The sequence below is a fragment of the Pelomicrobium sp. P1 genome, from assembly GCF_052805615.1.
This window is the reverse complement of the sequence record NZ_JBRBEM010000003.1, coordinates 1-57,671: the sequence shown is the minus strand read 5'-3', so window position 1 is coordinate 57,671 and position 57,671 is coordinate 1. Positions and strand designations below refer to the sequence as shown.

General features: G+C 68.0%; 49 protein-coding genes (1 of these 49 running past the window's edge). 25 read left to right on the top strand and 24 right to left on the bottom strand.

All coding sequences use genetic code 11. From position 1 onward, the window contains the following. On the top strand, positions 1-20 hold the final stretch of the coding sequence (locus ACUVYZ_RS03940; RefSeq protein WP_439935287.1) for an ABC transporter ATP-binding protein. 691 nt of this gene lie to the left of the window's left edge; 20 of the gene's 711 nt are visible here — the last part of the coding sequence; its start codon lies beyond the left edge, outside the window; it ends in the stop codon at positions 18-20. Positions 21-35: 15 nt separating this feature from the next. Here ACUVYZ_RS03940 and ACUVYZ_RS03935 read toward each other — a convergent pair whose 3' ends face one another. The 12 genes from ACUVYZ_RS03935 to ACUVYZ_RS03880 all read right to left on the bottom strand — a co-directional run bounded on the left by ACUVYZ_RS03935 (position 36) and on the right by ACUVYZ_RS03880 (position 12,105). Then, positions 36-1,400, bottom strand: coding sequence for a sodium-dependent transporter (locus ACUVYZ_RS03935; RefSeq protein ID WP_439935332.1), 1,365 nt, complete (start codon positions 1,398-1,400; stop codon positions 36-38). Between the two features lie 48 nt (positions 1,401-1,448). After that, entirely contained in the window at positions 1,449-2,813 is a 1,365-nt protein-coding gene (locus ACUVYZ_RS03930) for a PFL family protein (RefSeq protein WP_439935288.1), read from the bottom strand. A 24-nt stretch (positions 2,814-2,837) separates the two neighbouring features. Then, on the bottom strand, positions 2,838-3,119 hold the full coding sequence (locus ACUVYZ_RS03925; protein ID WP_439935289.1) for an ACT domain-containing protein: 282 nt from the start codon (positions 3,117-3,119) through the stop codon (positions 2,838-2,840). Between the two features lie 5 nt (positions 3,120-3,124). Further along, entirely contained in the window at positions 3,125-4,036 is a 912-nt protein-coding gene (gene hemF, locus ACUVYZ_RS03920; protein ID WP_439935290.1) for an oxygen-dependent coproporphyrinogen oxidase, read from the bottom strand. 55 nt (positions 4,037-4,091) lie between these two features. After that, the gene (gene purD, locus ACUVYZ_RS03915) at positions 4,092-5,384 is read right to left on the bottom strand and encodes a phosphoribosylamine--glycine ligase (RefSeq protein WP_439935291.1); all 1,293 of its coding nucleotides are present in this window, start codon (positions 5,382-5,384) and stop codon (positions 4,092-4,094) included. Positions 5,385-5,400: 16 nt separating this feature from the next. Beyond that, positions 5,401-6,957 carry a bifunctional phosphoribosylaminoimidazolecarboxamide formyltransferase/IMP cyclohydrolase gene (purH, locus tag ACUVYZ_RS03910; protein ID WP_439935333.1) on the bottom strand — a complete coding sequence of 519 codons (1,557 nt, stop codon included), beginning with the start codon at positions 6,955-6,957 and terminating at the stop codon, positions 5,401-5,403. Positions 6,958-7,027: 70 nt separating this feature from the next. Continuing rightward, complete coding sequence (locus ACUVYZ_RS03905; protein ID WP_439935292.1) at positions 7,028-7,264, bottom strand: helix-turn-helix domain-containing protein; 237 nt, start codon at positions 7,262-7,264, stop codon at positions 7,028-7,030. 164 nt (positions 7,265-7,428) lie between these two features. Next, positions 7,429-8,619 carry an FAD-dependent monooxygenase gene (locus tag ACUVYZ_RS03900; protein WP_439935293.1) on the bottom strand — a complete coding sequence of 397 codons (1,191 nt, stop codon included), beginning with the start codon at positions 8,617-8,619 and terminating at the stop codon, positions 7,429-7,431. 22 nt (positions 8,620-8,641) lie between these two features. Beyond that, positions 8,642-9,955: an aminopeptidase P N-terminal domain-containing protein gene (locus ACUVYZ_RS03895; protein WP_439935294.1), complete on the bottom strand. Its 1,314-nt coding sequence runs from the start codon at positions 9,953-9,955 to the stop codon at positions 8,642-8,644. Between the two features lie 40 nt (positions 9,956-9,995). Then, positions 9,996-10,430 carry a hypothetical protein gene (locus tag ACUVYZ_RS03890; RefSeq protein ID WP_439935295.1) on the bottom strand — a complete coding sequence of 145 codons (435 nt, stop codon included), beginning with the start codon at positions 10,428-10,430 and terminating at the stop codon, positions 9,996-9,998. Then, a complete protein-coding gene (gene murU / locus ACUVYZ_RS03885) occupies positions 10,430-11,116 on the bottom strand; it encodes an N-acetylmuramate alpha-1-phosphate uridylyltransferase MurU (RefSeq protein ID WP_439935296.1) in 687 nt (228 codons plus the stop codon). The genes ACUVYZ_RS03890 and murU overlap by 1 nt, the downstream gene beginning before the upstream one ends. After that, positions 11,113-12,105 carry an aminoglycoside phosphotransferase family protein gene (locus ACUVYZ_RS03880; RefSeq protein ID WP_439935297.1) on the bottom strand — a complete coding sequence of 331 codons (993 nt, stop codon included), beginning with the start codon at positions 12,103-12,105 and terminating at the stop codon, positions 11,113-11,115. The genes murU and ACUVYZ_RS03880 overlap by 4 nt, the downstream gene beginning before the upstream one ends. Before the next feature lie 329 nt (positions 12,106-12,434). On the opposite strand from ACUVYZ_RS03880, the gene ACUVYZ_RS03875 reads away from it, so the two are divergent. Genes ACUVYZ_RS03875 through rsmA form a run of 4 tightly spaced genes read left to right on the top strand, consistent with a single transcriptional unit; the run spans position 12,435 to position 17,672 of the window. Continuing rightward, positions 12,435-14,501, top strand: coding sequence for an LPS-assembly protein LptD (locus tag ACUVYZ_RS03875; RefSeq protein WP_439935298.1), 2,067 nt, complete (start codon positions 12,435-12,437; stop codon positions 14,499-14,501). A gap of 38 nt (positions 14,502-14,539) precedes the next feature. Further along, a complete protein-coding gene (locus ACUVYZ_RS03870; protein WP_439935299.1) occupies positions 14,540-15,841 on the top strand; it encodes a peptidylprolyl isomerase in 1,302 nt (433 codons plus the stop codon). A 13-nt stretch (positions 15,842-15,854) separates the two neighbouring features. Beyond that, positions 15,855-16,856, top strand: a complete 1,002-nt coding sequence (gene pdxA / locus ACUVYZ_RS03865) for a 4-hydroxythreonine-4-phosphate dehydrogenase PdxA (RefSeq protein WP_439935334.1) — start codon at positions 15,855-15,857, stop codon at positions 16,854-16,856. A 15-nt stretch (positions 16,857-16,871) separates the two neighbouring features. Then, on the top strand, positions 16,872-17,672 hold the full coding sequence (gene rsmA, locus ACUVYZ_RS03860; RefSeq protein WP_439935300.1) for a 16S rRNA (adenine(1518)-N(6)/adenine(1519)-N(6))-dimethyltransferase RsmA: 801 nt from the start codon (positions 16,872-16,874) through the stop codon (positions 17,670-17,672). Positions 17,673-17,767: 95 nt separating this feature from the next. Here rsmA and ACUVYZ_RS03855 read toward each other — a convergent pair whose 3' ends face one another. Then, positions 17,768-17,959 (bottom strand): rubredoxin, encoded by a 192-nt coding sequence (locus ACUVYZ_RS03855; protein ID WP_333841272.1) that lies wholly within the window; start codon positions 17,957-17,959, stop codon positions 17,768-17,770. Between the two features lie 43 nt (positions 17,960-18,002). On the opposite strand from ACUVYZ_RS03855, the gene thiD reads away from it, so the two are divergent. The 3 genes from thiD to hemL are packed head-to-tail and all read left to right on the top strand — an operon-like array spanning position 18,003 to position 20,795. Continuing rightward, positions 18,003-18,827: a bifunctional hydroxymethylpyrimidine kinase/phosphomethylpyrimidine kinase gene (thiD, locus tag ACUVYZ_RS03850; RefSeq protein WP_439935301.1), complete on the top strand. Its 825-nt coding sequence runs from the start codon at positions 18,003-18,005 to the stop codon at positions 18,825-18,827. Beyond that, entirely contained in the window at positions 18,811-19,476 is a 666-nt protein-coding gene (thiE, locus tag ACUVYZ_RS03845; protein WP_439935302.1) for a thiamine phosphate synthase, read from the top strand. Before thiD ends, thiE begins: the two co-directional genes overlap by 17 nt. After that, positions 19,473-20,795 carry a glutamate-1-semialdehyde 2,1-aminomutase gene (gene hemL / locus ACUVYZ_RS03840; protein ID WP_439935303.1) on the top strand — a complete coding sequence of 441 codons (1,323 nt, stop codon included), beginning with the start codon at positions 19,473-19,475 and terminating at the stop codon, positions 20,793-20,795. Before thiE ends, hemL begins: the two co-directional genes overlap by 4 nt. Before the next feature lie 52 nt (positions 20,796-20,847). Here the strand turns inward: hemL and ACUVYZ_RS03835 are convergent, their stop codons facing one another. Next, positions 20,848-21,462: a c-type cytochrome gene (locus ACUVYZ_RS03835; protein WP_439935304.1), complete on the bottom strand. Its 615-nt coding sequence runs from the start codon at positions 21,460-21,462 to the stop codon at positions 20,848-20,850. A 76-nt stretch (positions 21,463-21,538) separates the two neighbouring features. Between ACUVYZ_RS03835 and yihA the strand changes: the two genes are divergently transcribed. Further along, positions 21,539-22,177, top strand: coding sequence for a ribosome biogenesis GTP-binding protein YihA/YsxC (yihA, locus tag ACUVYZ_RS03830; protein ID WP_439935305.1), 639 nt, complete (start codon positions 21,539-21,541; stop codon positions 22,175-22,177). Positions 22,178-22,345: 168 nt separating this feature from the next. Beyond that, complete coding sequence (hemB, locus tag ACUVYZ_RS03825) at positions 22,346-23,356, top strand: porphobilinogen synthase (RefSeq protein ID WP_439935306.1); 1,011 nt, start codon at positions 22,346-22,348, stop codon at positions 23,354-23,356. Between the two features lie 11 nt (positions 23,357-23,367). Here hemB and ACUVYZ_RS03820 read toward each other — a convergent pair whose 3' ends face one another. Both ACUVYZ_RS03820 and ACUVYZ_RS03815 read right to left on the bottom strand, forming a co-directional pair. Then, the gene (locus tag ACUVYZ_RS03820) at positions 23,368-23,985 is read right to left on the bottom strand and encodes a hypothetical protein (RefSeq protein WP_439935307.1); all 618 of its coding nucleotides are present in this window, start codon (positions 23,983-23,985) and stop codon (positions 23,368-23,370) included. A gap of 25 nt (positions 23,986-24,010) precedes the next feature. Further along, a complete protein-coding gene (locus ACUVYZ_RS03815; RefSeq protein ID WP_439935308.1) occupies positions 24,011-26,335 on the bottom strand; it encodes a penicillin-binding protein 1A in 2,325 nt (774 codons plus the stop codon). Positions 26,336-26,481: 146 nt separating this feature from the next. Here ACUVYZ_RS03815 and ACUVYZ_RS03810 point away from each other — a divergent pair, with 146 nt between their 5' ends. From ACUVYZ_RS03810 to ACUVYZ_RS03740, 15 genes are all read left to right on the top strand, one after another. Beyond that, positions 26,482-27,579, top strand: coding sequence for a pilus assembly protein PilM (locus tag ACUVYZ_RS03810; protein WP_439935309.1), 1,098 nt, complete (start codon positions 26,482-26,484; stop codon positions 27,577-27,579). After that, positions 27,576-28,172 (top strand): PilN domain-containing protein, encoded by a 597-nt coding sequence (locus ACUVYZ_RS03805; RefSeq protein ID WP_439935310.1) that lies wholly within the window; start codon positions 27,576-27,578, stop codon positions 28,170-28,172. Before ACUVYZ_RS03810 ends, ACUVYZ_RS03805 begins: the two co-directional genes overlap by 4 nt. Positions 28,173-28,177: 5 nt before the next feature. Continuing rightward, entirely contained in the window at positions 28,178-28,807 is a 630-nt protein-coding gene (locus tag ACUVYZ_RS03800; RefSeq protein ID WP_439935311.1) for a type 4a pilus biogenesis protein PilO, read from the top strand. Continuing rightward, positions 28,804-29,307 carry a pilus assembly protein PilP gene (locus ACUVYZ_RS03795; RefSeq protein WP_439935312.1) on the top strand — a complete coding sequence of 168 codons (504 nt, stop codon included), beginning with the start codon at positions 28,804-28,806 and terminating at the stop codon, positions 29,305-29,307. The genes ACUVYZ_RS03800 and ACUVYZ_RS03795 overlap by 4 nt, the downstream gene beginning before the upstream one ends. A 19-nt stretch (positions 29,308-29,326) precedes the next feature. Beyond that, on the top strand, positions 29,327-31,459 hold the full coding sequence (gene pilQ / locus ACUVYZ_RS03790; RefSeq protein ID WP_439935313.1) for a type IV pilus secretin PilQ: 2,133 nt from the start codon (positions 29,327-29,329) through the stop codon (positions 31,457-31,459). A gap of 103 nt (positions 31,460-31,562) precedes the next feature. Next, entirely contained in the window at positions 31,563-32,126 is a 564-nt protein-coding gene (gene aroK, locus ACUVYZ_RS03785) for a shikimate kinase AroK (RefSeq protein WP_439935314.1), read from the top strand. Further along, positions 32,113-33,201, top strand: coding sequence for a 3-dehydroquinate synthase (gene aroB, locus ACUVYZ_RS03780; protein ID WP_439935335.1), 1,089 nt, complete (start codon positions 32,113-32,115; stop codon positions 33,199-33,201). Before aroK ends, aroB begins: the two co-directional genes overlap by 14 nt. Continuing rightward, the gene (locus ACUVYZ_RS03775; RefSeq protein ID WP_439935315.1) at positions 33,194-34,321 is read left to right on the top strand and encodes a deoxyguanosinetriphosphate triphosphohydrolase; all 1,128 of its coding nucleotides are present in this window, start codon (positions 33,194-33,196) and stop codon (positions 34,319-34,321) included. The genes aroB and ACUVYZ_RS03775 overlap by 8 nt, the downstream gene beginning before the upstream one ends. A gap of 208 nt (positions 34,322-34,529) precedes the next feature. Beyond that, positions 34,530-39,170: a glutamate synthase-related protein gene (locus tag ACUVYZ_RS03770; RefSeq protein ID WP_446033036.1), complete on the top strand. Its 4,641-nt coding sequence runs from the start codon at positions 34,530-34,532 to the stop codon at positions 39,168-39,170. A gap of 29 nt (positions 39,171-39,199) precedes the next feature. Then, positions 39,200-40,675, top strand: a complete 1,476-nt coding sequence (locus ACUVYZ_RS03765; protein WP_439935317.1) for a glutamate synthase subunit beta — start codon at positions 39,200-39,202, stop codon at positions 40,673-40,675. A gap of 11 nt (positions 40,676-40,686) precedes the next feature. Then, the gene (hemE, locus tag ACUVYZ_RS03760) at positions 40,687-41,748 is read left to right on the top strand and encodes a uroporphyrinogen decarboxylase (protein ID WP_439935318.1); all 1,062 of its coding nucleotides are present in this window, start codon (positions 40,687-40,689) and stop codon (positions 41,746-41,748) included. 279 nt (positions 41,749-42,027) lie between these two features. Beyond that, complete coding sequence (locus ACUVYZ_RS03755; RefSeq protein ID WP_439935319.1) at positions 42,028-44,244, top strand: primosomal protein N'; 2,217 nt, start codon at positions 42,028-42,030, stop codon at positions 44,242-44,244. 73 nt (positions 44,245-44,317) lie between these two features. Then, a complete protein-coding gene (argS, locus tag ACUVYZ_RS03750) occupies positions 44,318-46,063 on the top strand; it encodes an arginine--tRNA ligase (RefSeq protein WP_439935320.1) in 1,746 nt (581 codons plus the stop codon). Between the two features lie 7 nt (positions 46,064-46,070). After that, a complete protein-coding gene (locus tag ACUVYZ_RS03745) occupies positions 46,071-46,661 on the top strand; it encodes an SPOR domain-containing protein (protein WP_439935321.1) in 591 nt (196 codons plus the stop codon). 19 nt (positions 46,662-46,680) lie between these two features. Then, the gene (locus ACUVYZ_RS03740) at positions 46,681-47,322 is read left to right on the top strand and encodes a thiol:disulfide interchange protein DsbA/DsbL (protein ID WP_439935322.1); all 642 of its coding nucleotides are present in this window, start codon (positions 46,681-46,683) and stop codon (positions 47,320-47,322) included. A 230-nt stretch (positions 47,323-47,552) separates the two neighbouring features. Here the strand turns inward: ACUVYZ_RS03740 and ACUVYZ_RS03735 are convergent, their stop codons facing one another. The 8 genes from ACUVYZ_RS03735 to prsK form a co-directional block, all read right to left on the bottom strand. Continuing rightward, positions 47,553-48,182, bottom strand: coding sequence for a bactofilin family protein (locus ACUVYZ_RS03735; protein ID WP_439935323.1), 630 nt, complete (start codon positions 48,180-48,182; stop codon positions 47,553-47,555). 252 nt (positions 48,183-48,434) lie between these two features. Beyond that, positions 48,435-49,187, bottom strand: a complete 753-nt coding sequence (locus ACUVYZ_RS03730) for a PEP-CTERM/exosortase system-associated acyltransferase (RefSeq protein WP_439935324.1) — start codon at positions 49,185-49,187, stop codon at positions 48,435-48,437. A gap of 230 nt (positions 49,188-49,417) precedes the next feature. Next, positions 49,418-50,164, bottom strand: a complete 747-nt coding sequence (locus ACUVYZ_RS03725) for a S1C family serine protease (protein WP_439935325.1) — start codon at positions 50,162-50,164, stop codon at positions 49,418-49,420. Between the two features lie 154 nt (positions 50,165-50,318). Further along, positions 50,319-51,392 carry an SDR family oxidoreductase gene (locus tag ACUVYZ_RS03720; protein WP_439935326.1) on the bottom strand — a complete coding sequence of 358 codons (1,074 nt, stop codon included), beginning with the start codon at positions 51,390-51,392 and terminating at the stop codon, positions 50,319-50,321. A gap of 9 nt (positions 51,393-51,401) precedes the next feature. Further along, positions 51,402-52,682, bottom strand: a complete 1,281-nt coding sequence (locus ACUVYZ_RS03715) for a nucleotide sugar dehydrogenase (RefSeq protein WP_439935327.1) — start codon at positions 52,680-52,682, stop codon at positions 51,402-51,404. Between the two features lie 52 nt (positions 52,683-52,734). Then, positions 52,735-55,491 carry an XrtA/PEP-CTERM system TPR-repeat protein PrsT gene (prsT, locus tag ACUVYZ_RS03710; protein WP_439935328.1) on the bottom strand — a complete coding sequence of 919 codons (2,757 nt, stop codon included), beginning with the start codon at positions 55,489-55,491 and terminating at the stop codon, positions 52,735-52,737. Positions 55,492-55,581: 90 nt separating this feature from the next. Then, a complete protein-coding gene (gene prsR, locus ACUVYZ_RS03705; protein WP_439935329.1) occupies positions 55,582-56,934 on the bottom strand; it encodes a PEP-CTERM-box response regulator transcription factor in 1,353 nt (450 codons plus the stop codon). Beyond that, positions 56,931-57,671, bottom strand: a 741-nt coding sequence (prsK, locus tag ACUVYZ_RS03700) for an XrtA/PEP-CTERM system histidine kinase PrsK (RefSeq protein ID WP_446033030.1), incomplete at its 5' end; no start/stop codon positions are given. The genes prsK and prsR, both read right to left, overlap by 4 nt.

Sequence of the window (57,671 nt, the reverse complement as noted above, 5' to 3'; positions counted from 1 at the left end):
ACGCTTACCTGGGTGAATGAAGTTTTACCCGTCCCTCAAGATCCAGGCAGCAGGCCTGTCAGATTGAGAAATACCAGCCCGATCGCCACCGGCGCCAGATACCTGGCTGCGAGGCGCCAGGCCTTGAACCAGCCCTCGTTGAGGTCCAGCTCCTCGCGGGCATGGGTGTGTCGCATCACCCAGGCGCCGAAGACCACGATGGCGAGCCCGCCCAGAGGCAGGAGAATGTTGGAGGCCAGGTAGTCGAGGGCGTCGAAGATCGAGAGCCCGAAGATCCTGAGCCCTTCCCATACGTTGAAGGAAAGAAGCGCCGCCACGCCCGCGAGCCACACCACGACGCCGAAGACTGTGCACGCCCGCCCGCGCGCGAGGCGCAGGTTCTCCACCATCCAGGCGACTCCCGGCTCGGCGATGGAGATGGCCGAGGTCCAGGCGGCGAAGACCACCAGTAGGAAGAACAGGGTGCCCAGCACCGAGCCGCCGGGCATGGCGCCGAAGGTGATGGGCAGCGTCTGCATGACGAGACCCGGTCCCGCCGCGGGCGCCATCCCGTGGGCGAAGACGATGGAGAAGACCGCCAGCCCTGCGAGCAAGGCGAAGGCGGTATCGGCGGTGGCGACGTACACCGATACCCGGACAATGGAGATGTGACGCTGCAGGTACGACCCGTAGACCATAACCGCCCCCATGCCCAGGCTCAGGCTGAAGAACGCCTGGCCCATGGCCGCCAGCACCACCTGGGGGGAGATGCGGGAGAAATCCGGATCGAACAGGAAGGCGGCGGCGCCCGCCATGTCGCCCCGCGCGAGCCCGTAGCCCACCAGCACCAGGAGGATCGCGGCGAGGGCCGGCATCATGATCTTGGTCGCCCGCTCCAAGCCCCGGGTGACCCCATAGGCCACCACCCCCATGGTGAGAAACATGAAGACGATATGCCACAGGGCGAGCTCGTAGGGGCTCGCCAGCAAGGCCCCGAACCCCGCTTTGGCCTCCTCCGGGCCCATGCCGTGGAAGCGTCCCGCCCCTGCGCGGATCAAGTAGTCCAACATCCAGCCGGCCACTACGCTGTAAAAGGACAGGATCACCGCCCCGGTGAAGACGCCCAGGATACCCACCAGCTTCCAGGCCCGGGGAGCGCCCGCCTCCCGCGCCAGCCGCTCCATGGCGGCCACCGGGTTGCGCTGGGCCCGCCGTCCCAGCATGATTTCGGTCATCATCACCGGGAGCCCCACCAGGACGATGCAGGCCAGGTAGACGAGGACGAAGGCGCCTCCCCCGTTTTCCCCCGTCATGTAGGGAAACTTCCAGATGTTGCCGAGACCGATCGCCGAGCCGGCGGTGGCCAGCACGAAGGCCCAGCGGTTGGACCAGTGGGCCCGGTGGGCCGCCTGCGCAGCCATGGCCATCCCCTTGCCTCCTATGACTGAAACGGCCGCATCGAGACGGGTTCAGTTGTTCAACGCTTGCAACGGCGCAGGAATGCGCCCGCCGCGCCGCACGAAGGCCCGGCTCGAGAGGGTATGGACCGCCATCACCGGGGCGCGTCCCAGCAAGCCCCCGAACTCCACCCGATCGCCCACGCCCTTGCCCGGCACGGGGATCAGGCGCACCGCGGTGGTCTTGCGGTTGATCATGCCGATGGCCGCCTCGTCGGCGATGATGGCGGCCAGAGTCTCGGGAGGCGTATCGCCGGGGACGGCGATCATGTCCAGCCCCACGGAGCACACGCTGGTCATGGCTTCCAGCTTGTCGAAGGTGACGCTCCCCAGGGCCGCCGCCTCCATCATGCCTGCGTCCTCCGACACGGGAATGAAGGCCCCCGAGAGCCCGCCCACGTAGCCCGAGGCCATGGCGCCGCCCTTCTTCACCGCGTCGTTGAGCAGGGCCAGCGCCGCGGTGGAGCCGTGGGCGCCCACCCGCTCTAATCCCATCGCCTCCAGAATGCGCGCCACACTGTCGCCGGCGGCGGGCGTAGGGGCGAGGGATAGGTCCACCACACCGAAGGGCAGTCCCAGCCGCTCGGAGGCGGCCCGCCCCACCAGCTCTCCCATGCGCGTCACCTTGAACGCGGTGCGCTTGATGATGCCGGCCAGCTCGCCGAAATCGGCGCCGGGCTCCTTCTGCACCGCGGAGAGCACCACGCCGGGGCCGGAAACGCCCACGTTGACGACCCCGTCCGGCTCGCCGATGCCGTGGAAGGCGCCGGCCATGAAGGGATTGTCGTCCACGGCGTTGCAGAAGGTGACCAGCTTGGCGCAGCCGATCCCGTCGCGGTCGCGCGTCGCGCGGGCCGTCTCGGCGATGACTTCGCCCATCCAGGCCACGGCGTCCATGTTGATGCCGGCGCGAGTGGAGGCCACGTTCACCGAGGCGCAGACGCGCTCCGTGGTGGCCAGGGCCTCGGGGATGGAGCGGATGAGGGCCATATCCCCCGGGGTCGCGCCCTTCTGCACCAGGGCCGAATAGCCGCCCAGGAAATTGACCCCCACCTCCGCCGCGGCCCGGTCCAGGTAGCGGGCGATGCGAGGGTAGTCCCCGGTGCCGCTCGCCTCCGCGACCAGCGCCACGGGGGTGACCGCCACCCGCTTGTGGACGATGGGAATGCCGTACTCCTGCTCGATGGCCTGGGCCACCGCCGTGAGCCGGCCGGCCACCCGACAGATCTTGTCGTAGGCCCGGCGGCCCAGGGTGTCCAGATCCGGATGGGCGCAGTCGCGCAGCGAAATGCCCAGGGTGATGGTGCGAATGTCGAGATTTTCCATCTGCACCATGCGGATGGTCTCGATGATCTCCTGAGCGGAAAAGCGCGTCATGGCCGCAATGTCTCCGGGAGCGCCTCAAATGCGGTGCATGTACTTGAACACGTCCTCGTGCTGGGCGTCGATGCGCAGACCCATCTCCTCCCCTTTGGCCGTCAGGCGCCGCTTGATCTCCTCCAGGGGCACGTTCGCCTGGGAAAGGTCCACCATCATGATCATGGCGAAGAACTCCTGGAGGGTGGTTTGGGAGATGTCCAGGATGTTGGCGTTCGCCTCGGCCAGGATGGTGGCGACGGCGGCGATGATCCCGACCCGGTCCTCACCGGTCACGGTGACGATGATGCGGTTGCTCTTCGGCATGGAGGCTAGATCCATTCCCTGGGCTTGAGGAATTCCTCGTAGAGCCGGGCCTCCGGCGTGCCCGGCGAAGGCTGCCAGGCGTAGCGCCAACGCACTACGGGCGGCAGGGACATGAGGATGGACTCGGTGCGGCCGCCGGACTGGAGCCCGAACAAGGTGCCCCGGTCGTAGACCAGGTTGAACTCCACGTAGCGCCCGCGCCGGTACGCCTGGAAGTCCCGCTCCCGCTCCCCGTAGGGAAGCCCCCGGCGGCGCTCCACGATGGGCAGATAGGCTTCGAGAAAATGGCCGCCCACGCTTTTCACGAGGGCGAAGCAGCGCTCGAAGCCTCCCTCGTTCAAGTCGTCGAAAAAAATCCCGCCGACGCCCCGCGGCTCGCCCCGGTGCCGGAGGTAAAAATACTCATCGCACCAGCGCTTGAACCGGGGGTAGTACTCGGAACCGAAAGGGGCGAGGGCCTTGCGGCAGGTGGCGTGGAAATGCCGGGCGTCCTCCTCGAAACCGTAGTAGGGCGTCAAATCCATGCCGCCGCCGAACCACCAGACAGGCTCGGCACTCGCATCCGGCCCGATGGGACCCTGGGCGCAGAAAAAGCGCGTGTTCATGTGCACGGTAGGCACGTACGGGTTGCGCGGGTGCAGCACCAGGGAGAGGCCCATGGCCTGGAAGGTGCGGCCCGTCAGCTCCGGCCGGCGCTCGCTCGCGGAGGGCGGCAGCCCCGAACCATGGACGTGGGAGAAGGCCACCCCGCCCCGTTCGAATACCCGCCCCTCCTCCATCACCCGGGTATCGCCCCCGCCGCCATCGGGGCGCTCCCACAGGTCGCGCCGGAACCGCTCCCCGTCCACCGCCTCCAGGGCGGAGACGATCTCCTCCTGGAGGGAAGTCAAAAACCCTTTGACCGCTTCGAGCTCCATGGAACCTGATCCGGCGGCTTCATCCGCTTGGGTCGTGCGAAAGGCGGCGCACGGCTCAGCCGCGCCTCGCCCCCGCGGTGCGGGGACGGATCGCCCGGTGGCCGATGTCCCGGCGCATTTGCACGCCGGGAAAGCGGATTTGCTCCGCGACCTGATACGCCCGGCGCTGGGCGAGCTCGATGTTGTCCCCCAGGGCGGTCACGGTGAGCACCCGCCCGCCGGCGGTCACCAGGGCGCCGTCCTTCATCGCCGTGCCGGCATGGAACACGTGGAAATCGGGCTCCGGCGCAAGAATCCCGGTGATGGGGTCTCCCTTGCGGGGATTGTCGGGATAGCCTGGAGCGGCCAGGACCACGCCCAGGGCGGCGCGGCGATCCCACTCGGCCTCCGCCTGGTCCAGGGTGCCCTGGACCCCGTGCTCCAGCAGGGTCACCAGGTCGGTCTTGAGCCGGAACAGGACCGACTGCGCTTCCGGGTCGCCCAGCCGGCAATTGAACTCCAGCACCTTGACCTGACCGCTCGGGCCGATCATGAGGCCGGCGTAGAGAAAGCCCACGTAGGGCTCGCCCTCCGCCGCCATGCCCTGGACCGCCGGCTGGATCACCTCCCGCATGATGCGGGCATGGACCTGGGGGGTCACCACCGGTGCGGGGGAGTAGGCGCCCATGCCTCCGGTGTTCGGCCCCCGATCACCGTCCAGGAGACGCTTGTGGTCCTGGCTAGCGGCCAGGGGCAGCACGTTCTTGCCGTCCGCCATGACGATGAAGCTCGCCTCCTCGCCCTCCAGGAAGTCTTCGATGATCACCCGGTGGCCGGCCTCTCCCAGCCGATGGTCCCGCAGCCAGGCGTCCACCGCGGCATGGGCCTCCTGGGCGCTCAGGGCCACCACCACGCCCTTGCCCGCCGCCAGCCCGTCCGCCTTCACCACCAGGGGCGCGCCGTGGCGCTCGATGTAGGCGTGGGCGGTATCCGCGTCCGTGAACGCCTGGTAGCCGGCGGTGGGAATGCCATGGCGGGCCATGAAGCTCTTGGCGAATTCCTTGGAGCTTTCGAGCTGGGCGGCGCGGCGGGTGGGACCGAAGATCTTGAGCCCCTCGGCCCGGAAGGCGTCCACGATGCCTTCGGCGAGGGGCGCCTCGGGTCCCACCACCGTGAGGGCGACCTCTTCCCGCCGGGCGAAGTCCGCCAGCTCGGGAATGCGGGTCAAGGCTACGTTCTCGACCCCTTCCTCCAAGGCCGTGCCCGCGTTGCCCGGCGCCACGAACACCTTGGGATTACGGGGAGAGCGGGCGAGCTTCCACGCCAGGGCATGCTCCCGCGCGCCGCCGCCGACCACCAGGATCTTCATCGTGCAATCCTGAAGCTCAATGGCGGAAATGCCGCACGCCGGTGAACACCATGGCGAGGCCCCGTTCGTCGGCAGCGGCGATCACCTCCTCGTCCCGCAGGCTGCCGCCCGGCTGGATGACGGCGGCGGCCCCGGCGTCGGCCACCACGTCCACACCGTCGCGGAAGGGGAAGAAGGCGTCGGAGGCCACCACCGAGCCGGCCAGGGAAAGCCCGGCGTTCTGGGCCTTGATGGCGGCGATGCGGGCGCTGTCCACCCGGCTCATCTGCCCTGCGCCCACCCCCAGGGTGCGCCCGCCGCCCGCGAACACGATGGCGTTGGACTTGACGTACTTGGCCACCCGCCAGGCGAACAGCAGGTCCTTGAGTTGCCGTTCCGTGGGCTGCCGGCGGGTCACGGTCTTGAGCTGGGCCGGGGTGACGTTGAGGACGTCCGGCGATTGCACGAGCAGCCCGCCACCCACCCGCTTGAGATCCAGGGCGTCGTGCTCGCCGCCGGAAGGCGCGAGGAGCACCCGGATGCCGCTCTTGGCGCGGAAGATCTCCAGGGCGGCGGGTTCGGCGTCGGCGGCGATCACCACTTCCACGAACTGCTGGGTCACGGCCTCCGCCGCGGCCCGGTCGATCGCCCGGTTGAAGGCGATGATACCGCCGAAGGCGGAGGTGGGATCGGTAGCGAAGGCTTTGGCGTAGGCCTCCGCCGGCGTCGCGGCCACCGCCACCCCGCAGGGATTCGCGTGCTTGACGATCACGCAGGCCGGCTCGTCGAAGGTCTTCACGCACTCCCACGCCGCATCGGCATCGGCGATGTTGTTGTAGGAGAGCTCCTTGCCCTGCACCTGGCGGTAGCCCGCCAGGGCGCCCTCAGGCACCCTGAGCTCCCGGTAGAACGCCGCCCGCTGGTGGGGGTTTTCCCCGTAGCGCAGGTCCTGCACCTTCTCGACGCACAAGTTGAGCTGGCCGGGAAAGTCGTCCCGGGTGCCGTCCAGGTGGGTGGCCGTCAGATAGTTGCTGATGGCGGCGTCATAGGCGGCGGTGTGGGAAAAGGCCTTGCGGGCAAGCCGGTAGCGGGTCTCCAGGCCGAGGGCCCCGCCGCTCGATTCCATTTCCGCCAAGATGGCCGGGTAGTCCGCCGGATCGGTCACCACCGCCACGTGCTGGAAGTTCTTCGCCGCCCCGCGCACCATGGAAGGGCCGCCGATGTCGATGTTCTCGATCGCCTCCTCCAGGGTGCAGCCGGGGCGCGCCACGGTGCCGGAAAAGGGGTAGAGGTTGACCACCACCAGGTCGATGGGGGCTATCCCCGTGGCCGCCAGCGCTTTCATGTGCTCCTCCAGGTCGCGCCGTGCCAGGATGCCGGCGTGGATCTTCGGGTGCAGGGTTTTCACCCGCCCGTCCAGCATCTCGGGGAAGCCCGTGTAGTCCTCCACGGCGGTGACCGGGATGCCCGTCTCCGCCAGAAGCCTGGCCGTGCCGCCGGTGGAGAGGATGCGCACCTGGAAGCGGGCGAGGCCCCGGGCTAGCTCCGCGAGGCCCGTCTTGTCGGAAACGCTGATGAGCGCCTGTTTGATGATAGTCATGGAACGCCTTGGCTGAGGAATGGTGGGCGGCCGGCGCGGGGAGAAAGGGATGCGGCGGCGCCCGCTACTTGAGGCGGTAGGCTTTCATCTTCTTGCGCAGGGTGTTGCGGTTCAATCCCAGGAATTCGGCGGCCCGGGTCTGGTTGCCCTCCGAATGGCGCAGCACCGTCTCGATGAGGGGTTTCTCTACGCAACGAATGACCATGTCATAGATACCGCAGGGCTTCTCTCCGTCCAGGTCCTTGAAATATCTTTCGATCGCGCGGCGCACAATGCGATCGATTTCGTTTTCGTTGATCATGGGCGAACTCCCTCCCCCGGGACTGGCGCCTGTGCCGGCGCACTCGTTCGGCGACCCGCGGATCCGCGAAGCGGAAATGCGAGCTGTCAGGGGAAAGGCAAAGATTGTAGCCGGATCGCAAGGCGAGGAAAAGTTCCGTGGAAAAATCGCTTCTACAGAAAAAGCTACAGCGCTCGCGGGCCGAAGATCATGCGCCGGGCAAGAAACCGTCTCGCCGGCGGCAGGAGACCGAGCCCCGCCAGTCCCGCAGTGCGACCCCAGCGCATCAGCAGGTTGGCGTTGGAATACACGCGCACCAGAGTGTCGGTAAAAGCTACACCCGCCCCCACGTCCAGCGAGCGCCTCCGCCGGTAGCGGTGGAGATGGGCGGGGTCGCCGATTTCGTCGCGGGGCGCTTGCGCCAGGTGCTCGGCCAGTTCCCACGCATCCCGCAACCCCAGGTTGAGACCCTGGCCCGCCACGGGATGCAAGGTGTGGGCGGCGTTGCCCACCAGCACGGTGCGCGGACCCACGATGTCCCGCGCCCGGCGCAGGACCAGGGGAAAGACCGCGCGGCCTTCCACCGTCCGGAAGCGTCCCAGGCGGTGGCCAAAGCCTTCCTGAAGCGCGGCGCAGAAGGCGTCCGGCGCGAGCGCCGCCAGCGCTGCCGCTCGTTCGGGCCCAGTGGTCCAGATCAGGGCGTAATCGTTCACGCAGGGCAGTAGAGCCACCGGGCCTTCCGGGGTGAAGCGCTCGAAGGCCACGCCCGAAGGAGCGCTGTCCGCCCGCACCCGCGCCGTGAGGGCGGACTGACGGTAGTCCCGGCTCGCGATTTCGAAACCCAGCCGCCTGGCCGTGGCGCCCCCGTCCGCCACCGCGAGCAACCGCGCCCGGAACGCTCTCGGCTCGTCCCGGTGGCGGAACCCCACCGCCACGCCGTCGTGACAGGCCTCGATCCGGGGCTCGCCGACGCCGGGCAGGTAGAGGAGGGCGCGAGTGGCTTGCAGGCGTTCGGCGAGGGCCGCCATGAGCCGCCCGTATTCCACGGTGTAGCCCAGGACGGGCACACCGGCCTCGGCGCCAGTCAGCTCGACCCGGGGCCAGGCGCCCTGTTCCGACACGTGCACCACCCGGATGGGGGAAACCTCCCGCAAGAGGGGCCAGACGTACAGCCGCTCCAGGAGCAGCCGGCTGCCGTGGGACAGGGCGAGGACCCGGGGGTCCTGCTGCGCCTCCTCCAGACCCCGGGTGTCCAGGGTCACGACCGAGAGGCCGCGCCGCGCCAGGGCCAGGGCCAGGGCGGCGCCCACCGGCCCCGCGCCCAGCACCGCCACGTCCACCGAAGGCGGGGCGGAAGAGGAGAGGAGCGCGTCCACGGAGCGGAAACCCCAGCCCGATTCAGGCCGCCGCCGGGCGGGCCATCAGCGCCTCGATCTCGGCGACGGTCTTGGGAGCATCCCGGGTGAGCACCTCGCACCCTTCGGCCGTCACCGCCACGTCGTCCTCGATGCGCACACCGATGTTCCAGAAGGCCTGGGGCACGTCGTCGGCGGGGCGGATGTAGCAGCCGGGCTCCACGGTCAAGGTCATGCCCGGCACGAGGGGCCGCCATTCGCCTTCCCGCTTGTAGTCGCCGGCGTCGTGCACGTCTAGCCCCAGCCAGTGGCCGGTGCGGTGCATGTAGAAGCGCCGGTAGGCTTCCTTCTCCAGCACCTCGTCGCGGGAGCCGGCGAGCAGCTTGAGATCGATCAGCCCCTGGGCCAGCACCTCCAGGGCCGCCCGGTGGGGCGCGTCCCAGCGGTTGCCCGGCTTCACCGCGGCGATGGCGGCCGCCTGGGCGGCCAGTACCAACTGGTACACGTCCCGCTGGGCGCCGCTGAAGCGCCCGTTCACCGGAAACGTCCGCGTGATGTCGGAGGCATAACCGTCGAGCTCGCAGCCGGCGTCGATCAGCAGCAGGTCCCCGTCCTTGAGGGGCGCGCAGTTGGCCACGTAGTGCAGCACGCAGGCGTTGGCCCCGCCGGCCACGATAGGGGGATAGGCCGGCGTCTGGGCGCCCTGGCGGCGGAACTCGTGCAGCAGCTCCGCTTCCACCTGGTACTCGTTCAGCCCCGGGCGCACGAAGCCCATGGCGCGCCGGTGGGCGGCGGCCGAGATGCGGGCCGCCCGGCGCATGAGGGAAAGCTCGTGGGCGTCCTTGACGAGCCGCATCTCGTCCAGGATCGCGCGCACGTCCTTGAGCTCGGAGGGAGCGGCCACACCGCTGCGTGCCTTCGCCCGCACCGCGTTCACCCAGCCCACCGCCCGGGCGTCCCACGCCGGGTCCTGGCCGATGGGGTAGAACAGGGCCGGCCGATCCGCCAGCAATTCCTCCATCGCCGCGTCCAGCCCGCCGATGGGGCGCGCCTCGTCGAAGCCGAAGGCTTCCCGGGCCCCCTCGGGCCCGTAGCGGAACCCGTCCCAAACCTCCTTCTCCGGATCTTTCTCCCGGCAGAAGAGGATGGACCGGGGCGCGTCCCCGGCAACGAGCACCAGCACCGCCTCGGGCTCGGTGAAGCCGGTGAGGTAATAGAAGTAGCTGTCGTAGCGGTAAGGGTATTGCGTGTCCCGGTTGCGCAGCCGCTCCGGCGCCGTGGGCACCACGGCGACGCCCCGCCCCAGGTGGCGGGCGAGCCGCTCCCGGCGCTCCCGGTAGAGGGAGATTTCCGTCATCGCTTGACCTCTCGCAGGAAAATTATATGGGCCCAGAAACTCAGTCCTCGTTCCCTGGCCCGCGGTTCAACGCTTCCAGGGTCGAGGCCCAACGGTTTTCCAGGGGCCGCAGTCCCTCCACCAGCGCTTCCAGCCGGCGGATCGCCGCTACGAGCGCTTGCGCCTCTTCGCCGCCGTCCACTTCTCGGGCTTGAGTCTCCAGTTGGGCCAGGCTCTCTCGCAGAGCCAGGGCGCTCGCCAGGGCGTTCTTGAGCTGCTCCCGGGGATGCGGGATCCAGGCCCGGTCCGCCCCCAGGGAGCGCAACCGCTCCCCCACCTCCAGCGCCCGCTTGCGCAGCCGGGTCGTGGCCCCGAGGCGGGAAGACTTCACGTCGCCGAACACCGCCAGCTCCATGAGGGCGAGCCACGCCGAACGCGCCTCGGCGAGCCAGGCCCGGTCCAGGGTCACCACCGCGTACACTTCGCCCGGTTCCATCAGCGCGGCTCTTCGGTTGCGAGGGCCTGGGCGAGGGCCAGCCGCTCGGGGGTACCCACGTCCACCCAGCGCCCGGGGTGATGCAGGCCCCGCACCCGCCCCGCCGCTGCAGCCGCCTTGAGACGCGGGCCCAGGGGCGCTTTAGCGCCGGGAGCGATGCCGGCGAAGAACCGGGGCCGGTAAAGCCCGATGCCGCTGTAGGTGAACCGGGGCGATCCTTCGATCTCCACTCGTCCTTCAATCAGGGCAAAATCGCCTTCCGGGCGATGGGACGGGTTGTCCACCAGCACCAGGCAGGCGTCCCATGGGGAGGGCAAGACCCGTTCCACGTCCACGAGCCGGGCGAAATCGAAGTCGGTATAGACGTCCGCGTTCACCAGCAGGAAGGGCGCCTCCCCCAGCAGGGGCAGAGCCAGGGCGACACCGCCGGCGGTTTCCAGGGCTTCAGGCTCCCGGGAGTAGGCGATCCGCGCCCCGTAGCGGGCGCCGCTGCCCAGCCGCTCTTCGATCTGGGCGCCCAGGTGGGCATGGTTCACCACCACGTCCCGCACGCCGCAGGCCGCCAGGCGTGTGAGGTGCCACTCGATGAGGGCCCGGCCGCCCACTTCCAGCAGGGCTTTCGGCAGCCGGTCGGTCAGGGGCCGCATGCGCTCGCCCCGGCCCGCCGCCAGGATCATGGCCTTCAAAAGCTATACCCCACGCTGAGGGCGCGTCCTTCCAGGTCGTCCAGCAGCCGGGCGAGGAGCGCGAGCTCCCGGTAGCGCCGGGCCACCTCCCGGGCGTAGGCCACGAACCGGGGCGTGTCGGCGAGGTAGTGGGGCTTGCCGTCGCGGTAGCAGATGCGGGCGAAAATGCCGAGCACCTTGAGGTGCCGCTGCAGCCCCATCCACTCGAAGCTGCGGTAGAAGGCGGCGAAATCGGGATCGACGGGAAGCCCCTCGGCGCGCGCCTTCTCCCAGTAACGGATGGTCCAGTCGAGCACCCGCTCCTCGGGCCAGCTCACGAAGGCATCGCGGAATAGGGACACCACGTCGTAGGTGAGGGGGCCTTCCACCGCGTCCTGGAAGTCCAGCACGCCCGGGTTGGGATCGCTCACCATGAGGTTGCGGGGCATGTAGTCCCGGTGCACGTAGACCCGCGGTTGCGCCAGCGCGCTCCCGATCAGCAGGCGGAAGATGGCCTCCAGCGCCTCCCGCTGGCGCGGGTTCAAAGCTAGCCCCAAGTGCCGCCCCACGTACCACTCGGGAAAGAGCTCCATCTCCCGCCGGAGCAAGGCCTCGTCGTAGGGGGGCAGCACCCCCGGGCGGCTCGCCCGCTGCCACTTGAGCAGGGCCTCCACCGCGTCCCGGAACAAGGCGTCGGCGTTGTGGTCGTTCAGCACGTCCAGGTAAGTTTGCGTGCCCAGGTCGGCGAGCAGCAGGAAACCCTGGGCGAGGTCCTGGGCGAGGATGGCGGGCGCGTGTACGCCCGCTCGGCGCAGCAGCTCCGCCACGCGAACGAAAGGCCCGCAGGGCTCCTTGTCCGGGGGCGCGTCCATGGCGATCCAGCTCTCCCTGTCCGAGCGGACGCGGAAGTAGCGGCGGAAGCTGGCGTCGCTGGACGCCGGCTCGAGGTGGAGACGGCGTCCGGGCAAGACTTCAGCCAGCCAGGCGTTCAGCCGTTCGAGTCTCTCCATGGCAGGGCGCGCGGGCGATTGCGAATCCGATGGGTTTGTGCGATTTTAGCACCTTGCCTGCCGACAAAATCCCAATAATGCAGATGCTTATGCGGCCGGTGGCGATTGCGGTCGCGTGCCTCTTCGTTCCTACCGCGCATTCCCAACCCATCGGCCTGCCGAAGCTGGCCGTGGACCCGGCCCTCCTCGCGCCCGCCGAAGCTCCGCCGTCGGGCGATCAGTCTCCACCGCCGGCCCCTGCGACACCTCCGCCGCCGGCGCCTTCCCCGCAAGCCGCACCCGCGGCTCCGCCGACCCCTAGCGGCGTCGCGCCCACCGGCGAAAAGCCCGTGGTGGTGGAAGCCGACCGCATCGAAGGCATTGGCCAGCGGGAAGTGCGCGCCGAGGGCAACGCTATCCTGCGACAGGACGACCAGAGCCTTTCCGCCGATCTGATCATCTACCATCCGCCGCGGGAGGACGTGTTCGCCCTCGGCAATGTGGTGGTACAGCGCGGCGGCAACGTGGTGCGGGGCCCCCGCCTGGAGTTCAACCTGGAGTCCCAGACCGGGCAGATGGAAGCGCCCGTCTACCAACTGGAGCTCAACAACGCCCGGGGCGACGCCCAGCTCTTCCTGTTCGAAGGAGAGAACCGCTACCGGGCAAAACGGGCGAGCTACACCACCTGCCCGGTCAACCGGGACGACTGGTACCTGCGGGTGGCGGACCTGGAGATCGACCGCAACGCCAACATCGGCGTCGCGCGCAACGTCTGGCTGGAGTTCCAGAGCGTGCCGATCCTCTACTCACCCTACGTGGACTTTCCCCTGGGCAAGGAGCGCAAGTCCGGTTTTCTCCCGCCGGTCATTGGCACCACCACCCAGGGTGGGGCGGAGGTCACCCTGCCCTACTACTGGAACATCGCGCCGAACCGGGACGCCACCATCGCCCCCCGCGTCATCGCCCGGCGGGGATTGATGCTGGCCAACGAGTTCCGCTACCTGGAGCGCGGCTACCACGGGGAAGCCAAGGTGGACGTCCTGCCCGACGACCAGGTGAGCGGGCGCGACCGCTGGGCGCTGCTGCTGCAGCACGCCCACGCCTTCAGCCCGCAACTGGGGGGCGCCGTCAACTTCCAGCGGGTCTCCGACGACAATTATTTCCGCGACCTGGCCAGCTCCGTGACCCTCACCTCCCAGACCAATCTGCCCCAGGAGGGCATGCTCAGCTACGCCGGCGAGGGATGGACGGCCATCGCCCGGGCGCAGAAGTACCAGACCCTGCAGGACCCCCTGGCGCCCATCACGCCGCCCTACGACCGCCTGCCCCAGCTCGCGGTGCAGGGGCTGAAGCCGGATGTCTTGGGCGCCGACCTGGGCCTCAACGCCGAGGCGGTGCGCTTCGAACATCCGACGCTGGTGACCGGTGGCCGCCTGGTCGCCTATCCCACGCTAAGCTACCCCATGCGCGCCTCCTTCGCCTATCTCGCGCCGAAGGCGGGGCTTCACTACACCCGCTACGACCTGGACCGCTCCGGGCCCGAGGCGAGCCCAAGCCGCAGCGTGCCGATCGGCAGCGTCGACGCCGGCCTTTTCCTGGAGCGACACTTCAGCGCCTTCGGCCAGCGCTTCCTGCAGACCCTGGAACCCCGGCTGTTCTATGTCTACGTGCCCTTCCGCGACCAGGACCGGCTGCCCAACTTCGACTCGGCGGACGCGGATTTCAATTTCGCCCAGATCTTCACCGAGAACCGCTTCACCGGCTCCGACCGGATCGGGGACGCGAACCAGGTCACCGTCGCCCTCACCTCCCGGCTCCTGGAGCCGGACTCGGGCGCGGAGCGGCTGCGCTTTGCCCTGGGCCAGCGCTTCCGTTTCGAGAAGCCCCGGGTGCAGCTCGCGAGCCCCATCAGCCCGAGCAACCGCTCCGATCTGCTGGCGAGCCTCGGCGGCCAGCTGACCCAAAGCTGGCTGTTCGACGCCAGCATGCAGTGGAACCCGAGCGACAACGAAACCGAAAAGCTCAATTTCTACGCCCGCTACCACCCGGCGCCGGGGAAGGTAGCCAACGTGGGTTATCGCTTCACCCGCAACGCCCTGGAGCAGGTGGACGTGTCCGCCCAGTGGCCCCTCGGCAGTCGGTGGCAGGGGGTCATGCGCTATAATTATTCGCTGCGCGAAAGCCGGGTGCTGGACGCCCTGGCCGGACTGGAGTACGACGCGGGCTGCTGGTCCATCCGGTTCGTCGCCCACCGCATCGCAACCGCCGTGGACCAGGCCTCCAACGCGTTCTTCGTCCAGCTCGAATTCACCGGGCTCGGCAAGATCGGCGCGGATCCGCTCCACGTGCTGCGCTCGAGCATTCCCGGATTCACCGAAGTGGACCTGTACCGGGAGCAATCCGCCGGCGAGCGTTAGCGCCCCCTATGGCATCTTTTCGAGGGTTTCGATCGCCTATGGCAATTCCTACCCTGTTCCTTGCACTCGCGGTTTTCACCGCCACCTTCGCCGCTGGCCCACCGGCCTTGGGGGCCGAGCGCATCCAGCTCCTGGACCGCATCGTGGCGGTGGTCAATGAGGAGGTCATCACCCAGGACGAGTTGGACCGGCGCCTGGAACTGGTGAAAAAGCAGCTCGCCCGCCAGGGGACGGCGCTACCGGACTCGGAGGCGCTGCGCCGGCAGATTTTGGAGCGTCTGATCATGGACCGCATCCAGGTGCAGTACGCCCGGCAGACGGGATTGCGCATCGACGACTTCCAGCTCGACCGGGCGATCGCGGCCATCGCGGAGCAGAACCGCATGACCGTCGCCCAGTTCCGCGAGGTGCTCGCCCGGGACGGGGTGGACTACGCCGATTTCCGGGAAGAGATCCGCAAGGAAATGATCCTCGCCCGGTTGCGGGAGCGGGAGATCGACAGCCGGATCGCGGTGAGCGAAGGGGAGATCGACAACTTTCTCGCCACCCAGGCCACCCAGATCACCGGGGGCGAATACGCGGTATCCCACATCCTGGTGCGGGTCCCGGAGCAGGCCACCAGCGGCGAGATCCAGGCCCGGCGCGCCCGGGCGGAAGCGGCCCTGGCGGAGCTCAAGACGGGCAAGCCCTTCGCCCAGGTGGCCGCGGTATATTCCGACGCCCCGGACGCCCTGCAAGGAGGTTACCTGGGCTGGCGCCCCCTGAGCCGGCTGCCGGAGCTATTCGCCGAAGCGGTGGTAAAGCTCAACCCCGGGGAGGTGAGCGACATCCTGCGCAGCCCTAACGGCTTCCACATCCTGCGGCTGGAGGACCGGCGCGGTCCCGGAGCCCCGGCGCAGGTCACCCAGACCCGCGTGCGGCACATCCTGGTGCGCCCAGGGGAAACCTTGTCCGAGGACGAGGCCCGCAATCGCCTCCTGCAGTTGCGAGAGCGAATCGTGAACGGGGCCGACTTCGCCGAGCTGGCGCGCCTGCACTCGGAGGATCCCAGTGCTTCCCAGGGCGGAGACCTGGGCTGGGTGAGCCCCGGCGACACGGTGCCCGCCTTCGAGCGGACGATGGAAAGCTTGCAGCCCGGGGAAGTGAGCGAGCCGGTGAAAACGCCCCTGGGCTGGCATCTGATCCAGGTGCTGGAGCGGCGCACGGGAGACATGACCAAGGAGCGGGAACGGGTCCTCGCCCGCCAGTCCATCAAGGCCCGCAAGGCGGACGAGGCGTACGAGGAATGGCTGCGCCAGTTGCGGGACCAGGCCTACGTGGAGGTCCGGCTCGAGGGTTGAGCGGGTGAACACCGTGCGGCAGGCGTCCCCCCTTGCTTTCACCCCCGGTGAGCCCGCCGGGATCGGTCCCGATCTGGCGGTGCTGCTCGCCCATGAACCGCCGCCGGCACCCCTGGTGGTCATCGCGGACCGGGACTTGCTGGCGGAGCGGTCCCGGGCCCTCGGCCGGCCGATCGAGATCGCGGATTACCCGCCTGTCCCGGGAAGCCCCCTCCTTCCCGGTCGGCTCGCCGTGCTCCACGTCCCTCTCGCCGCCCCCAGCCGGCCGGGCCGGCTGGATCCGGCCAACGGTCCCTATGTCCTCGCCACCCTGGACCGGGCCATCGCCGGCTGCCGCTCGGGGGAATTCGCCGCCCTAGTAACGGGCCCTGTGCACAAGGGCGCAATCAACGAAGCCGGGATCCCCTTCACCGGTCACACCGAGTACCTGGCCCAGGCCACCGGCACCCAGCGAGTGGTCATGATGCTGGTGGGAGCCGGCATGCGGGTGGCCCTAGCGACCACCCACCTGCCCCTGCGGGCGGTGGCGGAGGCCCTCACCCCCCAGCTCCTGGAGGAGACCCTGCGAGTGCTCCACACCGAGCTAGCGGACCGGTTCGGCATCACCGAACCCCGCATCCTGGTGGCCGGACTCAACCCCCACGCGGGGGAGGGCGGGCATCTGGGCCGAGAGGAGTTGGAGGTGATCGTCCCCGTGGTGGAGAGGCTGCGGGCCGAGGGGATGCGGCTCAGCGGACCGCTGCCCGCCGACACCCTGTTCAACCCTCCTGTGCTGGCCCAGGGGGACTGCGTGCTAACCATGTACCACGACCAGGGCCTGCCGGTGCTGAAACACGCTTCCTTCGGTCAGGCCGTCAACGTCACCCTGGGGTTGCCCATCGTGCGCACTTCCGTCGATCATGGCACGGCCCTCGATCGCGCGGGCACGGGCGAGGTGGGCCCAGGCAGCCTGCGGGCCGCCATCGCCTTGGCCTGGCGGCTCGCCGCGCGGGAGAAGGCGGGCCGCCCGTCCTGAGGCCCCGAGGCGCCGGTGCCCGTTCACCGCAAGCGTTTCGGCCAGCATTTCCTGGTCGAGCCCCGGGTAATCCAGCGCATCGTGGACGCCGTGCACCCCCGGCCGGGGGAGCGCCTGGTGGAGATCGGGCCCGGCCGGGGGGCCCTCACCGAGCCGCTCCTGGAGCAGGCGGGCCGCTTGATCGTGGTGGAAATCGACCGGGATCTGGCGGCGGCGCTGCGGGCCCGCTACCCTGAAGGGCGGCTCGCCGTGCACTGCACCGACGCCCTGCGCTTCGACTTCGGCGCCCTGGGCGACGACCTGCGGCTCGTAGGCAACCTTCCCTACAACGTCTCCACGCCCCTTCTGTTTCACCTGGAGCGATTCGCCCGGGAGGTGCGGGACATGCATTTCATGCTGCAGAAAGAGGTGGTGGAGCGCATGGCCGCCGCCCCCGGAACCGCCCAATACGGCCGGCTTTCGGTAACGCTCCAGTACCGCTTCCGCATCGAGCGGCTGTTCGACATCGGGCCCCGGGCCTTCAGGCCCGCTCCCCAGGTGCACTCGGCCTTCGTGAGACTCGTCCCTTATCGGGAACTCCCCCATCCGGCCAGGGTAGAGGGGCTCTTCCGGGAAATAGTGACCGCCGCCTTCAGCCAGCGGCGCAAAATGCTAAGAAACGCCATGGGCGCATACCTGGAGGAAGCCGACTGGGCCGCCCTGGGGCTGGATCCCCGGCGCCGGCCCGAGACTCTGGGCGTGGCCGAGTTCGTCGCCGCCGCCAATCGGGTGGCGGAGCGGCGCGGTCTTGCCCGGGAAGCAGGATCGGCAGGCTAGCCCGGCGGGACAAATCACGCCTGGGGGTTTTAGCCCAATTCGATGCCTTGCCTACCGGCACCTCATGTCAGGGGGGTTTTCGTGAAATGTTCGGGCTAGATCTCCACCATCTCGAAGTCTTCCTTGCGCGCCCCGCACTCGGGACAAGTCCAGTTCATGGGCACGTCTTCCCAGCGGGTGCCGGGGGGAATGCCCTCTTCGGGCAGCCCCAGCGCCTCATCGTAGATGAAGCCGCACACGAGGCACATGTACTTCTTGTAGACGACGGTGGTGGATGTTTCGACCATGGAACGGGGTTTTCAGTAAAATAGCTGAATATTATAAGCCATCATGGCCGAGACCCCTCCTATCGTGCTCGCGTTCGCCGCCTCGGACCCCAGCGGCGGCGCGGGCATCCAAGCCGACATCCTGACCTTGGCCAGCATGGGCTGTCATCCTTTGTCCGTCATCACCGCCATCACGGTGCAGGACACCGCCGGGGTGGAAGGGCTTATGCCCCTGGATCCCGACTGGGTCTCCGACCAGGCGCGGGGCGTCCTCGAGGACATGCCGGTCCACGCCTTCAAGATCGGCCTGCTGGGCAGCGTGGAGATAGCCGCGGCGGTGGCCGAGGTGGTGGCGGACTATCCCGACGTGCCCCTGGTGCTGGACCCAGTCCTCGCCTCCGGACGAGGCGACGAGCTCGCCTCCGAGGAGATGCTCTCTGCCCTCCGCGAACTGCTCATTCCCCAGAGCACCCTGATCACCCCCAACAGCATGGAAGCGCGGCGCCTCGCCGCCGACGAAGCGGACGAGGAAGACGACCCGGATCTGCACCAGTGCGCCCAGCGGCTGCTGGCGTTGGGGTGCGAGTACGTGCTCATCACCGGCACCCACGAAAACACCCCCGAGGTGATCAACACCCTCTACTCCAGCGAAGGGATCGTGCGCTCCGACGCCTGGCCGCGGCTTCCGGGAAGTTTCCACGGCTCGGGGTGCACCCTGGCCTCCGCCATCGCCGCGACCCTGGCTAACGGGCTGGAGCTGCCGGAGGCGGTGCGGGAAGCCCAGGAATACACCTGGCATGCCCTGAAGTCCGGGTTCCGGCCCGGTATGGGGCAGCACCTGCCCGACCGGTTGTTCTGGGCGCGGGAAGGCGATGAAGGGAGCCGTTAACGCCGCGCCCGCCCGGAGCTGCACGCCCATCGCCGGCCTGTACGCCGTCACCCCGGAGTGTGCCGAGACGGGAGTGCTCGAGACGAAGGTGGAGCAGGCCCTGCGGGGGGGAGCGCGGGTGATTCAGTACCGGGCCAAGGGCGCCACCCCGGCCCTTGCCCTGGAGCAGGCCCGGGCCCTAGCCCGCCTGTGCCGCGCCTTCGGGCGCGTTTTCATCGTCAACGACCAGGTAGACCTCGCCCTGGCGGTCGGCGCCGACGGAGTGCACTTGGGGGCCCAGGACGAGGCCGTCGAAGCCGCCCGGCGGCGGCTGCCGCCAGGGATGCTCCTGGGGGTTTCGTGCTACGACCGCCTGGATCGGGCCCGGGAGGCGGTGGCCCAGGGCGCCGACTACGTGGCCTTCGGCGCCGTGTTCCCCTCTCCGGTCAAACCCGAGGCGGTGCGCGCGCCCCTCGCCTTGTTGGGCGAGGCGCGGCGGGCGCTGGACGTCCCGCTGGTGGCCATCGGCGGCATCACGCCGCAAAACGCCTCCGAGGTGATCCGCGCCGGCGCCCACGCCCTGGCCGTCATCAGCGCCCTGTTCGACGCCCCCGACGTGGAGGGCGCGGCGCGGGCGTTCAGCCGCTTGTTCGATCAGCCATCGCCATGACTACAACGCCGCCGCTTGAGCCAGCCTCCGGCCAGCCCTCCCGCAACGAAGCCTTGTTCGAGCGCTCCGCCGCCTACATCCCCGGCGGGGTCAATTCGCCGGTGCGGGCCTTCCGCGCGGTGGGGGGTACGCCCCGCTTCTTCGTCCGCGGCCAGGGCCCGCTCCTGTGGGACGCGGACGGACGGTCCTACATCGACTACGTGGGGTCCTGGGGCCCGGCGATCCTCGGCCACGCCCATCCGGAGGTGGTGGCGGCGGTCAAGGCCCAGGCCGAGCGGGGCCTGGGCTTCGGCGCTCCCACCGAGCTGGAGCTGGAGATGGCGGAGTTGCTCTGCCGGCTCGTGCCGTCGATGGAACAGGTGCGGCTCGTGAGCTCCGGCACCGAGGCCACCATGAGCGCCATCCGACTCGCCCGGGGCTACACGGGGCGCAGCCGCATCGTCAAGTTCGAAGGCTGCTACCACGGCCACGGGGACGCCCTGCTGGTGAAAGCGGGCTCCGGGGCGTTGACCTTCGGCCAGCCCAGCTCGGCCGGGGTGCCGGAGGAAACCGTGGCCCACACCCTGGTGCTCGCCTACAACGATACGGCGGGGCTGGAAGAGGCCTTCGCCCGGCTCGGGCGCGAGATCGCCGCCGTGATCGTGGAGCCCATCGCCGGCAACATGAACCTGGTGTTGCCGCGGCTCAATTTCCTCCAGCGGCTGCGCGCCCTGTGCACCCAGCACGGGGCTCTCCTCATCTTCGATGAGGTGATGACCGGCTTCCGGGTCGGCCTCGGCGGGGCCCAGGGGTTGTTCGGCCTCCAGCCCGACCTCACCACCCTGGGCAAGGTGATCGGGGGAGGCTTGCCCGTGGCCGCCTTCGGTGGGCGCCGGGAGATCATGCAGCATCTCGCGCCCCTGGGGCCCGTGTACCAGGCGGGCACCCTGTCCGGCAACCCGGTAGCGGTGGCGGCGGGGCTCGCCACCCTGAAGCGGGTCCAGGTGGAAGGCTTCTACGAGGGGCTTGCCGCCACCGTCCGGGCCCTCACCGACGGACTCGCGGCGGCGGCCCGCCGCAAGGGGGTTCCTTTCTCGGTCCAGGCGATCGGGGGCATGTTTGGGCTGTACTTCCGCGAGGAGCCGCCCACCACCTACGGGGAAGTGCTGGCCTGCGACCGGGAAGCCTTCAACCGCTTCTTTCACCGCATGCTGGGCGAAGGGGTGTACCTAGCGCCGTCGGCCTTCGAGGCGGGCTTCGTCTCGGCCGCCCACGGGCCGGCCGAGATCGAGCGCACCCTGGAAGCGGCGGAGCGAGCCTTCGACGCCCTGCGGTCTTGACAAGAGGAGAAGGCGGCCCGAGCCGGCCGCCTCCATACCGAAGCGCAGCCTCCTACCGCAGCCCCGCGATGTATTCCGCCACCGCCTGAATCTCCCGGTCCGTCATCCTGGAAGCGATGGCTTGCATCATGCCCTCGGGGTCGTTCGCCCGTTCTCCCGAGCGAAAGGCTTTGAGCTGGGCGGCGGTGTACTCCGCGTACTGTCCTCCGAGGCGCGGGTACTGGGCAGGGATTCCGGCGCCGTTGGGCGCGTGGCAGGCGGCACAGGCCGGGACCGCCTTGGAGGCGATGCCGCCCCGATAGATTTTCTCCCCCTCCCGGGCGAGCGCCTCGTCCTTCGCCTGGGCAGGCCGCAGCTTCTGCTGGGCATAGTAGACGCCCAGGGCTTTCATGTCCTCCGGGGTGAGAGTCGTCACCATGCCCGCCATAATGGCGTTTTGCCGCGCGCCGGACTTGAAGTTGTCAAGCTGCTTGGCGATGTATCGGGCGTGCTGGGCGGCCAGATGGGGATTGGTGGGCGTCGGGCTGTTGCCGTCCGCCCCATGGCAGGCGGCGCAGACCTGGGACGCGATGCTTTGGCCCTGGGCCAGGCTTCCTTCCTGGGCAGAGGCGGTCAGGGCCCAAACCGCTAGCCCAAGCGCCCCGATACCGGCGCGGGTCCGCTTCATCTCGGCTCCTTGTGACTGAAAAATTGCGAAATTCTATACTAGCCCTCTGTTACCATGCCACCCGTACGAGACATCGATGGCCCCTGCAGGGAGTCCCAAGCGCTCCCAGATGAATCCTTTTCACCAGCTTTCCTTCGCCGTCAGCGTCACCCGGCTGGCGGACTCGCCCCCATCAGTGCGAGAGGTGGCCATCGGCGGTCGCTCCAACGCCGGCAAATCCAGCCTGCTGAACGCCCTGGCCCAGCGCAGGCGTCTCGCCTACGTGAGCAAGACGCCGGGCCGTACCCGGGAGATCAACTTCTTCCGCTGCGGTGACGGCCGCTTCATCGTGGACCTGCCCGGCTACGGGTACGCCCGGGTGCCCCTGGCGGTGAGGGAAACCTGGGGGGAGCTGGTGAGCGGATATCTACAGGCCCGGCCCTCCCTGGTGGGGGTGGTGCTGCTCATGGACGTGCGCCACCCCTTGACGCCCCTGGACTGGCAGCTCCTTTTCTTTCTGCAAGAGAGCGGTAAACCGGTGCACGCGGTGCTCACTAAGGCGGACAAACTCTCCCGCCAGCAGGCGCTGCGAACCCTGGCGGCGGTGAGGGAAGCCCTCGACCGGCAGGCGCCCCAGGTAAGCCTGCAGCTCTTTTCTACCGTCACCCGCCAGGGGGCGGACGAGCTTGCCGGGCGGCTCGCCCACTGGCTGGAGATAAAAAATGCCCCCGGCTAAAGGGGAGTAAAACCGGGGGCCACGGCCTTAATAAGGATTAAGGCACCCGCTCAGGGAGGAGAAGCGGGAGACGATGAAAACCATCGTCTGCAAGCTATGATTACCGTCTGGGGCGAAAGTTCCCCCGGCTTCGGCCCGAGGCCCAAGCCGACGACGCGAGGTGAGCTCATGATACCGCTGGGCAGCTACCCCCGGCGCAGGATGCGCCGGCTCCGCCGCGATGAGTTTTCCCGCCGGCTGGTGCGGGAGCATCGCCTGGATCCCGCCGATTTGATCGACCCGGTGTTCGTCCTGGACGGCCCGAGCCGCGAGGAGCAGGTCCCGTCCATGCCGGGGGTACATCGCCTCAGCCTCGACCGGTTGCTTGCCCGGGCTGAAGAGTGCCTGCGGCTGGGGGTGCCCGCCGTGGCCCTGTTCCCGGTGGTGGACCCGGCGCTGAAAAGCGCCGACGCGAGGGAAGCCCTGAACCCGGAAGGGCTGGTGCCCCGGGCGGTCCAGGCCTTGAAGCAGCGCTTTCCCGAACTGGGGGTCATCACCGACGTGGCCCTGGACCCGTACACGAGCCACGGCCAGGACGGCTTGATCGACGCATCGGGCTACGTAGTCAACGACGAGACCGTAGCCGTGCTCGCCCGCCAGGCGACCCTGCACGCCGCCGCCGGCGCCGACGTGGTCGCCCCCTCCGACATGATGGACGGGCGCATCGGGCGCATCCGCGAGGCCCTGGACGGAGCGGGCCACATCCATACCCGCATTCTCGCCTACGCCGCCAAGTACGCTTCCAGCTTCTATGGCCCGTTCCGGGACGCGGTGGGCTCGGCCGCGAGCCTGGGTAAGGGAAATAAATTCACCTACCAGATGGATCCGGCCAATTCGGACGAAGCCCTGTGGGAAGTGGGCCTGGATCTGCAAGAGGGCGCCGACATGGTCATGGTGAAACCGGGGCTGCCTTACCTCGACATCGTGCGCCGGGTAAAGGACGCCTTCCGCTCCCCCACCTTCGTCTACCAGGTAAGCGGGGAGTACGCCATGCTCAAGGCCGCGGCGGCCAACGGCTGGCTCGACGAGCGCTCCTGTGTGCTGGAGTCCTTGCTCGCCATCAAGCGGGCCGGCGCCGACGGGATCTTCACCTATTTCGCCCTGGACGCGGCCCGCTGGCTCAAAGAAGAGGAGCGGTGAAGAGCCGTGGGCTACTCCTCGCCGTCCTCCCGCAGAAGCGTCTCCACGTAAGCCGTCTTGGCCCGGACTGGGACGCCGTCTTCCGCCCCCGGGCGTCCAGCGCTCCAGAGATCCTTGGTGCCGTAGACCGCCACGTTCACCGTCGCCCCCTCGGCCTCGAGGGTGAAGAGGGGCACGCTGCGCCACCCGTCTCCCGTGGCCACCCGCCGCTCCCCCACCCGATAGGGAATGCGCTCCCGCATCAGGAAATACTCCACGTCCTTGACCGAATCGGTGAATAACTGCAGGTTGATGTCGGAATGCTTGCCGGCCACCCCGGTCAACACCGCACCGGTGAGATGGGGATTGAACGCCTCCAGCCGCCGCATCACCGCAAGGGCCACCTGGCGCAACGCCCGCAGCACCGCCCGGTGCTCCTCCGGCTCGTAGAGGGCCCGGAAAGCCCGCAGCGCTTCCTCCACCTCGCTGTTGTTGGGGAGGTTGCGGGTGTCGGCGGCCCCCAGTTGCTCGGCTGCCTTGCGCTTGGCGGTGCCGAAGTCCTGGATGCCGTCCCGGGCCATGAGCCTAGCGGCGAGATGAGCGATGCGCTCCCGCATCAGGTTGCGTCTGGGTCCGGTCGTTCGGCCCATCCTGCCCTCGTCACAAGCCTAGGCGTTAGAACAACTGGTTCCTGATCTCGTCCCCGCCGCGGGCGCCCAGGGCGGGTAGCCACGTGCCCTGGTCAGCTAGGGGGACGTTTTCCCGATAGAAGTATTCCGGGATGCCTTGGCCGGTGCTGTCCAGAAGGCCGGTATCCGGATTCACCCGGGCCACGACTACGCCTTCAGGCATCGGGAAGTCGGCCTCGGGGACCCCCTTGAGTGCCTTGGCCATGTATTCCATCCAGATGGGCAAGGCGGCGTTGGCCCCGGTCTCTCCCTTGCCCAGGGAGCGGGGATTGTCGAACCCGATCCATGCCACCGCCACCAGGGACGGATGGAAGCCGCTGAACCAAGCATCCACGAAATCATTGGTGGTGCCGGTCTTGCCCGCCAGGTCGTTGCGGCCGAGCTTCATGGCCCGGGCGGCGGTGCCGCTGCGCACCACCTCCCGCAGCATGGAGGTCATGATGAAGGCGTTGCGCTCGTCGATCACCCGCTCGGCGCCTTCGCCCACCCGGGCCGGCATAGCTCGGGCGATCACCGTGCCGTTTTCGTCCTCGATGCGCTCGATAAAGTAGGGCACCACCCGATAGCCCCCGTTGGCGAAGACCGCGTAAGCGGTGGCCATCTGGACAGGCGTGGCCGTCCCAGCGCCGAGGGCGAGGGTCAGATAGGGGGGATGGCGCGCCGGATCGAACCCAAACCGGGTCAGGTAATCCTGGGCGTACTTGGGGCCGATCGCCTGGATGATGCGCACCGACACCAGGTTTTTCGACTTGGCCAGCGCGGTGCGCAGGCGCGTGGGGCCTTCGTACTTTTCGTCGTAGTTCTTGGGCTCCCACGGTTCGTCTCCCGTCTGGGCGGCGTCGAAATAGATGGGCGCGTCGTTGATGATGGAGGCCGGGGTGAACCCCTTTTCCAGGGCGGCGGAATAGACGAAGGGCTTGATCCCGGAGCCGGGCTGGCGCCACGCCTGGACCGCGTGGTTGAACTTGCTGCGGCCGAAGTCGAACCCCCCCACCAGCGCCCGGATGGCGCCGTCGGTCGGGTCGATGGCTACCAGGGCCGCTTCGACGGCCGGCAACTGGGCGATCTGCCAGCGCTCGCCGCCATCGCTACGCACCCGCACCAGGGCGCCTCGGCGCAACCGCTGATTCGGCGGCAGTTTGTCGCTCAGGTTACGCTGAGCGAAGCGGATCGCCTCCCCCGCCAGGGTGAGGGTCTTGCCCCCTTTCACGTACACCTTGAGCTTGCCGCCCCCAGCCTCCAGCACCACCGCCGGCAGAAGCTGGCCCACCTCGGGCACCTCTTGCAGAGCGTCTTCCAACACCTCTTCCAGGTTGTCGCCCGCCCGATCCAGATCGATGTAGCCTTCGGGCCCCCGGTAGCCGTGCCGGCGGTCGTACTCCAGCACTCCGTTGCGCAGCGCCTGAAGTGCTGCCTCTTGGTGGGCCTTGAGGAGGGTGGTATAGACGCGGAAGCCCCGCGTATAGGCTTCCTCCCCGTACCGGTCCACCATGAGCTGGCGCGCCATCTCGGCCACGTAATCTCCCGAAAGCTCCCCTTCTCGAGCCTGCCGGCGCGCCACCACGGGTTGCTCCGCCGCCGCCCGGTACTGGGCTTCGGTGATGTGCCCCAGCTCGCGCATGCGGCGCAGGACATAGAGCTGCCGCTGCTTCGCCCGCTCCGGGCTGGCGACCGGGTTGTAGCGGGACGGTGCCTTGGGCAACCCAGCCAGCATGGCCGCCTCGGCCAGGGTCAATTCCTGAATCGACTTGCCGAAATACGTCTGGGCGGCGGAGGCGAACCCGTAGGCCCGCTGGCCTAGATAGATCTGGTTGATGTAGAGCTCCAGGATCTGGTCTTTGCTCAGGCTGTGCTCGATTTTGAACGCGAGCAAAGCCTCGTGGAATTTCCGCGTGAAGGTCTTCTCCTTGCTCAGAAAGAAATTGCGCGCCACTTGCATGGTGATGGTGCTGGCGCCCTGACGGGCGCCGCCGGCGGCGAAGTTGCTGTAAGCGGCCCGCAAGACTCCGAGATAATCTACGCCGCCGTGCTGGTAGAAGCGCTCATCTTCGGCCGCCAGGATGGCTAGCTTCAGGACCTCCGGCACCTCGCGAATGCTCACCACGGCCCGCCTTTCCTCGCCGAATTCCCCGATCAGATGGCCGTCCAGGGTGTAGACCCTCAAGGGGACCTTGGGCCGATAGTCGGTCAGCACCTCCAAGGACGGCAGTTTGGGATAGGTGATGATCGCGGCGAAGGCGATCAAGAGGGCGCCCGCCACCCCCAAGCCAAACAGGGCGACCAGCGCGATGAACCACCAGCGTCGGAACATGATCAGGCGGGACGCTCGAAGACAGGAAAGGCGGGGATTATAGGGCGCACACCACGACGGAAAAAACCCTATAAATTTTGCTTTACATCTTTTGTAGTTGCTGCTAGCCTTTAATGTAGCTTCTGGATAATATGACCTAGCTGCCTATGTTCAAAGGGAATTTCCAGTTCGGCCCCAGCCTCTTCCCGGCTTCCTGGCCCCCCCTGGTCGGCCTCGACGTGAGCAGCTCGGCCGTGAAGATGGTGGAGCTCGCCCCCGCCGGCAAGGACAAGCACCGGGTCGAGCGCTACGTCATCGAGCCCATGCCGAAGGATGCCGTGGCCGAAGGCAATATCGTAAACCTGGAGGCCACGGGGGAGGCCATCAAGCGGGCCTGGAAAAAGCTGGGCACCCGGGTGAAAACCGTCGCCATGGCGGTCCCCGCGTCGGCCGTGATCACCAAGAAGATCGTCGTTCCCGCCGGCCAGCGGGAGGAAGAGCTCGAGGTCATGGTGGAGTCGGAGGCCAATCAATATATCCCCTTTTCCCTGGACGAGGTCAACCTGGACTTCCAGGTGCTGGGGCCGGCCGGCGCCAGCCCCGAGGAGGTCGAGCTCTTGATCGCCGCCTCCCGCAAGGAAAAAGTGGAGGACCGGGTAGCCGCGGCCCAGGCCGCCGGGCTCAAGGCGACGGTCATGGACGTGGAGCCCTACGCCGCCTTGAACGCCCTGGAACGGGTCATGCCCTACCTTCCCGGCGTGGACTACGACCAGACCCTGGCCCTGGTGGACATCGGCGCCCACCACATGAGCCTCAACGTGCTGTGCGCCGGGCAGTCGGTGTACATGCGCGACCAGCCTTTCGGCGGGCATCAGCTCACCGAACAGATCCAAGCCCGCTACGGCCTCTCCCTGGAGGAAGCGGAAGCGGCCAAGCGCAGCGGCGGCCTGCCCGAAAGCTATGAAAGCGAGGTCCTGGCGCCCTTCCGTGACACCCTGGCCCTGGAAGTGGCCCGCGCGCTCCAATTCTTTTTCACCTCGACCCAATACAACGAAGTTCACCACGTGCTGCTGGCCGGGGGATGCGCCGCCATCCCCGGCCTGGACGAGTCGGTGGCGGCCCGCACCCAGGTGGACACCATGATCGCCAATCCGTTCGCCGGCATGGAGCTCGCGAGCCGCATCCGGCCGGTGCAGCTCTCGGCGGACGCCCCGGCCCTCCTGGTGGCGTGCGGGCTGGCCCTTCGGAGGTTCGATCCAGCATGATCCGCATTAACCTGCTTCCCTACCGTGCTGAGCGGCGTCGGGCGCGTAACCGGCAGTTCGGCATCGCGGCGGCCCTGACCGCGGGCCTGGGCGTCGTCGTCTGGTTCGCCGGGCACACGGTGCTCGCCGGCCGGATCGAGCACCAGGAAGCGCGCAACGACTATCTCAAGAAGCAAATCGCCGTCCTGGACAAGCAGATCGCCGAGATCAAGACCTTGAAAACCCAGATCCAGGCCCTGCTCGCCCGCAAGGAGGTGGTGGAAAAGCTCCAATCCAACCGGACCGAGGTGGTCCACCTCCTGGACCAGATGGTGCGGATTGTCCCGGAGGGCGTCTATTTCACCCGGCTCAAGCAGACGGGCAACAACCTGAGCCTCACGGGTTACGCCCAGTCCAGCGCCCGGGTCTCCACCCTCATGCGCAACATCGAGGACTCTCCCTGGCTGGGGGAGCCCCAGCTCGTCGAGATCAAGGCGGAGCAGGTGGGCAAGCTGCGGCTGAACCAGTTCACCCTCAACTTCAAGCTGACGCCGCCCCAGCCCGGGGGCGGTGAGGGCACCGCTCAGGCGGCGGGCGCCCAGGCCAAGGGGTAAGCGCCATGACCCTGGACGACCTGAGACGACTCGATACCCGCAATCCCGGCGGCTGGCCGGCCCCGGTCAAGGCGGGGGTCATGCTTTTCCTGTTGCTCGCCATCGTTTCCGCAGGCTACTTCTACGACTGGAGCAGCCAGTTGGAAACCCTGGAGAGCCGCAAAAAAGAGGAGGAACGGCTCAAGCAAACCTTCCTGGAAAAGAAAAAGGAGGCGGTGAACTTGGACATTTACCGCCAGCAGCTCGCGGAAATCGAGCAGACTTTCGGCGCCATGCTGCGGCAGTTGCCCAACAAAGCGGAAATGGACGCCCTGGTCACCGACATCAACCAGGCAGGGCTGGGCCGGGGGCTGCAGTTCGAGCTGTTCAAACCGGCCCCCCGGGAGACCCTGTATGACTTCTACGCCGAGCTTCCGATCCAGGTGCGCGTCACCGGCAACTACCACGACATGGGGGCGTTCGCCAGCGACGTAGCGCAACTGCCCCGGATCGTCACCCTGGACAGCGTGTCCATCGAGAAGACCAAGGACGGCCTGGTGATGAACGCCGTCGCCAAGACCTACCGCTACCTAGACGAGCAAGAAGTGGCGGCCCAGCGCAAGGCGGCGGCGCCGGCGAAAGGAGGGAAGAAGTGAAGCGCGCGATCCTTCTCCTCGCGCTCGCCCTGGCCGGCTGCTCGGCCGAGGAATTCAGCGATCTCAAGCAATTCGTGGAGCAGTCCGGCCAGGGCCTGCGGGGCAAGGTGCCGCCCCTGCCCAAGGTCAAGTCCTATGAAGCCTTCGCTTACAACGCCTTCGATCTCCCGGACCCGTTCACCCTGCGCGAGATCGACACCCGTGGAAAGCCGGGCCCCGGCGGTCCAGGGCCCGACCTCAACCGGCCTCGGGAACCGCTGGAGGCCTACCCCCTTGAAAACTTGAAAATGGTGGGGACGCTCGAGCGCGGAAAGCGCGTCCACGCCCTCATCAAGACCCCCGATAACAACGTGTTCCGGGTCACCGTCGGCAATTACCTGGGCCAGAACTTCGGCCGTATCACCAGGATCACCGAGGCGGAAGTCACGCTGACGGAACTGGTCCAGGAAGGGGCCGGAGGCTGGACCGAGCGGACCGCGAGCCTGCAACTCGTCGAATAAATCTCAGGGAGCAGTCGCCATGAGCCGTACCCTCCTCAAGGAACCCAAGCGCTTATTCGCCCTGGCATGCCTCGCCGCCGCGATCGCGGCGAGCCTGGTGGCCGGGCGGGTATGGGCCCAATCGAACAGCATCGAAGCGCTCGAGGTCACCCCCGGCGCCGAGGGCAGGCTGGTGGTAAAGATCAAGCTCAAGAACCCCTTGGCGAACCCGCCCGCCGGCTTCGCCGTCCAGAAACCGCCGCGCATCGCCCTGGACTTCCCCGACACGGGGAACGCTCTAGGCCGCACTTTCCAGGTGGGCCAGGGGGACCTGCGCTCGGTCAACATCGTTGAGGCCCCTTCCCGCACGCGGCTGGTCATGAACCTGGAGCGCCCTCTGGGCTACGACACCCGGGTCGAGGGCAGCGAGGTGGTGGTGACCCTGCTCGGCGTGGAGACCGCCGGTAGCGCGGCCGGGCCCACCTTGTCCCGGTTCGCGGAAACGCGGCTCGGCGACGTAAGGCACAGCATCCTGGACGTGGATTTCCGCCGGGGACCGGCGGGGGAAGGACGGGTCGTCGTGGACCTGTCCGACACCACCACCGGCATCGACCTGCGGCGGCAGGGCACCCAGATCATCGTCGACTTCAACAACACCTCTTTGCCCAAGAACCTGCAGCGCCGCCTGGACGTCACCGATTTCGGCACCCCCGTCCAGTTCGTGGAGAGCTTCGCCGTTGGCGGGAACGCCCGTCTGGTGATCGAGCCCAGGGGGCTATGGGAGCAGTCGGCCTACCAGGCGGACCGCAAGTTCATCGTCGAGGTGAAGCCGGTGGCCCAGGACCCGGCCCGGGCGGCGGCCGGTACGCGGCCCCGCTATACCGGGGAGAAGCTTTCCCTCAACTTCCAGAACGTGGAAGTGCGGGCGGTGCTGCAGGTGATTGCCGACTTCACCGGCCTCAACATCGTGGTGAGCGACTCGGTGGCGGGCAACCTGACCCTGCGGCTCAAGGACGTGCCCTGGGACCAGGCCCTGGACATCATTCTCCAGGCCAAGGGGCTGGACAAGCGGCGGGAGGGCAATGTCCTCCTGGTGGCGCCCCGGGACGAGATCGCGGCGCGGGAAAAGCTGCAGCTCGAGGCACAGCAACAGATCGCCGAGCTGGAGCCCACTATCACCGAGAGCTTCCAGCTCAACTACCAGAGAGGAGAGGACGTCAAAAGGATCCTGAGCGATCCGACCCAGAAGATCCTCTCCAAGCGGGGCAGCGCCGTGGTCGACCCGCGCACCAATATCTTGTTCGTCCAGGACACGCCAAGCAGGCTGGACGAGATCCGTGCCCTCATCCGCCAGATCGACGTGCCGGTGCGGCAGGTGATGATTGAAGCACGGATCGTGGAGGCGAACGACGACTTCTCCCGCAACCTGGGCGTGCGGCTGGGCTACCATGATCGTCGATCCAACGGCTTCGGCACGGGTATCGGAAGCTCCCGAGGCCTGATCGGCGCCCGCCTGGAGGATACCACCTTCCACACCGGCCAGATCGGCACCCCGGTACCCACCCTCAGCGATTTCACCAACGTGAACCTGCCCGCCGCGGGCATCGGCGCCTTCAACCCGGGGGCCTTTTCCCTGCTGCTGTTCAACGAGGCGGCCACCAAGTTCCTGAACCTGGAGCTGACCGCGCTAGAGGCTGACAACCGCGGCAAGATCATCTCCAGCCCCCGGGTGATGACCGCCGACCAGATCGAGGCCACCATCGAGCAGGGGACGGAGATTCCGTACCAGCAGGCCACCTCCAGCGGGGCCACCAGCGTGGCGTTCAAGAAGGCCACCCTCTCCCTCAAGGTAAAGCCCCAGATCACCCCGGACGAGAACGTGATCATGACCCTCAACGTGAACAAGGACAGCCCGGGGGTCAACACCACGGCCGGCCCGGCCATCGACACCAAGCAGATCTCCACTCAGGTGCTAGTGGAAAACGGCGGCACGGTGGCGATCGGCGGCATCTTCGAACAGGAAAAACGCAACGACGTGACCAAGGTGCCCCTGCTGGGCGACCTGCCCATGGTGGGCGGGCTCTTCCGCAACACTGCCAGGACGGACAACCGCTCCGAGCTGCTCATCTTCATTACGCCGCGGATCCTGAAAGATTCCCTCACCTTGAGATAAGGAACCTGGACCCCTCCCAAGGCCGGGGATCTCCCGGCCTTTTCTTTTGGACGCCCGGGCCGTCCGCGGTGCCGGCGGCGGCGGTTTTGGATACAATCGAGCGATGCTGCCGAGCCGTAACATCTTCCTGGTCGGCATGATGGGGGCGGGCAAGAGCACCGTGGGGAAGCTCCTGGCCCGGCACCTGGGCAAGACTTTCCTCGACACCGATCACGAGATCCGCCGCCGCACGGGCGTGGAGATTCCGGTCATCTTCGAAATCGAGGGGGAGGAAGGGTTCCGCGCCCGGGAGGCGGCCGTGCTGCGGGAGCTCACGCAGCGGGAAGACGTGGTGCTGGCCACCGGCGGGGGAGCGGTGTTGCGGCCCGAGAACCGGGCGCTTCTCAAGGCGCGGGGCGCGGTGATTTATCTGCGGGGTTCGGTGGAGGAGCTGTGGGCGCGCACGCTTCACGACCGCAACCGGCCCCTGCTGCAGACGGCAGATCCGAAGGCCCGTCTCGACGAGCTACTGCGGGAGCGGGATCCCCTGTACCGGGAGGTCGCCGATCTGGTGGTGGACACCGGCCGAGCCGGCGCCCTGGCCCTGGTACGACGGATCGAAAAGCGGCTGCGGGAGGCCGAGAGGACCCAGGCCAAGGATGCCCTCGAGCTCGATACAGACGCTTGACGTCGCCCTGGGGGATCGCAGCTACCCGATCCACGTGGGGCCGGGGCTGCTCGCCGATCCCCGCTGGTTCGCGTCCCTCGCCCCCGCGAAGCGGGTGGCGGTAGTCACCAACACCACGGTGGGACCCCTGTATCTCCCTCGCCTGCGGCGGACCCTGGAAACATTGAACGTAGCTTGCATCGACATCGCCATCCCCGACGGAGAGGCGTTCAAGACCTGGGAGACCCTGAACCGCATCTTCGACGCTCTGCTGGAGAACCGCTGCGAGCGTTCCACCCCCGTCCTAGCCCTAGGCGGGGGGGTGGTGGGGGACATCGCCGGGTTCGCCGCCGCCACCTATCAGCGGGGCGTACCCTTCTACCAGATCCCCACCACCCTGCTCGCCCAGGTGGACTCGTCCGTGGGCGGCAAGACCGCCATCAACCACCCTCTGGGCAAGAACATGATCGGCGCTTTCTACCAGCCGCGGGCGGTGATCGCCGACACCGACACTCTGGCCACGCTGCCGGAGCGGGAGCTCCGGGCCGGCCTGGCGGAGGTGATCAAGTACGGCCTGATCCGGGACGCCGAGTTCTTCGACTGGCTCGAAACCCGCCTGGAGGGGCTGCTCGCCCGCGATCCCGAGGCGCTCACCTTCGCCATCGTCCGCAGTTGCGCCAACAAGGCCCGGATCGTGGCGGCGGACGAGCGGGAAACCGGGGTGCGGGCGCTGCTCAACCTGGGCCACACCTTCGGACACGCCATCGAGACCGGGCTCGGCTACGGGGAGTGGCTGCACGGAGAAGCGGTGGCCGCCGGCACCGTGCTGGCGGCCGAGGTGTCGGTCCGGCTCGGGCTCCTTCCCCGAGAGCAGAAGGAGCGCCTGGTTGCCCTGTACCGGCGGGCCGGGCTGCCCACCCGGGCGCCGGACCTGGGCGCCGCCCGGTACCTCGCCCTGATGGGCCACGACAAGAAGGTCCAGGAAGGCAGGATCCGCTTCGTGCTCCTCAGGCGCATCGGAGAAGCGTTCGTGAGCGGGTCGGTTACGGAAGCGGTGCTGGAACAGGCCTTCGCGGCCTGCTGCGGCCATGGCTGAGCTAGCCCCCTACGCGGCCCACCCCGAACGCTCCCGAGGCCGCCGGCATCCCGAACCACCCCCCACGGGCCGCAACGAATACCAGCGGGACCGGGACCGCATCGTCCACTCCACCGCGTTCCGCCGGCTCGAGTACAAGACCCAGGTGTTCGTCAACCACGAAGGGGATCTCTTCCGCACCCGGCTCACCCACAGCCTGGAGGTGGCCCAGATCGGCCGCACCATCGCCCGCAACCTGCGCCTGAACGAGGACCTGGTGGAGGCCGTGGCCCTGGCCCACGACCTGGGCCACACCCCCTTCGGGCACGCGGGGCAGGAGGCATTGAACGGGGCCATGAAGGACCACGGCGGCTTCGAGCATAACCTGCAATCCCTGCGGGTGGTGGACCTCTTGGAAGAGCGCTACGCCGAGTTCGACGGCCTGAACCTCACCTTCGAGACCCGGGAGGGGATCCTCAAGCACTGCTCGCCCCAGAACGCCCGGGCACTAGGAGACGTGGGCCAGCGCTTTCTCCAGGGAAAGCGGCCCTCCCTGGAGGCCCAGCTCGCCAACCTGGCCGACGAGATTGCGTACAACAACCACGACGTGGACGACGGCTTACGCTCGGGGCTACTAGAACTCGCGCAGTTGCGGGAGGTGCGCATGTTCGCCGAGCACCTGGACGAGGTTCGGCGCGCCTACCCCGCCCTCGACGGCCGCCGGCTCATCCACGAGACGGTGCGGCGGATGATCAACACCCTGGTCAACGATCTCATCCGCCAGAGCCAGGCCCTCATCGCCGCCCACCGGCCGGCGAGCCTCGATGAGGTGCGGGAATGCCCGCCCTTGATCGCCTTCAGCCCCGAGATCGCCGAGCGGCAGGGGGAGCTCAAACGATTCCTGCGCATCCACCTCTATCAGCACTACCGGGTCGCCCGTATGACCGCCAAGGCCAAGCGCATTCTCCTCGACCTGTTCCAGGCTTTCGTGGACGACCCGCGGCTGCTGCCCCCCCAGTTCCAGGAAAAAGCGAAGAGCCACCTGCACCGGGCGGTGGCCGACTACATCGCCGGCATGACCGACCGCTACGCCATCCGGGAGCACCAGCGCCTTTTCGCCGTGGGGGAGATTTCCTCCTAAAGGCGGCGTTCCTCCGGCCCTGCGGCAAGCGCCAAGGCCTCTCTTGCAGCGCAATATCGGGTTGCTGGTCCTATCGTGCCGGGTTACTATTAGTCACTTGCGCTTAGTTTTCGAGACGCCCCGGCAGCAAGGTTCCAATCATTTGTTTTAAAATAGAAATTTTTGCCGGGAGCTACCGCGACGAGGTATACAAGTGAGCGACCCCCGCCTGCCACCCCCCCAGGGCCTTTATGACCCCGCCCAGGAGCACGACGCCTGCGGCGTGGGCTTCATCGCCCATATCAAGGGTAGAAAGTCCCACACCATCATCGAACAGGGCCTGGAGATCCTCAAAAACCTCACCCACCGGGGTGCGGTCGGGGCCGACCCCAAGGCGGGGGACGGCGCCGGCATCCTGATCCAGATCCCGGACCAGTTCTTCCGGGAAGAAATGGCCAAGCAGGGGGTGCGGCTGCCCCCGCCCGGCCAATACGGGGTCGGCATGGTGTTCCTGCCCCAGGAGCCCGCCTCCCGCCTCGCCTGCGAATACGAGATCGAGCGGGCCATCAAGGACGAGGGTCAGGTCCTGCTCGGCTGGCGCGACGTGCCCCGGGACCCCTCGGTGCTGGGCGAATCGGTGAAAGCCATCGAGCCCGTCATCCGCCAGGTGTTCGTCGGCCGGGGCAAGGGGGTGACCGTCACCGACGCCCTGGAGCGCAAGCTTTACATCATCCGGCGGGTGTCGGGCAACGCCATCCGGGCCCTGAACCTGGCCCACGGCAAGGAGTTCTACGTCCCGTCCCTGTCGGCGCGCACCATCGTCTATAAGGGCATGCTCCTCGCCCGGGACATCGCCAACTACTACCTGGAGCTTAAGGACCCGCGGGTCGCTTCGGCCCTGGCCCTGGTGCACCAGCGCTTCTCCACCAACACCTTCCCGAGCTGGGAACTGGCGCACCCCTTCCGCATGATCGCCCACAACGGGGAGATCAACACCCTGCGCGGCAACGTGAACTGGATCCGTGCTCGCCAGCAGGCCATCAGCTCCCCCATCCTGGGCAAGGATCTGGACAAGGTCTGGCCCCTCATCTACCCGGGCCAGTCCGACTCGGCCTCCTTCGACAATGCCCTGGAGCTGCTGGTGATGGGCGGCTATTCCCTGGCCCACGCCATGATGCTGCTCATCCCCGAGGCGTGGGAAGGCCATACCCTCATGGACCCCGCCCGGCGGGCGTTCTATGAATACCACGCGGCCATGATGGAGCCCTGGGACGGACCGGCAGCGATCGCCTTCACCGACGGGCGCCAAATCGGCGCGACTCTGGACAGGAACGGCCTGCGGCCCGCCCGTTATCTCGTGACCGACGACGATCACGTGGTCATGGCTTCCGAGACCGGCGTGCTGCCGATCCCGGAAGAGCGGATCGTGAAGAAGTGGCGGCTGCAGCCGGGCAAGATGTTCCTGATCGACCTGGAGGCGGGCCGCATCATCGACGACAAGGAGCTGAAGGACGCCCTCGCCGCCGCCCGTCCCTACCGGGAGTGGATCGAGCGCATCCGTATCAAGCTGGACGAACTCCCCGCGCCGGCCGAAAAGCGGGAGCCGGCCCGGGAACCGCTCCTCGACCGCCAGCAGGCCTTCGCCTACACCCAGGAGGACCTCAAGTTCCAGCTCGCCCCCATGGCGGTGAACGGGGAGGAGCCGGTGGGCTCCATGGGCAACGACAGCCCCCTGGCGGTGCTGTCCCTCAAGAACAAGACCCTATACCACTACTTCAAGCAGCTCTTCGCCCAGGTCACCAACCCGGCCATCGACCCCATTCGGGAAGAGCTGGTGATGTCGCTCGTCACCTTCATCGGACCCAAGCCGAACCTGCTGGGCATTGACGAGATGAACCCGCCCCTGCGGTTGGAGGTAAGCCAGCCGGTGCTGGACTTCGACCAGATGGAGACCATCCGGCACATCGAGAAGTACACCGACGGCAAGTTCAAGTCCTTCGAGCTGGACATCACCTATCCGGTGGCCTGGGGCAAGGAAGCCATCGAGGCGCGGCTCGCGAGCCTCGCCGCCATGGCCGAGGACGCGGTGCGCTCGGGCTATACCATCCTTGTCATCTCGGACCGGAAGATGGACCGGGATCACGTGGCGATCCCGGCGTTGTTAGCGCTTTCCGCCATCCACCAGCACCTGGTGGGCAAGGGCTTACGCACCTCCACGGGCCTGGTGGTGGAAACGGGATCGGCGCGGGAGGTGCATCACTTCGCCCTGCTGGGGGGCTACGGCGCCGAAGCCGTCCACCCTTACCTCGCCTTCGAGACCCTGATCGACATGGCTGAAAAGGGCTTGCTGGGCGAGGTGGATGCTAAGAAGGCGTGCAAGAACTTCGTCAAGGCGGTGGGCAAGGGGTTGCGCAAGGTGATGTCCAAGATGGGCATCTCCACCTACATGTCCTACACCGGCGCCCAGATCTTCGAGGCGGTAGGCCTCGCCCGGTCGCTGGTGGACAAGTATTTCACCGGCACCACCTCCACGGTGGAGGGGATCGGCGTGTTCGAAGTGGCGGAGGAAGCGATCCGTACCCACCGGGAAGCCTTCGGCGACGATCCGGTGCTGGCCCACGCCCTAGACGCGGGCGGCGAGTACCACTACCGGGTGCGGGGCGAGGACCACATGTGGACCCCGGACGCCATCGCCAAGCTCCAGCACGCGACCCGTTCCGGCTCCTACCGGACGTACAAGGAATACGCGGACATCATCAACGACCAGTCGAAGCGGTTCATGACCCTGCGGGGGCTGTTCGAATTCCGCTTCGACCAGGCGGCCCCGGTGCCCCTCGAGGAAGTGGAGCCGGCCTCCGAGATCGTCAAGCGCTTCTCCACCGGCGCCATGTCCCTGGGGTCCATCTCCACCGAGGCCCACACCACCCTCGCCATCGCCATGAACCGCATCGGCGGCAAGTCCAATACCGGCGAGGGGGGCGAGGACCGGCGCCGCTACGCGCCGGTCCAGCCGGGGGAAACCCTCATGTCGCGCCTGGGTCGGGACCGGGTAGAGGTGGATCTCCCCCTGCGGGAGGGCGACTCCCTCAAGTCCAAGATCAAGCAGGTGGCCTCGGGGCGGTTCGGCGTGACCGCCGAGTACCTCGCCTCCGCCGAGCAGATCCAGATCAAGATCGCCCAGGGGGCAAAGCCCGGCGAGGGCGGGCAGCTTCCCGGGCGTAAGGTGTCGGAATACATCGCGGAGCTGCGCTATTCCACCCCGGGGGTGGAATTGATCTCCCCGCCGCCCCACCACGACATCTATTCCATCGAGGACCTGGCGCAACTGATCCACGACCTCAAGAACTCGAACCCGGAGGCCGAGATCAGCGTCAAGCTGGTTTCAGAAGTGGGCGTGGGCACCATCGCCGCCGGGGTGGCCAAGGCCAAGGCCGACCACGTCACCATCGCCGGCCACGACGGCGGCACCGGCGCCTCCCCCTGGTCCTCTATCAAGCACGCGGGCACGCCCTGGGAGCTGGGCCTGGCGGAGACCCAGCAGACCCTGGTGCTGAACCGCCTGCGGGGCCGCATCGCCGTCCAAGCTGACGGCCAGATGAAGACCGGGCGCGACGTGGTGATCGGCGCGATCCTCGGCGCGGACGAGTTCGGCTTCGCCACCGCGCCCCTGGTGGTGGAAGGCTGCATCATGATGCGCAAGTGCCACCTGAACACCTGTCCCGTGGGGGTGGCCACCCAGGACCCAGTGCTGCGGCGCAAGTTCGAAGGCAAGCCCGAACACGTGGTGAACTACTTCTTCTTCGTCGCCGAGGAGGTGCGGGAGCTGATGGCCCGACTCGGCGTGCGCAGGTTCAACGACTTGATCGGCCGCACCGATCTGCTCGACATGCGCAAGGGCATCGACCACTGGAAGGCCCGGGGGCTGGACTTCTCCCGCATCTTCTACATGCCGCCGATGCCGCCCGAGGTGGCACGCTACAAGTGCGAGGAGCAGGACCATGGCCTCGAGCGGGCCCTGGATCACCGGCTGATCCAGCTCGCCCAGCCGGCGCTGGAGCGGGGCGAGAAGGTGACCATCGAGATGCCCATCCGCAACATCCACCGGACGGTGGGCACCATGCTCTCCCACGAGGTGGCCAAGCGCTACGGCCACGAGGGGCTGCCGGACGACACCATCCACGTCCGCTTCGCCGGCTCCGCGGGGCAGAGCTTCGGCGCCTTCCTGGCGCGGGGGATCACCCTGGATCTCATCGGCGAGACCAACGACTACTGCGGCAAGGGCCTCTCGGGCGGGCGTATCGCGGTCCAGCCCTCGCCCAAGTTCCGGGGCAATCCCCTGGACAACATCATCACCGGCAATGTGGTGCTCTACGGCGCCATCTGCGGGGAAGCCTATTTTCGCGGGGTGGCGGGCGAGCGCTTCTGCGTGCGCAACTCGGGCGCTTCAGCGGTGGTGGAGGGGGTGGGCGACCACGGCTGCGAGTACATGACGGGCGGCACTGCCGTGGTGCTGGGCATGACCGGGCGCAACTTCGCCGCGGGCATGTCGGGCGGCATCGCCTACGTGCTGGACGAGGACGGCACCTTCGTCCAGCGGTGCAACACGGTCATGGTGACCCTCGAGCCGGTGCTAGCGGAGGCGGAGCAGGAAGCCAAGGTGTCCCGCGACGTCTGGCACCTGGGCCAGTCCGACGAGGCGATCCTCAAGCGCCTGATCGAGAACCACGCCCGCTACACGGGAAGCGCCCAGGCGAAGCGCATTCTCGCCGACTGGAACGCGTTCCGCGCGAGGTTCGTGAAAGTCTTCCCGAACGAGTACCGCCGCGCCCTCGGGGAGCTGGCCGCCAAGGGCAAGCGCCTGGCGGCGTAGAGTTTGTTTTAAGGCCACAGAGGCATAGAGTGGGAAAGATCACCGGATTCATGGAGTACCGGCGCCTCCAGGAGGCTGCCGAGCCGCCCCGGGAGCGGGTGCGCCATTACCGGGAGTTCATCCGCCCCTTGAGCGACGAGGAGGCGGCCATCCAGGGGGCGCGCTGCATGGATTGCGGCATTCCCTTTTGCATGCAGGGCTGTCCGGTCAACAACATCATTCCGGACTGGAACGACCTGGTGTACCGGGGCCGCTGGCGCGAGGCCATCGAGACCCTCCACTCCACCAACAACTTTCCCGAGTTCACGGGACGCGTCTGCCCGGCGCCCTGCGAGGAGGCGTGCACCCTGCGCATCAACGACGATCCGGTGGGCATCAAGTCCATCGAGCACGCCATCGCCGACAAGGCTTGGGAGATGGGCTGGGTCACGCCCCAGCCGCCCAAGCGCAAGACGGGCAAGCGCGTCGCCATCGTCGGCTCGGGGCCGGCGGGGCTCGCCTGCGCCCAGCAGTTGTCCCGGGCGGGACACGACGCGGTGGTGTTCGAGAAGGCCGACCGCATCGGCGGGCTGCTGCGCTACGGCATCCCGGACTTCAAGCTGGAGAAGTGGCTGATCGACCGGCGCCTCGCCCAAATGCAGGCCGAAGGCGTGGAATTCCGTCCCAACCATTACGTCGGCCCGGCAGATGGAGCGGAGAAGGACGGCGCCGTGACCGTCGTGGAGCCCCGGGAGCTGCTGGAAACCTTCGACGCGGTGGTGCTGGCTGGCGGGGCGGAGCAGCCCCGGGACCTGCCCATTCCGGGGCGCGAGCTCGCGGGCATCCATTTCGCGATGGAGTTCCTGCCTCTGCAGAATCGGCGCGTGGCCGGGGACCAGAACGTGCCCGAGCTATGGGCCACCGACAAGCACGTGATCATCATCGGCGGCGGCGATACCGGCTCCGACTGCGTGGGCACGTCAAACCGCCACGGGGCCAAATCCATCACCCAGTTCGAGCTGTTGCCCATGCCCCCGGACGTGGAACGCAACCCGGTGTGGCCCTACTGGCCGGTACGGCTGCGCACCTCCACCTCCCACGAGGAGGGCTGCAAGCGGGAGTGGGCCGTGTCCACCAAGCGCTTCATCGGCGAAAACGGCCGGGTCAAGGCGCTGCAGGCGGTGCGGCTGCAATGGGAGAAAGACCCGGTCACGGGCCAAATGAAGATGGCCGAGATCCCGGGTTCGGAATTCGAGCTACCCGCCGATTTGGTGCTGCTCGCCATGGGCTTCGTCGGCCCGGTGCAGAAAATCCTGGAAGGTTTCGGCGTCGAGCGGGACGCCCGCGGCAACGCCAAGGCGAGCACCGAGGAGCCGGGCGCCTACCGCACCTCTGTGCCCAAGGTCTTCGCCGCCGGCGACATGCGCCGCGGGCAATCCCTCATCGTGTGGGCCATCCGGGAAGGCCGCCAGTGCGCTCGGGCCGTGGACGAGTTTCTGATGGGCCGCTCCGACCTGCCGCGATAACCGCGATAAATTTGCCCAAGCTCAAGAACGACACCCTGCTCAAGGCGCTGCTGCGGGAGCCGACGCCCTACACCCCCATCTGGATCATGCGCCAAGCGGGGCGTTACCTTCCCGAGTACCACCAGACCCGGTTGCGGGCGGGCAGCTTTCTCGAGCTGTGCCGCGATCCCGATCTGGCCACCGAAGTCACCCTGCAGCCTCTGGCGCGCTTTCCCCTGGATGGGGCGATCCTGTTCTCCGACATCCTCACCATCCCCGACGCCATGGGGCTCGGCCTGTACTTTCAGGAAGGGGAGGGGCCTCGCCTTGAGCGACCCCTGCGCAACGAGTGGGAGATCCGGGATCTCACCGTGCCCGATCCCGAGGACCACCTGGGCTACGTGCTCAAGGCCGTGGAGCAGATCCGCAAGGCCCTGGACAACGAGGTGCCCTTGATCGGCTTCTCCGGCAGCCCCTTCACCCTCGCCTGCTACATGGTGGAGGGGGGGGGAAGCCAGGATTTCCTCCACCTCAAGACCCTGCTGTATCGCCGGCCGGATTTGTTGCATCAAATTCTGGCCAAGAATACGGCCGCCGTGAGCGCCTACCTGGAAGCCCAGATCCGCCACGGGGCCCAGGCGGTCATGGTTTTCGATACCTGGGGGGGCCTGCTCTCGCGCGAGGCCTTCCACGAGTTTTCCCTGGCTTACCTGCGCCAGGTCATCGATGCGCTTCCCCGGAAATGGAACGGTCAACGGATACCGAGCATCCTGTTCACCAAGGGGGGCGGCCAGTGGCTCGAGAGCCTGGCGGATACCGGGTGCGACGCCTTGGGCCTGGACTGGACCACAGACATCGGAGAGGCCCGCCGGCGGGTAGGGGAGCGGGTAGCGCTGCAGGGCAACCTGGACCCGGCGGTCCTGTTCGGCGAGCCCGAGACCGTGCGGCGGGAGGCGGAGAAGGTGCTGGCCCGCTACGGCCCCGGACCCGGGCACGTCTTCAACCTGGGACACGGCATCTCGCCCCATACCCCGGTGGAGAACGTGGCCGTGCTGGTGGAAAGCGTCCACGAGCTGAGCCGCCGGTACCATTGAGCCTGGGCCCAAAGGCGTTAGGTTTCACGGCCCCTCAACCCATGTTCCACGGTGAGTCGTTATTCACACGCTCTGCAAGGTACGGTTTTCCGGGCTGGAGGGGACCCACAGGGAATAAGCGGCCCGTCTCGATGGGTTGAATTCCCAAGGGAATCGGACACTCCCCCCTTCGGTCGCGGCGCTTGCGGGTGTCGGCGGAAACCGGCCACCCGGGACCAGCGCCGCTAAAATCCACAAAGTTATCCACAATCCCGTACCCCTCGAGACCCAGACGGCTCCATGACCGAGGCGAGCGAGACCTCCGGCTTGACCATCGCCCGGGTCGCGCTGGACGTGCCCATCGATACCCTGTTCGACTACCGCATCGAGGCCGGACAGCGGGTCGCCCCCGGGGACCGGGTTCGGGTGGCCCTGGGCCGCCGTACCGCGGTGGGAGTGGTCATGGAGACCAGCTCCGAGCCCGCGGTGTCCCGGGAGCGGCTTCGGCCCATCCAGGAGGTGCTGCCCGACGAGGTGCGGCTCGCCTCAGACGTCCTGGCGCTCCTGCGCTTCTGCCAGCGCTACTATCACTATCCCATCGGCCAAGTGGTGGCGACCGCCCTGCCCGCCGCCGCCCGCAGGGCGAAGCCGTTGCGCCTGGAGGATCCACGGCGCTATTTTCCGACCCCGAGGCTCGCGGCCGCCGGAATCGAGGTTCTGCCCCCGCGCCAGGTGCTCGCCCGCCGCCTGGCGCGGCGGCTCCTCGAGTCGGGCGGCCTGGAGGCGGCGGAGGCACGGCGCTTGTCTCCCCGCTGGCGCCCGGCTATGGCCCGCCTGCTGGCCCAGGGCCTCGCGGAGTGCCGGTCCGAACCACGGGAGCCCCGAGAGTCTGGGAACGGCACCTCCCTTCCCCCCCTCACGCCGGAACAGGCGACAGCCGCGGACCGCATCCGGGCCAACCTGGACCGGTACCACACCTGGCTCCTGCATGGGGTCACGGGGAGCGGCAAGACGGAGGTGTACCTGCACCTCATCGCCGAAGTGGTGGCCGGCGGGCGCCAGGCCTTGATGCTGGTGCCCGAGATCAATCTCACTCCGCAACTGGAGGAAAGGGTGCGCTCCGCCCTGCCCGGCGCCCTGGTGGTCACCCTCCACAGCGGCCTGCCGGAAGCGGAGCGCACCCGGCACTGGCTGCTGGCCGCCACGGGCGAGGCCGACATCGTGCTGGGCACGCGGCTCGCGGTGTTCACGCCCCTTCCCCGCCTCGGCTTCCTGGTGGTGGACGAGGAGCACGATCCTTCGTTCAAGCAGCAGGAAGGGCTGCGCTACTCGGCCCGGGACCTGGCGGTCCTGCGCGCCCGCGGCCGCAACGTGCCGGTGGTGCTGGGCTCCGCCACCCCTTCCCTGGAAAGCCACGCCAATGCCCTGGCCGGTCGCTACCGGCGCCTGACCCTCACGCGCCGGGCCCACGCCGAGGCCACGCTGCCCTCCGTGCGCATCGTCGACCTGCGCGGCGCGGCCGGTCCAGGCGAGCTGCTCTCGGCGCCCCTCAGGGAGGCGCTGGGAGAACGCCTGGCCCGGGGCGAGCAGAGCCTGATCTACCTCAACCGCCGAGGGTTCGCTCCGGTGCTCTTCTGCCGTGCCTGCGGCTGGACCTCCCAGTGCCGGCGCTGCGCGGCCAAGCTGGTGTTCCACGCGGCGGACCGGCGTCTGCGCTGCCACCACTGCGGCGCCGAGGCGATGCCCCCGGCGCGCTGCCCAGACTGCGGCAGCGCCGACCTCTTGCCCCTGGGTCACGGAACCCAGCGCCTGGAAGGGGCGCTGCGGAGCGCGTTTCCCGGGATCCGGGTGCTGCGGGTGGACCGGGACTCCACCCGCCGGCGCCAAGCCTGGCCCGCCATGCGGCGCTCCATCCACGAGGGCGCGGTCGACGTGCTGGTGGGTACCCAGATGCTGGCCAAGGGCCACGACTTTTCCCGGCTCACCCTGGTGGGTATCGTGGATCCGGACGCGGCGCTCTACGCGGCGGACTTTCGCGCCTCGGAGCGCCTCTTCGCCCAGCTCATGCAGGTGGCCGGGCGCGCCGGCCGCGCGGACCGGGCGGGGGAAGTGATCCTGCAGACCCGCTTTCCCGACCATCCCCTCTACCGGGCCCTGGCGGCCCACAGCTTTGAAGCCTTCGCCGAAGCCGCCCTGGGAGAGCGCCGGGAAGCCGGCTTCCCGCCCTACGTGCACCAGGCCTTGCTGCGCGCCGCGGGCCACCGCCTGGAGGCCTGCCTCGCTTTCCTCGCTGCCGCCGCCCAGGCCGCCGGGGAAGCCCGAAAGGGCGTGAGCGTTTTCGACCCGGTACCCGCGGCGTTGCCCCGGCGCAAGGGGCTGTTCCAGGCCCAGCTCCTGGTGCAATCGACAAGCCGCGAGGCGCTTCAGCGCTTCCTCGACGGCTGGGTCCCCCGGCTCGAACACCTCGCCGCCCGGCGGGTGCGGTGGTCCCTGGACGTGGATCCCCTCGAGTTCTGAAATGCGCACGCCGCCTTTCGGTTTCGCCCGGCCCCCGCGCCGACTATAATTCCGCCCTTTGATTCCCCCCTCCATGCCCGCCGACACGCCCCTCGAACTTCGCGCCCATCTCGCCGAGCTGCTGCGCCAGGCGATCACCAAGGCCGGACTGAACGCCGGTGACCTCGCTCCGGAACTGCACCGGCCCAGGCACGCCCATCTGGGGGATTACGCCACCAGCCTTGCGCTGCAGCTCGCCAAGCCCCTCGGGCGCAATCCCCGGGAGCTGGCGGCTCGGCTGATCCAGGAGATCCCCCCTTCGTCCTATGTGGAGAGAATCGAGGTGGCGGGCGGCGGCTTCATCAATTTCTTCCTCAAGCTCTCCGCCAAGCAGCGGATCGTCTCCCGGGTGCTGAGTCTCGGCGCCGAGTACGGCCGCAGCCGGCTGGGCGCCGGAACCCGGGTGCAGGTGGAATTCGTCTCCGCCAATCCCACCGGGCCCCTGCACGTGGGCCACGGACGGGGCGCGGCCTACGGGGCGAGCGTCGCCAACCTGTTGCAGGCGGTGGGGTTCGAGGTAAGCCGGGAATACTACGTGAACGACGCGGGCCGGCAGATGGACATCCTGGCCCTGTCCACCTGGCTGCGCTACCTGGAGCTATGCGGCGTGGAGCTGCCGTTCCCGGACAACGCCTACCGAGGCGATTACGTGCGCGCCATGGCGCGGCGGCTCTTCGAGATTCACGGCACCCGATTCGCCGCCGGAGGCGAGGCCCTCTACGAAGGTGCGCCGCCTGCTGGGGACGATCCGGAACAGCGCCTGGACGCCCTCATCGCCAATGCCAAGCGCCTGTTGGGGCCGGATTACGACCGGATCCACGGCTTCGCCCTCGCCGAGCAACTGAACGACATCCGCAACGACCTCCAGGAGTTCGGCGTCGAATACGACTGTTGGTTTTCCGAGCGCTCGCTTCTCGAGTCCGGCGGCCTCGAGCGGGCGTTGAAGCTCCTGGACAGCCGCGGGCTTCTCTACCGCCGGGACGGCGCCTTGTGGTTCCCCGCCACCCGCTTCGGCGACGAAAAAGACCGGGTGGTCCAGCGGGAGAACGGGCAGTACACCTATTTCGCCTCCGACATCGCCTATCATCTCGACAAGTTCGAGCGCGGCTTCCAGCGGGTGATCGACGTCTGGGGCGCCGACCATCACGGCTACGTGCCTCGGGTCAAGGGCGCTCTGCAGGCCCTGGGGCTGGACCCGCACTGGCTCCACATCGCCCTGGTGCAATTCGCTGTGCTCTACCGCGGCGGGCAGAAGGTCTCCATGTCCACCCGCGCCGGGGAGTTCGTCACCCTGCGGGAGTTGCGGCGGGAGGTAGGCAACGACGCGGCCCGCTTCTTCTACGTGCTGCGCAAAAGCGACCAGCACCTGGATTTCGACCTGGATCTCGCCAAGTCGGAAAGCGCGGAAAACCCGGTGTACTACGTGCAGTACGCCCACGCCCGCGTCTCCAGCGTGCTCGCCCAATGGGGCGGAGATCCGGGCGTGCTTCCCGGCGTCGACCCCTCGCCATTGACGCTCCCTCAGGAAGCCGCGCTGCTCGCCCGGCTCATGGACTATCCCGCAGTGGTGGAAAGCGCGGCCGCCGACCTGGCGCCCCACGCGCTCGCCTTCTTTCTCCGGGACCTGGCCGGAGAGTTCCACAGTTATTACAACGCCACGCCCTTCCTCGTGCCGGAAGAGCCGGTGAAGCTCGCCCGGCTCGCTCTGGTCACCGCCGTGCGGCAGGTGATCCGCAACGGCCTCGCCCTCCTGGGCGTGAGCGCACCGGATAAAATGTGAGCGCGCCATGACCCGCGACTACAAACACGTGCGTTCCCGCGGCGCGCGCCGCGGCAGCGGCCTGCTGCTCGGCATCGTCATCGGGCTCGTGCTGGGGCTCGCCGTGGCCCTGGCGGTGGCCTGGTACCTGAGCCGGGGGCCCAGCCCCTACGTCGCCGACACCAAGCCCGAGGAGGCGGCCCCGCCGCCTTCGGCCGTGCGCGGGCTGCCCCAGCAATCCGCGCCGGCCGAAAGCGCTCCCAAGACCGAGGCCAAGCCGCGCTTCGAGTTCTACAAGATCCTGCCGGGCAAGGAGGAGGCGGTGACGCCCCAGGAGCTCCAGCAGCGCTCCGCCGCCCGCCCGGCCAGGGAGGTTTACTATCTCCAGGCCGGCGCCTTCCAGAACGCCCAGGACGCGGACAACCTGAAGGCCAAGCTCGCCCTGACCGGACTGGAGGCGAGCGTCCAGACCGCCGCCCTACCGGATAGGGGGACCTGGCACCGGGTCCGAGTGGGTCCTTACCGCAAGGTGGAGGAGGTCAACCGGGCCCAGGCGATCCTGAAACAACAGGGCATCGAGGCGGTCCTAATCAGGGTCAACGATAGCGCCACCCCGTGAATTCGAGCAAGGAGACAGCATGCGCCTAGCCCACCGGCTCGCCCTCGGCATTTTCGCCGCCTCGATCGCCGCCGCTGCGGCCCGCGCGGAGATCGTCGCCGGCCGCGATTACCTGGTGTTGAATCCGGCCCAACCCACCGCAGCCGAAGGCAAGGTAGAGGTGATCGAGTTCTTCTGGTACGGCTGCCCGCACTGCTACGAGCTGCATCCCTATCTCAAGCAATGGCTCAAGCAGAAACCCCAGGACGTGGAATTCCGCTACGTGCCGGCCGTCGCCCGGGAGAGCTGGGTGCCGGGAGCCAAGCTCTTTTACACGCTGGAGGCCCTGGGCGAGCTGGAGCGGTTGAACGACCGGGTGTACGACGCCATCCACCTGGAGCAGGTGGACCTGAACGACGAGGGGGTGCTGCTGGACTGGATGGCCAAGCAGGGCGTGGACCGGCGGAAGTTCCTCGACACCTACAACTCCTTCGCGGTGCAGGCCAAGGTGGCCAAGGCCCGGCAGATGGCCCGGGATTACCGGCTCCGGGGCGTACCGACCCTGGTGGTGGACGGCAAATACCTCACCTCCGGCACCCAGGCGGGGTCGCTGCAAGGCGCCGTGGCCGTCATGGACCAGTTGGTGAGAAAGGCGCGCGCGGAACGCCCCCGCAGCCGCTGAAGCGGGATTTTCCGGACCAGTGCGGCGCGCATCACCGGCGCTTGAGCGCCGACGAGACCGTCCGGCGTGTCGTGGCGGCGATCGACGCCGGCCTCCGGCTCGCCGCCATTCCCTGGCGGATGGCCGTCTCGGCCTGCATTCCGGCGGCACTGCCGCCGGCGGGGTACGACGTCCTGTGCGTCCGGGCCCCGTGCAAGCCGCGGGGGATCGGGGCAGACAGTGGAGCCCCCTCAGCTCCCCCGCTTGCTGAACGCGGCGATATCCAGCGGCGCAGCGGCGGCAGGGCGGGCCTCGCCTTCCTGGGCGAACGCGGCACCCACAGCCGGTTTCTTTTCCTCGCGGCTTGTCGCGCCCGCAGCCGGCTCGGCCGCCAGCCGTCCCACGTCGCCGCTGAGCTCGCCCCCTTCCTCGACGGACAAGGCGCCATAGCGGATCTTTCCCGAAACCTTGCCGCTCGCATAAATCACCAGTCGCCGGCGGGCGGTGAGTTCTCCTTCGAAGCGCCCGCGAATTTCCGCCACGTCGATCCCCGCGGTGCCGGAAAACACGCCGTCTTCCGCGATCTGGATCACGCGGCTGTTCATGGACGCTTCCACCCGCCCTTCCACCACCAGGGTTTCGCAGTCGGTGATCTCGGCTCCCTTGAGCTTGATATTGGGGCCCACGATCAGGCGGGCGCCGCCTTCGTCCGTTTTGCGCTCGGGCGCCGCGGTGGCGGGCGTCTCATGGGGGGGCGGGCTCGCCTCTCCAGCCCGCTGAGCCGGCGATGAGCCACTATCGTGGTCCGGCCGCAGTTGACCGGAGCCGCGCTCCTGCCCGAACCGGCGATTGCGGGGGAGCATTCCTTCCTTGTTGAACATGGGTCCTCCTCTGATAGGCTAAGACGCAAGGATTGCGCCCAAAAAAAACGCGAATTCCTTCGCAATTCGCGTGCCATTCCCAAAAATGCTTTGAATCCGGGGATCTGCCGTGCAGCCCCCGGAGCGGGCATGTCACCCAGGGACGACGCCTGCCGCCCGGCTGCGACCTCAATCGCCTGTTTTCAAGGCTTTTTGCCCTGTCTCCGATCGCCGACAGGGCCTAGCGCCACGGATGGATGGGAGGAAAAATTTCTACGGATTCGAAGCGAGCCGGCGCTCGAGCTCGCCCAGGATCTCGTCATAGATGGGGCGGGAATAGGCGTTCAATCCCGCGACGATCCCCTCCACGTCCATGACCGAAGGAACCCGGATCCCCCGGTGCTCCACGGGCCCGCCGATCCTCAGCACCTGGACGCCGAGCCGGGAAAAATGATCGGCCAGGCGCGGCTCGCTCAACAGGAACATCTTCTCGATGCCCTTCAGGTGGGCGATCGCCACGACGCCCAAGTAGAGCCCCACCAGGATATAGGGAAAGCGGGGCCGGTCCGCCCCGCCGAAATCCTCGGGGGAGAGGGGCACGGGCTGGAGCGCCTCCCCGCGCCGGCGCCGGTAGGCGGAAGCGACGGCCAGCCTCGAGGCCTCCGCGATTCTGCGCCGATCGAGCCTGGCCGGATCGATCACCGTGCGGTCCAGGGTGGCCGCGCAGGTGCGCTCGAAGGGCAGGGGATAGAGGGCGTCGTCCGGGGGCGTGGTCACCAGCCGGGCGCAGCCAATGAATTCATCCGTGGGCAAGTAGCGCAGGAGCAGATGGGTGGAAAAAGCGTCGTACTCGTCGGACTCTCTGCCGTCGGGGCGGATCGGCTCGAACTTCAGATCCTCGCAATAGACCTGGTGGCGGAGCCGGTAGACCCGGTCCTTGAGCTCGGCGTCCAGGGCTGGAATGAGCTCGAAGCGCTTGCGGAATCCCTCCCGCGTCTCCGTGTACCCGGCGCTAGCCAACCCCATTGCCCTCCTCGGCATCGTCTTCGGTTGAAGCTCCCGCAGCGCCCGGATGGGGTCACGTCCGACCCAGAGCAAGCGATGCGCTAATCCTATTGTAGGAGACTCGGCCCGCGGGTGCCCTTCGACGCCGCCTTGATGGGATGCTGCCGCACCCTTGTCGCCGGCCAAGCGCTTCCGGCCATTCTAGCCGGATATTTTCTTAGGGTGACCGCTCCGGCCGATGGGGGCGGGCATCAGGGTTGCTGGCGGGCCAGCAGCGCCCGCAGGTATTTCACCGGAATGGCATAGGTGACGCCGCTCGGGTTGCTGAGGGCCGCTTCCTTGGTGCCCTTGACGAACACCAGGTTGATGACCCCCACCACTGCCCCGGTGTTGATGTCGTAGAGGGGGCTGCCGCTGTTTCCCGGGTACGCGGTGGCGTCCAACTGGTACACGGGATAGGCGCCTCGGGCGAGCCGCTGCACCACCTTGGGATCGAGCTGCCGGTCATTGGCGCTGGGGATGGCGATGGGGGTGAGGGCCGAAACCATCGCCCGATGGGTGACCGGGATGAGCCCCAGCACCTCTCCCATCGGGAATCCGGTCAGCAGGAAGCCCTCCCCGACCCGGGTTGCGTCGGACTCGCTCAGGCGCAGGGCTGGCAACGCAGCCCCGTCGATCTTCAACAAGGCGAGATCGTGCTCGGCATCGGAGGCGACTTGACGGGCCCGCCGCACCTCGATCCGCCCGTCGGCATGACGCAAAGCGACGACCAGCGTCTCCAGATTCGCCGAGTCCAGCACCAGGGGAATCACGTGGGCGTTGGTCGCGATCAGCGTGCCGTCGCCCACGGCGAAGCCGGTGCCGCGGAAGCCGAAGGCCGGGCTGCGGGTGCGCATGAAGGTGCCCACCGCCACCACCGAAGCGCTCACGGTTTCGATGGTCTTGGGGTTGTCGGCCCGCGCGGCCGGGCCCGCCGGAATCGTCAGCAGGGCGGTCATCAGGCCCGCGAGCCCGGCAAGCCATCGGGCGCGCCGGCTTTCGCCGCCGGGCGTCGTGGATTTCCTTGCGATCCTGATCGTCGTGGGGTTCCTGTCGCATCCGGGGGTCATCTGGGAACCTCCATGAAAAAATCCGGGGCGTGTTCTCGCCCGTTCAGCGCGCCGCCCGGCTCGGCGGCGCCTTGCCCTGGGCTCCCAGGGAACCCAGCCGCTCCAGGTACCAGGGCAACGCCTCCCGCAAGCCCGTCAGTACGGTGTGGGTGGGCTCGTAGCCCAGCAGACCCCGCGCCTGGGCGATATCGGCCAGGGAGTGGCGGATGTCCCCGGGACGAAAATCCCGATACTCGGCCTGCATGGAGGCGATGGCCGGAAAACGCTCCGCCAGCAGGGAGCGCAGGATGGAAAACAGGGCGTTCAAGGAAGTCCGCTTCCCCACGGCTACGTTATACACCCGGTTCAAGGCCTCGGGCTTGCGGGTCGTGGCGGCCAGCAGGTTCGCCTGCACGGCGTTGGCGATGTAGCAGAAATCCCGCGTCGTCTCCCCATCCCCGTAAATGATGACCGGCCGGTGGGCCAGCATCTCGCCGATCCAGCGCGGGATCACGGCGGCGTAGGGACCGTCGGGATCCTGGCGCGCGCCGAAGACGTTAAAGTAGCGCAGTCCCACCGTCTCGATCCCGTAGCAGCGGGAGAACGCTTCGGCGTAGAGTTCGTTGGCGCACTTGCTCGCCGCATACGGGGAAAGGGGACGGCCGATTCGCTCCTCGGATTTGGGCAAGCAGGGATCGTCCCCGTAGACGGAGCTGGAAGAGGCGTAGACGAAGCGGCCGACCTCGGCCTCTTTGGCGGCCAGCAACAGGTTAAAGAACCCGTCCACGTTGGCCTCATGGGTGGACGCGGGATCTTCCACCGAGCGGGGCACCGAGCCCAGGGCCGCCTGGTGCAGGATCACGTCGGTTCCCTGCACTGCGTCCCGGCAGGTGGCCACATCCCGGATGTCGCCCTCGATAAAGCGAAAACGCCTCCAGGCGGCTTCGCCCACCGCCTCCCGTACGTCCTCCAGGTTGGCCCGATGGCCAGTGGCGAAATTGTCCAGTCCGGCGACCTCCTGGCCGCAGCGCAGGAGGAATTCCGTCAGGTGGGAGCCGATGAATCCGGCGCAACCCGTCACCAGCCAGCGCCGGGGTTCCCGGCGCAGACGCTCTTCCATGGACACCCTGTCGGACATGGCCTTTTCTCACAGGCGCCAGAGACGAACGCCACGGGCGCCGAAGGCCGCGGGGTCCACCTGGCCTTTCACGTCCACGAACACGCCGTTGGGCAGGAGCTTGCCCATGTAATCGTCCGCCGAGCGCTCCTTGAACGGGCGATGGGCCACCGCCGCCACGAGGGCGGCGGATCGGGGCAGGGCCTCCCAGGGTTTGAGCTCCACGCCGTATTCCCGCAGGGCGTCCTTCCGGTCCGCCACCGGATCGTGGACGTGCACCGTGACCCCGTAGGACTGGAGTTCCCGCACCACGTCGATCACCCGGGAGTTGCGCAGATCGGGGACGTTTTCCTTGAAGGTGAGGCCGAGGACCGACACGTCGCAGCCCTTCACCGAGAAGCCGCTGCGGATCATGGCCTTGATGGTCTGCTCGGCCACGAACTTGCCCATGCCGTCGTTGATCCGGCGCCCGGCCAGGATGACCTGGGGGTGGTAGCCCAGCATCTCCGCCTTGTAGGTGAGGTAGTAGGGGTCCACCCCGATGCAGTGTCCGCCTACCAGGCCGGGGCGAAAGGGCAAGAAATTCCACTTGGTGCCCGCCGCCTCCAGCACCTCCAGCGTATCGATACCGATGCGGTTGAAGATGATGGCCAGCTCGTTCATAAGGGCGATGTTCAAGTCCCGCTGGGTGTTTTCGATCACCTTGGCCGCCTCGGCCACCTTGATGCTGCTCACCCGGTGCACGCCCGCGGTCACTACGCTGCCGTAAATTCGCGCCACCCGCTCCAGGGTCTCCGACGTGTCCCCCGCCACCACCTTGACGATGCGGGTCAGGGTGTGCTCCTTGTCCCCCGGGTTGATGCGCTCTGGGGAGTAGCCGACGAAGAAATCCCGTTTCCAGCGCAGCCCAGAGGCCTGTTCCAGCCTGGGGATGCACACCTCTTCCGTGGCGCCCGGGTAGACGGTGGATTCGTACACCACGGTGGCGCCCCGCTTCAGGTTGCGGCCGACGGTCTCGCTGGCGGAGACGAGGGGTCCGAAGTCCGGCTGGTGGGCCTCGTTGACCGGCGTTGGAACGGCGACGATCACGAAATCCGCGGCCTTCAAGGCCGAGGGATCCGTGGTGCAAGTGAGGCCGTCGGCGGCCTTCAAGTCTTCGGCGCTCACCTCCCCCGTGGGATCGATCCCGCGGCAGTAGGCGTCGACCTTTTCCTGGGACAGATCGAAGCCGATGGTCCGGTACTTCTTGCCGAACTCGACGGCCAGCGGCAGGCCTACGTAGCCCAAGCCCACGACGGCGATGGTATCCATGGCGATGCTTTCTTCTCCGGAATGGTTAAATCCTCCCGCGCAGGCGCGCGGTTCAGAGCGTCTTCAGCAATTCCGCCGCCTCCTTCCCGAAGGCAGAGGCGGCATCGTTCTTGGCGATCGTCTCCAGCTCCTTGCGCGCCTCCTCCTTCCTTCCGGCCTTGAGGAGGGCCTTGGCGTAATGCAGCCGGATCTCCGCGTAATCCGGGTCCAGGTCCACGGCCCGCGCCAGGAGCTGCACGCCCCGCTCCACCTGCCCTTTGTCCGCCAGGATCCAGCCCAGGGTGTCCAGCACCGCGGGACTGGTGGGCGCCAGCGCGTAGGCGCGCTCGGCGTATTCGAGCGCCTTGGCGTCGTTGACCTTCCACGCGGCGTAGGCCAGGTTATTGAGGACCACGGGATTGTTCGGCTGTTTTTCCAGGATTGCCTGATAGCGCCGTACCGCTTCTCGATACGCGCCACTTTTGAGATCCGCTTCCGCCAGATAAGTGGGCACGATCAGGTCTTCGGGATGATCCCGGAGCCACTGAGCCGTCACGGCATTCGCCTCGCTTTCCCGCTTCGCCCGCGCAAGGACGCTGTGCAAGCGCGCGATCAGGTACGGGGTTGGAGCCTGGCGCAGCCCTTTGCGGTAGGCTTCCTCGGCCGCCTTCAGGTTGCCCTGGAACAGGAACACGTCCCCTTCCATGAGATAGCCGATCGCCTCGGCGGGGCGCGCCTTCTGCATGGCCCGGGCCTCGTTCACCCCGTCCTGGAAGCGCCCCTGGCGCACGTAGTAGGCGATGATCTCCCGCTGGGCGGCGGTGAAACCGGGATCCAGCTCGAGGGCCTTGCGCAATGCCCGCAGCATGCCGGCCTCGTCCCCTGCGGCGCGGTGAGCCGCCGCCAGCCGCAGCTGCACGCTGGCCGACTGGGGCCGCATCTGGGCGAGCCGGCTGAAGGTGCTCAAGGCCTGCTGCACGTCCCCCGCGGCGAGCTGGGCCGCGCCCAGGGCCTGCACGATGCGGGCGTCGTTGGAAAAGGCCGCCTGAGCGTCCTGGGCGGCCACCAGGGCCGCCTTGGGCTGGTTGGCGCGCAGCAAGAAATCGATCAGGGCGAGCCGAGGGGGCACGGAAGCGGGGTTGGCGCTCACCGCTTTTTTCAGCGTCCGCTCCACCTCTGCGTCGGCGGCTCCGGTGGCGCGCAGGATCGCCGCCAGCCCGAGGAGCGCCCTTTCGTTGTTGGGTTCCTTGGCTAGCACCGTCTGGTAGCGCCCCCGGGCCGCTTCCGCCTTGCCTTCCCGCAGGTCCAGCATGGCCAGGTTGCGCACGGCGGGCAGAAAGGCCGGACTGAGCTGCAGGGCGCGCTCGAAGCTCTTGCGGGCGCTGGCCAGATCTCCCTTGGCGAGATAGACCGCCCCTTTGGTGTTGTGGCTGATCGGATGGTCGGGCTGTTTTCGCTCCAGGGCGTCGGCCGCGGCAAGGGCCTGATCGAGCTGGTTGCGCGCCACGTGGATCATCACCAGCCCCAGGTCTGCCCGGTAGCCCGCAGCGTCCATGGCCGCCGCCGCCTGTAGCTCCTGCAGCGCTTCGTCGGTCTCGCCGGCGCGCAGGTGCAAGGCCCCGAGGCGCGTGCGCAGCGCCGGGTTGTCCTTGTCCAGGGCGGCCGCCTTCTCGTAGTATTCGGCGGCCTTGGCCAGCTCGCCCTGGGCCAGATGGACTTCTCCCGCCAGCGCCAGGACCCGCGCGTTCGAGGGTTGCTGGGCGAGCAGGGGCTGCAGCAGCTCCTGGGCCTGATCGGCCTCCCCGGTGGCCAGATAGACCGCCGCCAGAAGCTGCCTCGCCCCGGCGTGCTGCGGCGCCTGGTTCAGGGCCTGGCGCAGATGTTGTTCGGCCTGGGCGTAGGCCCTCAGCCGGTACTCCAAGGCGCCCGCCAGGATCCGCGCCGGCACGTGGTCGGGAGCGGCCTTGAGCACGTTCAGGGCGAGATCCCGGGCCCCGGCCAGGTCGCCCTGCTCCGCGGTGATGAGCGCCTTATAGTAAAGGGTGCTAGGATGCTTGGGCCCGATCTTCTCGAGCTCCCCCGCCTGCTCCGCGGCCCGCTTCAGCTCCCCGCGCCGGAGCAACAGCTCGACCAGGGCGGCGCGAATGGGCACGTTGCGGGGCTCGGCGGCAAGAGCCTTTTGGTACGCCTGCACCCCCGCCTCCAGGTCCCCCTGGCCCGCGGCGAGCGCCCCTTTGAGCCCCAGGGCTTCCACATGGGTGGATTCCCGGGCAAGGACCTCCTCCACGAGCTTGGTGGCCTGGGCCAGGTCCCGTTCGAGCACCGCCACCCGGGCCGCCCCCAGCTTCGCTTCGGCCAGGTCCGGCCGCAGGGAAAGGGCGGCCAGGAAAGAGTCCTTGGCCTCCTTGGGACGCCCGCTCATGAGCTGGGCTTGTCCCACCACGGTCCTCAGCAGGGCGTTCGCTTGCGGATCCGCGAGGGTCAGGCCCGAGAGCTGCTCGAGGGCCTTGCCGGCCTTCCCCTGGGCGAGCAAGGCGCGCCCGAGGACGGGATAGACCGCCTCCGGCGCATAGCCCAGGTCGAGGGCCTTGCGCAACTCGATCTCGGCAGCGGCGGCATCGCCGCTCCTGAGCAGGGCAGTCCCCAGGAGGTAGCGGGCCTCCCCGTGGTTCGGCGCCTGCTGCAGAGCATTCTTGAGCTGGATGATGGCGGCCGCGGTGTCCTGCTGCGCCAGATAGGAACGCGCCGATTCGATCAGCTTCTCGGGCGGATCGCCGTTGCAACCCGCAGACAGCAAGACGCAAAGGGTCAGCGCGGCGAAGCGCCCCATTTTAGGGAACCTTCGAATCAGAGGTTCCCTGGCTCCCGTTCGCTGGTTCATGGTTCCGTTCCGAAAAAAAAGTTGAGCACGCTAACACCCCTACCTGAGGCCGAAGCGGTGCATGAGGTCGTACAGGGTCGGGCGGCTCACGCCCAGGAGCTGGGCCGCCTTGCTCAAGTTGCCGTTGACGCGCCCCAGCACCCGGACCACCGCGTCCCGCTCGGCCCGCTCCCGCACCTGTCGCAGGTTGAACATGTCCTCGCTTTCCTCCGCGCGAGCGAGCCCGAAGTCCGCCGCCCGCAGGGCGGACGCGTCGGCCATGATCACTGCCCGCTTGACGCAATTCTCCAACTCCCGAACGTTGCCCGGCCAGGAATAGGCCTCGATGGCGTCGATCGCTTCGGGCAAGATGGTGAGGCCGCCGCGCCGCAATTCCTCGGCGAACTTGCGCACGAACGCATGGGCCAGCAGGCTCGCGTCGCCCTTGCGGCTGCGCAGGGGCGGCACTTCCACGACGATTTCCGCCAGGCGGAAATAGAGGTCCTCCCGGAACTCGCCCCGGGCGATCAAGGCCTTCAGGTCCTGGTGGGTCGCGCAGACGATGCGCACGTCCACCGGGATCTCCTCCCGGCCGCCGATGCGCTCGATCACCCGCTCCTGCAGGAAACGCAGCAGCTTCGCCTGGAGCGCCTGGGGAAGGTCGCCGATCTCGTCGAGGAACAGGGTGCCCTTATGGGCCGTCTCGATCTTGCCGATGTTCTGGCGGGTCGCTCCCGTGAAGGCGCCTTTTTCATAGCCGAAAAGCTCGCTCTCAAGGAGGGTTTCGGGAATCGCCGCGCAATTGATCGCCACGAAGCGCTGGCCGCGGCGGGAGGAGAGGTCGTGCAACCCCCGCGCCAAAAGCTCCTTCCCGGTGCCGGATTCACCCTGGATCAGCACCGTGGCGGAGGTCGCCGCCACTTTTTCAATGGTGCGGCAGATCCTCTGCATCTCGGGGTCCCGGGTCAGAATCCCCGACAGGGGTCCCGCCGCCTCCCGCTCCTGAAGCCGGCGGTTTTCCTCCTGCAGCTCGTACAACCGGAACGCCCGCTCGATGGTGAGCCCCAGGATCTCGGGCTCGAAAGGCTTGGCATAGAAGTCGTAGGCCCCCAAGGCGATGCACTTCAAGGCGTTGGCCCGGTCGTGCTGCCCGGTGAGCACGATCACCTTGGTGTCCGGGGCGACGGAAAGGATCTCCCCCAGAAGCTTCAGCCCTTCGGATACGTCGTCCGGCGCGGGCGGCAGGCCCAGGTCCATCACCGCGACCGCCGGCTCGTGGCGGCGAAGCTGGCCGATGGCGCTGTCCCGGTCGCCCGCCAGCACGACTTCGTACTGGTCGAACGCCCAGCGCATCTGCTTGGCGAGGGCCGGATCGTCCTCCACGATGAGCAAAGGTCTGCGCTTCTCGCTCATGCGACTTCCCGTTTTTCTCCCTCGAGCGGTCGCCGCTCCGGCCGGGGCAACAGCATACGGATGCGCGTCCCCTCCCCCGGGCGGCTGTCCACCAGGAGCTTGCCGCCCAGCTCGGCCACGTACTGGGCGCTCTCGTACGCCCCGATGCCAGTGCCGGCGGGCTTGGTGGTGCGGAACGGCTTGAACAGCTCGTCCCGTACGAATTCCGGCGTCATGCCCTTGCCGTTGTCCGCCACGTCCACCACCGCGTGGGCACCGTCGAAATAGGCCTTGAGCTCCACCCGTCCGGTTTCATCCGTCGCCTCCAGCGCGTTTTGCACCAGGTGCCCGATCACCCGCTCCAGCCGCTCGGCATGCCCCACCGCCTGCACGCCGCGCTGGGCCTCCCAGGCGATGCGCCGCCCCTGGGCGGATTTCGCTTGCGCCACCCGCTCAACCAGCGCCGCCAGGTCTACCGTCCGGGGATGGTCCAGGGGCTGGGTGCCGGCCCGGAGCTGGAATAGCAGGCTGTTCATCCGCTCCACCACGTTGCGGATGGTGGCCAGCATGTCCTGCTGGAATTCGGGATTTCCCTGGTGTCGTTCCGCATTCTTGAGCATTAGCGAAAGCTGTGCCACCAAATTTTTCAGGTCGTGCACCACGAAGGCGGACATGCGGTTGAAGGCCTCGAACTTGCGCGATTCCAGCAACGCCTCCGTGGCGCGGGCGTGGCCGATGAAGCCGGCCACCTGCCGGGC

Coding starts and splice junctions, on each gene's coding strand:
- ACUVYZ_RS03725 (WP_439935325.1), bottom strand. CDS start 50,164: ATGACCGCCCTGCTGACGATTCCGGCGGGCCCGGCCGCGCGGGCCGAC.
- ACUVYZ_RS03745 (WP_439935321.1), top strand. CDS start 46,071: ATGACCCGCGACTACAAACACGTGCGTTCCCGCGGCGCGCGCCGCGGC.
- thiD (WP_439935301.1), top strand. CDS start 18,003: ATGGCCGAGACCCCTCCTATCGTGCTCGCGTTCGCCGCCTCGGACCCC.
- ACUVYZ_RS03800 (WP_439935311.1), top strand. CDS start 28,178: ATGACCCTGGACGACCTGAGACGACTCGATACCCGCAATCCCGGCGGC.
- ACUVYZ_RS03855 (WP_333841272.1), bottom strand. CDS start 17,959: ATGGTCGAAACATCCACCACCGTCGTCTACAAGAAGTACATGTGCCTC.
- ACUVYZ_RS03740 (WP_439935322.1), top strand. CDS start 46,681: ATGCGCCTAGCCCACCGGCTCGCCCTCGGCATTTTCGCCGCCTCGATC.
- ACUVYZ_RS03775 (WP_439935315.1), top strand. CDS start 33,194: ATGGCTGAGCTAGCCCCCTACGCGGCCCACCCCGAACGCTCCCGAGGC.
- ACUVYZ_RS03870 (WP_439935299.1), top strand. CDS start 14,540: ATGGCAATTCCTACCCTGTTCCTTGCACTCGCGGTTTTCACCGCCACC.
- ACUVYZ_RS03935 (WP_439935332.1), bottom strand. CDS start 1,400: ATGGCTGCGCAGGCGGCCCACCGGGCCCACTGGTCCAACCGCTGGGCC.
- ACUVYZ_RS03720 (WP_439935326.1), bottom strand. CDS start 51,392: ATGTCCGACAGGGTGTCCATGGAAGAGCGTCTGCGCCGGGAACCCCGG.
- ACUVYZ_RS03810 (WP_439935309.1), top strand. CDS start 26,482: ATGTTCAAAGGGAATTTCCAGTTCGGCCCCAGCCTCTTCCCGGCTTCC.
- thiE (WP_439935302.1), top strand. CDS start 18,811: ATGAAGGGAGCCGTTAACGCCGCGCCCGCCCGGAGCTGCACGCCCATC.
- ACUVYZ_RS03815 (WP_439935308.1), bottom strand. CDS start 26,335: ATGTTCCGACGCTGGTGGTTCATCGCGCTGGTCGCCCTGTTTGGCTTG.
- pilQ (WP_439935313.1), top strand. CDS start 29,327: ATGAGCCGTACCCTCCTCAAGGAACCCAAGCGCTTATTCGCCCTGGCA.
- ACUVYZ_RS03715 (WP_439935327.1), bottom strand. CDS start 52,682: ATGGATACCATCGCCGTCGTGGGCTTGGGCTACGTAGGCCTGCCGCTG.
- purD (WP_439935291.1), bottom strand. CDS start 5,384: ATGAAGATCCTGGTGGTCGGCGGCGGCGCGCGGGAGCATGCCCTGGCG.
- ACUVYZ_RS03835 (WP_439935304.1), bottom strand. CDS start 21,462: ATGAAGCGGACCCGCGCCGGTATCGGGGCGCTTGGGCTAGCGGTTTGG.
- ACUVYZ_RS03735 (WP_439935323.1), bottom strand. CDS start 48,182: ATGTTCAACAAGGAAGGAATGCTCCCCCGCAATCGCCGGTTCGGGCAG.
- hemF (WP_439935290.1), bottom strand. CDS start 4,036: ATGGAGCTCGAAGCGGTCAAAGGGTTTTTGACTTCCCTCCAGGAGGAG.
- prsT (WP_439935328.1), bottom strand. CDS start 55,491: ATGGGGCGCTTCGCCGCGCTGACCCTTTGCGTCTTGCTGTCTGCGGGT.
- ACUVYZ_RS03805 (WP_439935310.1), top strand. CDS start 27,576: ATGATCCGCATTAACCTGCTTCCCTACCGTGCTGAGCGGCGTCGGGCG.
- yihA (WP_439935305.1), top strand. CDS start 21,539: ATGGCCCCTGCAGGGAGTCCCAAGCGCTCCCAGATGAATCCTTTTCAC.
- ACUVYZ_RS03895 (WP_439935294.1), bottom strand. CDS start 9,955: ATGACGGAAATCTCCCTCTACCGGGAGCGCCGGGAGCGGCTCGCCCGC.
- hemB (WP_439935306.1), top strand. CDS start 22,346: ATGATACCGCTGGGCAGCTACCCCCGGCGCAGGATGCGCCGGCTCCGC.
- ACUVYZ_RS03905 (WP_439935292.1), bottom strand. CDS start 7,264: ATGATCAACGAAAACGAAATCGATCGCATTGTGCGCCGCGCGATCGAA.
- prsR (WP_439935329.1), bottom strand. CDS start 56,934: ATGAGCGAGAAGCGCAGACCTTTGCTCATCGTGGAGGACGATCCGGCC.
- ACUVYZ_RS03890 (WP_439935295.1), bottom strand. CDS start 10,430: ATGGAACCGGGCGAAGTGTACGCGGTGGTGACCCTGGACCGGGCCTGG.
- ACUVYZ_RS03925 (WP_439935289.1), bottom strand. CDS start 3,119: ATGCCGAAGAGCAACCGCATCATCGTCACCGTGACCGGTGAGGACCGG.
- aroK (WP_439935314.1), top strand. CDS start 31,563: ATGCTGCCGAGCCGTAACATCTTCCTGGTCGGCATGATGGGGGCGGGC.
- hemL (WP_439935303.1), top strand. CDS start 19,473: ATGACTACAACGCCGCCGCTTGAGCCAGCCTCCGGCCAGCCCTCCCGC.
- ACUVYZ_RS03930 (WP_439935288.1), bottom strand. CDS start 2,813: ATGACGCGCTTTTCCGCTCAGGAGATCATCGAGACCATCCGCATGGTG.
- ACUVYZ_RS03730 (WP_439935324.1), bottom strand. CDS start 49,187: ATGGGGTTGGCTAGCGCCGGGTACACGGAGACGCGGGAGGGATTCCGC.
- ACUVYZ_RS03880 (WP_439935297.1), bottom strand. CDS start 12,105: ATGGAGAGACTCGAACGGCTGAACGCCTGGCTGGCTGAAGTCTTGCCC.
- ACUVYZ_RS03820 (WP_439935307.1), bottom strand. CDS start 23,985: ATGGGCCGAACGACCGGACCCAGACGCAACCTGATGCGGGAGCGCATC.
- ACUVYZ_RS03755 (WP_439935319.1), top strand. CDS start 42,028: ATGACCGAGGCGAGCGAGACCTCCGGCTTGACCATCGCCCGGGTCGCG.
- argS (WP_439935320.1), top strand. CDS start 44,318: ATGCCCGCCGACACGCCCCTCGAACTTCGCGCCCATCTCGCCGAGCTG.